At 69.1% G+C, this 49,531-nt stretch carries 53 protein-coding genes and 1 pseudogene (1 of these 54 running past the window's edge); 19 read left to right on the top strand and 35 right to left on the bottom strand.

From position 1 onward, the window contains the following. Window positions 1–310: 310 nt before the first annotated feature. Window positions 311–511, bottom strand: a complete 201-nt coding sequence (locus OHT52_RS31390; RefSeq protein ID WP_328723566.1) for a hypothetical protein — start codon at window positions 509–511, stop codon at window positions 311–313. A gap of 109 nt (window positions 512–620) precedes the next feature. After that, window positions 621–884 (bottom strand): hypothetical protein, encoded by a 264-nt coding sequence (locus tag OHT52_RS31385; protein ID WP_328723565.1) that lies wholly within the window; start codon window positions 882–884, stop codon window positions 621–623. 231 nt (window positions 885–1,115) lie between these two features. Between OHT52_RS31385 and OHT52_RS31380 the strand changes: the two genes are divergently transcribed. From OHT52_RS31380 to OHT52_RS31370, 3 genes are all read left to right on the top strand, one after another. Beyond that, a complete protein-coding gene (locus tag OHT52_RS31380; protein WP_328723564.1) occupies window positions 1,116–3,629 on the top strand; it encodes a DEAD/DEAH box helicase in 2,514 nt (837 codons plus the stop codon). Window positions 3,630–3,780: 151 nt separating this feature from the next. Beyond that, window positions 3,781–4,701, top strand: a complete 921-nt coding sequence (locus tag OHT52_RS31375) for a hypothetical protein (protein ID WP_328723563.1) — start codon at window positions 3,781–3,783, stop codon at window positions 4,699–4,701. 18 nt (window positions 4,702–4,719) lie between these two features. Beyond that, the gene (locus OHT52_RS31370; RefSeq protein ID WP_328723562.1) at window positions 4,720–5,286 is read left to right on the top strand and encodes a hypothetical protein; all 567 of its coding nucleotides are present in this window, start codon (window positions 4,720–4,722) and stop codon (window positions 5,284–5,286) included. 60 nt (window positions 5,287–5,346) lie between these two features. Here the strand turns inward: OHT52_RS31370 and OHT52_RS31365 are convergent, their stop codons facing one another. Genes OHT52_RS31365 through OHT52_RS31355 form a run of 3 tightly spaced genes read right to left on the bottom strand, consistent with a single transcriptional unit; the run spans window position 5,347 to window position 8,941 of the window. Then, a complete protein-coding gene (locus OHT52_RS31365; protein WP_328723561.1) occupies window positions 5,347–6,573 on the bottom strand; it encodes a hypothetical protein in 1,227 nt (408 codons plus the stop codon). Window position 6,574: 1 nt separating this feature from the next. Beyond that, window positions 6,575–7,303 (bottom strand): ATP-binding protein, encoded by a 729-nt coding sequence (locus OHT52_RS31360; RefSeq protein ID WP_328723560.1) that lies wholly within the window; start codon window positions 7,301–7,303, stop codon window positions 6,575–6,577. Between the two features lie 57 nt (window positions 7,304–7,360). Further along, entirely contained in the window at window positions 7,361–8,941 is a 1,581-nt protein-coding gene (locus OHT52_RS31355) for a transposase (RefSeq protein WP_443046829.1), read from the bottom strand. 360 nt (window positions 8,942–9,301) lie between these two features. Between OHT52_RS31355 and OHT52_RS31350 the strand changes: the two genes are divergently transcribed. Then, window positions 9,302–9,949: an ankyrin repeat domain-containing protein gene (locus OHT52_RS31350; protein WP_328723558.1), complete on the top strand. Its 648-nt coding sequence runs from the start codon at window positions 9,302–9,304 to the stop codon at window positions 9,947–9,949. Window positions 9,950–10,081: 132 nt separating this feature from the next. On the opposite strand, the gene OHT52_RS31345 is transcribed toward OHT52_RS31350, so the two are convergent. The 3 genes from OHT52_RS31345 to OHT52_RS31335 form a co-directional block, all read right to left on the bottom strand. Then, a protein-coding gene (locus tag OHT52_RS31345; RefSeq protein ID WP_328722102.1) for an IS3 family transposase occupies window positions 10,082–11,286 on the bottom strand; the annotation gives its coding sequence in 2 pieces (ribosomal slippage) (window positions 10,082–10,995 and window positions 10,995–11,286; 1,206 coding nt in all). A 435-nt stretch (window positions 11,287–11,721) separates the two neighbouring features. Further along, a complete protein-coding gene (locus OHT52_RS31340) occupies window positions 11,722–12,045 on the bottom strand; it encodes a hypothetical protein (protein ID WP_328723557.1) in 324 nt (107 codons plus the stop codon). A gap of 630 nt (window positions 12,046–12,675) precedes the next feature. Beyond that, a complete protein-coding gene (locus OHT52_RS31335; protein ID WP_328723556.1) occupies window positions 12,676–12,900 on the bottom strand; it encodes a hypothetical protein in 225 nt (74 codons plus the stop codon). Window positions 12,901–13,191: 291 nt separating this feature from the next. Between OHT52_RS31335 and OHT52_RS31330 the strand changes: the two genes are divergently transcribed. Further along, window positions 13,192–13,524 (top strand): DUF6233 domain-containing protein, encoded by a 333-nt coding sequence (locus OHT52_RS31330; RefSeq protein WP_328723555.1) that lies wholly within the window; start codon window positions 13,192–13,194, stop codon window positions 13,522–13,524. A gap of 324 nt (window positions 13,525–13,848) precedes the next feature. Here OHT52_RS31330 and OHT52_RS31325 read toward each other — a convergent pair whose 3' ends face one another. The 4 genes from OHT52_RS31325 to OHT52_RS31310 all read right to left on the bottom strand — a co-directional run bounded on the left by OHT52_RS31325 (window position 13,849) and on the right by OHT52_RS31310 (window position 16,233). After that, the gene (locus tag OHT52_RS31325) at window positions 13,849–14,568 is read right to left on the bottom strand and encodes a hypothetical protein (RefSeq protein WP_328723554.1); all 720 of its coding nucleotides are present in this window, start codon (window positions 14,566–14,568) and stop codon (window positions 13,849–13,851) included. 290 nt (window positions 14,569–14,858) lie between these two features. Beyond that, window positions 14,859–15,062 (bottom strand): cold-shock protein, encoded by a 204-nt coding sequence (locus OHT52_RS31320; protein ID WP_328723553.1) that lies wholly within the window; start codon window positions 15,060–15,062, stop codon window positions 14,859–14,861. Window positions 15,063–15,334: 272 nt separating this feature from the next. Next, window positions 15,335–15,559: a hypothetical protein gene (locus OHT52_RS31315; protein ID WP_328723552.1), complete on the bottom strand. Its 225-nt coding sequence runs from the start codon at window positions 15,557–15,559 to the stop codon at window positions 15,335–15,337. A gap of 176 nt (window positions 15,560–15,735) precedes the next feature. Then, the gene (locus tag OHT52_RS31310; RefSeq protein ID WP_328723551.1) at window positions 15,736–16,233 is read right to left on the bottom strand and encodes a hypothetical protein; all 498 of its coding nucleotides are present in this window, start codon (window positions 16,231–16,233) and stop codon (window positions 15,736–15,738) included. Between the two features lie 26 nt (window positions 16,234–16,259). Here OHT52_RS31310 and OHT52_RS31305 point away from each other — a divergent pair, with 26 nt between their 5' ends. Beyond that, the gene (locus OHT52_RS31305) at window positions 16,260–16,643 is read left to right on the top strand and encodes a hypothetical protein (protein WP_328723550.1); all 384 of its coding nucleotides are present in this window, start codon (window positions 16,260–16,262) and stop codon (window positions 16,641–16,643) included. Between the two features lie 400 nt (window positions 16,644–17,043). Then, on the top strand, window positions 17,044–17,628 hold the full coding sequence (locus OHT52_RS31300; protein WP_328723549.1) for a DUF6875 domain-containing protein: 585 nt from the start codon (window positions 17,044–17,046) through the stop codon (window positions 17,626–17,628). A 26-nt stretch (window positions 17,629–17,654) separates the two neighbouring features. On the opposite strand, the gene OHT52_RS31295 is transcribed toward OHT52_RS31300, so the two are convergent. Together OHT52_RS31295 and OHT52_RS31290 are read right to left on the bottom strand one after the other, a co-directional pair. Further along, complete coding sequence (locus OHT52_RS31295) at window positions 17,655–18,506, bottom strand: serine/threonine-protein kinase (protein WP_328723548.1); 852 nt, start codon at window positions 18,504–18,506, stop codon at window positions 17,655–17,657. A 262-nt stretch (window positions 18,507–18,768) separates the two neighbouring features. Next, window positions 18,769–19,203 carry a hypothetical protein gene (locus tag OHT52_RS31290; RefSeq protein WP_328723547.1) on the bottom strand — a complete coding sequence of 145 codons (435 nt, stop codon included), beginning with the start codon at window positions 19,201–19,203 and terminating at the stop codon, window positions 18,769–18,771. A gap of 20 nt (window positions 19,204–19,223) precedes the next feature. Between OHT52_RS31290 and OHT52_RS31285 the strand changes: the two are divergent. Next, window positions 19,224–19,486 (top strand): annotated as a pseudogene (locus OHT52_RS31285) (IS5/IS1182 family transposase); the annotation flags it as partial. Beyond that, a complete protein-coding gene (locus OHT52_RS31280) occupies window positions 19,483–19,881 on the top strand; it encodes a hypothetical protein (protein WP_328723546.1) in 399 nt (132 codons plus the stop codon). The pseudogene OHT52_RS31285 and the gene OHT52_RS31280, both read left to right, overlap by 4 nt. Before the next feature lie 201 nt (window positions 19,882–20,082). On the opposite strand, the gene OHT52_RS31275 is transcribed toward OHT52_RS31280, so the two are convergent. The 4 genes from OHT52_RS31275 to OHT52_RS31260 form a co-directional block, all read right to left on the bottom strand. Further along, on the bottom strand, window positions 20,083–20,403 hold the full coding sequence (locus tag OHT52_RS31275; protein WP_328723545.1) for a hypothetical protein: 321 nt from the start codon (window positions 20,401–20,403) through the stop codon (window positions 20,083–20,085). Window positions 20,404–20,471: 68 nt separating this feature from the next. Beyond that, window positions 20,472–21,023, bottom strand: coding sequence for an EF-hand domain-containing protein (locus OHT52_RS31270; protein WP_328723544.1), 552 nt, complete (start codon window positions 21,021–21,023; stop codon window positions 20,472–20,474). A 126-nt stretch (window positions 21,024–21,149) separates the two neighbouring features. Continuing rightward, entirely contained in the window at window positions 21,150–22,340 is a 1,191-nt protein-coding gene (locus OHT52_RS31265) for a hypothetical protein (RefSeq protein WP_328723543.1), read from the bottom strand. A 32-nt stretch (window positions 22,341–22,372) separates the two neighbouring features. Next, window positions 22,373–22,681, bottom strand: coding sequence for a chaplin family protein (locus tag OHT52_RS31260; RefSeq protein ID WP_328723542.1), 309 nt, complete (start codon window positions 22,679–22,681; stop codon window positions 22,373–22,375). 466 nt (window positions 22,682–23,147) lie between these two features. Here OHT52_RS31260 and OHT52_RS31255 point away from each other — a divergent pair, with 466 nt between their 5' ends. From OHT52_RS31255 to OHT52_RS31245, 3 genes are all read left to right on the top strand, one after another. Continuing rightward, window positions 23,148–23,636, top strand: coding sequence for a hypothetical protein (locus OHT52_RS31255; RefSeq protein WP_328723541.1), 489 nt, complete (start codon window positions 23,148–23,150; stop codon window positions 23,634–23,636). A gap of 282 nt (window positions 23,637–23,918) precedes the next feature. Further along, on the top strand, window positions 23,919–25,202 hold the full coding sequence (locus OHT52_RS31250) for an argininosuccinate synthase (protein ID WP_328723540.1): 1,284 nt from the start codon (window positions 23,919–23,921) through the stop codon (window positions 25,200–25,202). 292 nt (window positions 25,203–25,494) lie between these two features. Continuing rightward, window positions 25,495–26,205 carry a hypothetical protein gene (locus OHT52_RS31245; protein WP_328723539.1) on the top strand — a complete coding sequence of 237 codons (711 nt, stop codon included), beginning with the start codon at window positions 25,495–25,497 and terminating at the stop codon, window positions 26,203–26,205. Window positions 26,206–26,231: 26 nt separating this feature from the next. Here the strand turns inward: OHT52_RS31245 and OHT52_RS31240 are convergent, their stop codons facing one another. The 4 genes from OHT52_RS31240 to OHT52_RS31225 form a co-directional block, all read right to left on the bottom strand. After that, complete coding sequence (locus OHT52_RS31240; protein ID WP_328723538.1) at window positions 26,232–26,816, bottom strand: DUF6875 domain-containing protein; 585 nt, start codon at window positions 26,814–26,816, stop codon at window positions 26,232–26,234. Between the two features lie 414 nt (window positions 26,817–27,230). Beyond that, a complete protein-coding gene (locus OHT52_RS31235; protein WP_328723537.1) occupies window positions 27,231–27,614 on the bottom strand; it encodes a hypothetical protein in 384 nt (127 codons plus the stop codon). A 237-nt stretch (window positions 27,615–27,851) separates the two neighbouring features. Further along, complete coding sequence (locus OHT52_RS31230) at window positions 27,852–28,073, bottom strand: cold-shock protein (RefSeq protein ID WP_328723536.1); 222 nt, start codon at window positions 28,071–28,073, stop codon at window positions 27,852–27,854. Window positions 28,074–28,876: 803 nt separating this feature from the next. Beyond that, complete coding sequence (locus OHT52_RS31225; RefSeq protein WP_328723535.1) at window positions 28,877–29,080, bottom strand: cold-shock protein; 204 nt, start codon at window positions 29,078–29,080, stop codon at window positions 28,877–28,879. A 415-nt stretch (window positions 29,081–29,495) separates the two neighbouring features. On the opposite strand from OHT52_RS31225, the gene OHT52_RS31220 reads away from it, so the two are divergent. Continuing rightward, on the top strand, window positions 29,496–29,735 hold the full coding sequence (locus OHT52_RS31220) for a carbohydrate-binding module family 14 protein (RefSeq protein ID WP_328723534.1): 240 nt from the start codon (window positions 29,496–29,498) through the stop codon (window positions 29,733–29,735). A gap of 99 nt (window positions 29,736–29,834) precedes the next feature. On the opposite strand, the gene OHT52_RS31215 is transcribed toward OHT52_RS31220, so the two are convergent. Next, window positions 29,835–31,070, bottom strand: a complete 1,236-nt coding sequence (locus OHT52_RS31215) for a phthiocerol/phthiodiolone dimycocerosyl transferase family protein (RefSeq protein ID WP_328723533.1) — start codon at window positions 31,068–31,070, stop codon at window positions 29,835–29,837. An 898-nt stretch (window positions 31,071–31,968) separates the two neighbouring features. Here OHT52_RS31215 and OHT52_RS31210 point away from each other — a divergent pair. Next, entirely contained in the window at window positions 31,969–32,136 is a 168-nt protein-coding gene (locus OHT52_RS31210; RefSeq protein WP_328723532.1) for a cold-shock protein, read from the top strand. A gap of 213 nt (window positions 32,137–32,349) precedes the next feature. On the opposite strand, the gene OHT52_RS31205 is transcribed toward OHT52_RS31210, so the two are convergent. Both OHT52_RS31205 and OHT52_RS31200 read right to left on the bottom strand, forming a co-directional pair. After that, a protein-coding gene (locus tag OHT52_RS31205; protein WP_443046828.1) for an IS5 family transposase occupies window positions 32,350–33,139 on the bottom strand; the annotation gives its coding sequence in 2 pieces (ribosomal slippage) (window positions 32,350–32,809 and window positions 32,808–33,139; 792 coding nt in all). Window positions 33,140–33,249: 110 nt separating this feature from the next. Then, the gene (locus OHT52_RS31200; protein ID WP_328723344.1) at window positions 33,250–34,875 is read right to left on the bottom strand and encodes an ISAzo13 family transposase; all 1,626 of its coding nucleotides are present in this window, start codon (window positions 34,873–34,875) and stop codon (window positions 33,250–33,252) included. A 237-nt stretch (window positions 34,876–35,112) separates the two neighbouring features. Between OHT52_RS31200 and OHT52_RS31195 the strand changes: the two genes are divergently transcribed. Next, entirely contained in the window at window positions 35,113–35,889 is a 777-nt protein-coding gene (locus OHT52_RS31195) for a hypothetical protein (RefSeq protein ID WP_328723530.1), read from the top strand. Between the two features lie 62 nt (window positions 35,890–35,951). Here OHT52_RS31195 and OHT52_RS31190 read toward each other — a convergent pair whose 3' ends face one another. The 4 genes from OHT52_RS31190 to OHT52_RS31175 form a co-directional block, all read right to left on the bottom strand. After that, window positions 35,952–36,494, bottom strand: a complete 543-nt coding sequence (locus tag OHT52_RS31190) for a CAP domain-containing protein (protein WP_328723529.1) — start codon at window positions 36,492–36,494, stop codon at window positions 35,952–35,954. A gap of 668 nt (window positions 36,495–37,162) precedes the next feature. Further along, the gene (locus tag OHT52_RS31185) at window positions 37,163–37,642 is read right to left on the bottom strand and encodes a hypothetical protein (protein ID WP_328723528.1); all 480 of its coding nucleotides are present in this window, start codon (window positions 37,640–37,642) and stop codon (window positions 37,163–37,165) included. 302 nt (window positions 37,643–37,944) lie between these two features. Further along, on the bottom strand, window positions 37,945–38,310 hold the full coding sequence (locus OHT52_RS31180; RefSeq protein WP_328723527.1) for a hypothetical protein: 366 nt from the start codon (window positions 38,308–38,310) through the stop codon (window positions 37,945–37,947). A gap of 132 nt (window positions 38,311–38,442) precedes the next feature. Continuing rightward, entirely contained in the window at window positions 38,443–38,943 is a 501-nt protein-coding gene (locus tag OHT52_RS31175) for a hypothetical protein (RefSeq protein WP_328723526.1), read from the bottom strand. Window positions 38,944–39,027: 84 nt separating this feature from the next. On the opposite strand from OHT52_RS31175, the gene OHT52_RS31170 reads away from it, so the two are divergent. The 3 genes from OHT52_RS31170 (at window position 39,028) to OHT52_RS31160 (ending at window position 44,909) form a co-directional block, all read left to right on the top strand. Continuing rightward, window positions 39,028–39,951 (top strand): hypothetical protein, encoded by a 924-nt coding sequence (locus OHT52_RS31170; protein ID WP_328723525.1) that lies wholly within the window; start codon window positions 39,028–39,030, stop codon window positions 39,949–39,951. A 1-nt stretch (window position 39,952) separates the two neighbouring features. Continuing rightward, complete coding sequence (locus OHT52_RS31165; RefSeq protein WP_328723524.1) at window positions 39,953–42,868, top strand: DEAD/DEAH box helicase; 2,916 nt, start codon at window positions 39,953–39,955, stop codon at window positions 42,866–42,868. 910 nt (window positions 42,869–43,778) lie between these two features. Further along, on the top strand, window positions 43,779–44,909 hold the full coding sequence (locus OHT52_RS31160) for a cytochrome P450 (protein WP_234437556.1): 1,131 nt from the start codon (window positions 43,779–43,781) through the stop codon (window positions 44,907–44,909). A 943-nt stretch (window positions 44,910–45,852) separates the two neighbouring features. On the opposite strand, the gene OHT52_RS31155 is transcribed toward OHT52_RS31160, so the two are convergent. From OHT52_RS31155 to OHT52_RS31130, 6 genes are all read right to left on the bottom strand, one after another. Further along, complete coding sequence (locus OHT52_RS31155; RefSeq protein ID WP_328723523.1) at window positions 45,853–46,293, bottom strand: DUF6415 family natural product biosynthesis protein; 441 nt, start codon at window positions 46,291–46,293, stop codon at window positions 45,853–45,855. Beyond that, entirely contained in the window at window positions 46,290–46,481 is a 192-nt protein-coding gene (locus tag OHT52_RS31150) for a hypothetical protein (protein WP_328723522.1), read from the bottom strand. The genes OHT52_RS31155 and OHT52_RS31150 overlap by 4 nt, the downstream gene beginning before the upstream one ends. Before the next feature lie 95 nt (window positions 46,482–46,576). Next, window positions 46,577–47,428 (bottom strand): helix-turn-helix domain-containing protein, encoded by an 852-nt coding sequence (locus OHT52_RS31145; protein WP_328723521.1) that lies wholly within the window; start codon window positions 47,426–47,428, stop codon window positions 46,577–46,579. A gap of 27 nt (window positions 47,429–47,455) precedes the next feature. Continuing rightward, a complete protein-coding gene (locus OHT52_RS31140) occupies window positions 47,456–47,983 on the bottom strand; it encodes a DUF6879 family protein (RefSeq protein WP_328723520.1) in 528 nt (175 codons plus the stop codon). Further along, window positions 47,952–48,278: a hypothetical protein gene (locus OHT52_RS31135; RefSeq protein WP_328723519.1), complete on the bottom strand. Its 327-nt coding sequence runs from the start codon at window positions 48,276–48,278 to the stop codon at window positions 47,952–47,954. The genes OHT52_RS31140 and OHT52_RS31135 overlap by 32 nt, the downstream gene beginning before the upstream one ends. A gap of 7 nt (window positions 48,279–48,285) precedes the next feature. After that, window positions 48,286–48,411 carry a hypothetical protein gene (locus tag OHT52_RS31130; protein ID WP_328723518.1) on the bottom strand — a complete coding sequence of 42 codons (126 nt, stop codon included), beginning with the start codon at window positions 48,409–48,411 and terminating at the stop codon, window positions 48,286–48,288. A gap of 43 nt (window positions 48,412–48,454) precedes the next feature. Here OHT52_RS31130 and OHT52_RS31125 point away from each other — a divergent pair, with 43 nt between their 5' ends. Beyond that, on the top strand, window positions 48,455–49,531 hold the 5' portion of the coding sequence (locus tag OHT52_RS31125; protein ID WP_328723517.1) for a PIN domain-containing protein. 222 nt of this gene lie beyond the right edge of the window; the window shows 1,077 of its 1,299 coding nt (coding positions 1–1,077); its start codon is at window positions 48,455–48,457; the stop codon falls past the right edge of the window.

Here is a 49,531-nt window from a genome sequence, read left to right as displayed (position 1 = left end):
CATCGCTGCGCGATGCGCAAGGGAAGCCCTGCGCTGCGCTCTGGGCGCCCCACCCTTCGGGTGGGGCTGGCCTGCGCTGCGCTTCGGCCTGGTGGGGTTTCGCTGCGCTTCACCCCACTCCCTCGGTCATCCCCAGCGCTGCGCTTCGGGGTTGACCGAGGGTCACCGGCCGCGCTGCGCGCGGCCGGTGAGGCCTTTCGCTGCGCTCCAGGCAGGCCCGGTCCGCTGCGCTCCCCGGACCTAAGCCCGCTTCGCGGGCGGCCGGCTACAGAGAGGGGTCGGTTCCGGTGCGCGGGGACGGTTGGGCGAGTCAGAAGAAGAAGCCGACTACCCCTACCAGCGCGATGAGGCAGCCGATCCCGATGACGGTCCGCCGGCTCATGTCCCTCAGCGGGATACCTCCTGCAGCCATGCCCCAGGACTCGCCTTGGTAGGAGTCCTTGTAGCGGGACCCCACCGTGGCGAAGAACAACCCGAACACGATGAACACCACGCTCACTACGACCGGCATCGAATGCTCCTCTTCCGATTGGCCTCACACGGCTTCTCCCCGGTGTTGTGCCATGCCAACAGGGTCGAAGCCTGCAGGGCACAGCACCGCTGAGAAGCCCGCGGGAAGGTCACGCTTCCTGCGGGTGGCCGCCATCTCCTTCGACCACCAGGCGGTCGCTTCCGGCCTCTTCGTCTCGTTCGGCGATCGTGACGTCAATCCGGCCGTCACCGGTCGTGTCGAACTGGTAGAGGTCGGCCTTCCCGTCACCAGTGGTATCGATCATCCACACGTCGGGCTTCCCGTCACCATTCGCGTCAGCGCTGAGGACGACGTGATGCTCATCGCCCTGGGTATCGATCACTTCTTCGCCCATGTCCGTTGTGGTGTCCATGACGGGCGGATGCCCCCGGATGAGGAGGCGAAACGAGCACGGCCCGGGCGGCAACGGCCGAGATGGTGCCGTCTTGCCTGCGGCCTTCAACGGCCGGCTTCACACGGCGGGGTACAGTCGTCATGGTGCATCATGATGCAGATGGAGTGTGTAGCTGTGTAGGATCCCGAGAACATCGCCACCCCCTTCCGGCGGAATTTTTCCGCCGCTTCGTCTTCAGTGGAGTGCCGAATGCAGAAGCGCGGTGACATCGCACTGCGTCCTCACCAGGAGGAGGCGGTGGAGGCGATTGTCCGTGGGCTGGACATTCCGGTGGGGAAACGGATTCCGGAGGCGGGCCTGCGGGCTACGGTGGTGGCAGCGTGCGGGACCGGGAAGACGTTCATCGCGGCTGCGGCCGCGTTTCGTCTGGCCCGGAACGGACGGGTGCTGGTGCTGCTGCCGACCCTGGATCTGCTGACGCAGACGGCCCGGGAATGGCGGCTGGCCGGCCACACCGGGCCGGCGGTCGCGGTGTGCTCGCTGGAAGACGATCCCGCCCTGTGGGCCCTGGGCGTGCGGGCGACGACGTCGGCGCCGCAGCTCGGGCTGTGGCACGGCCGGGGCCCGGTCACCGTCTACGCCACCTACGCCTCCCTGCCCGTCCTCGCCGAAGCGCACGAGGGTGCGTACGGGTTGCCGATGGACGTCTTCGACCTGGTGGTCGTGGACGAGGCGCACCGGACTTCGGGGTCGGCGGGGAAGACGTGGGCGGACATCCACCACCAGGAGGTCATCCCGGCGATGCGCCGGCTGTACATGACCGCCACCCCGAGGGTCTGGAAGGAGCGGCCGCCGCGGTCGCGGGCGAAGCAGGAGCTGTACGAGGCGCAGCTGGCGGTCGTGGACGAGGAGGGTGAGGGGGCGGGGCGCACGGAGCGTACGGGGCGGGTGTGGAACCGGCTGCCGAAGGAGCTGGCGTGCTCGATGGACGACGAGAGCGTGTTCGGGCCCGTCGTCTACGAGCTGTCGCTGGCGTCGGCGATCTCCCGGGGGCTTTTGGCGAGGTATCAGATCGTTGTCGCCGAGCTGACCGACCCCGTGGTCACGCCGAAGCGGCTGGCCGGCGAGGAGCGGCGTGAGGAGCCGTTGCGGGGTCAGCGGCTTGCGGCGACGCAGACCGCGCTGCTGGAGACCATGGCCGCCCACGGGCTGCAGACCACGATCACCTTCCATCACCGGACGGTCGAGGCGGAGGCCTTCGCCGCCGGGCTGCCCCGGGTCGCGGCCCGGCTCCACGCCGTGGACCCGAAGCGGCACCCCGAGAAGGTGTGGGCGGGATGGCTGTGCGGGGAGCACGAGGGCTCCCACCGGCAGTCCGTGCTGGCCGACTTCGGGCGCCGGGCCGGGCGCGCCGTGCTGTCGAACTGCCGGGTCCTGGGTGAGGGCGTCGACATCAGGGCGACCGACTCGGTCGCCCTGATCGACCCGAAGGGGTCGGCTGTGGACATCGTCCAGGCGATCGGACGGGCGCTGCGGCAGAAGCCGGGTGCGGGCAAGGTGGCGACGTTGATCGTTCCCGTGTTTTTGGCGGAGGATGAGAAGCCGGAGGACATGCTTACCTCGAATTCGTATCGCCCTTTGATTCGGGTTTTGGAAGGTCTTCGGGCGCACGATGAAAAGGCTGTGGAAATGCTGGCAATTCCACAGGAGAACCAGAAACGTGTGGTCGATCCGTCGCTTCCGGTCGGTCCGGAGCCCGCCGAGGGCGAGCCGGACGATCGGCTGCTGCTCCGGTTCGCGACGCCCCGCGACCCCGGGCTGATCGCGAAGTGGATCAGCTACACGGTCATCAACACCGAGCGGCAGGACTGGCGTCGGGGCGTCGAGGCCGCGTACCGCTACCGGCTGCGCGAGGAGCACCTGGAGGTGCCGTACGAGCACGTCGAGGGCGCCTACCCGCTCGGCAGGTGGCTCTCCGATCAGCGGCGCGCGTACCGGGCGGGGCAGATGTCCGGGGAGCACGCGGCCGAGCTGGAGGAGCTCGGGATCGTCTGGGACACCGCCGACGCCGCCTTCGCGGAGAACCTCGCCGCCGCGCGGGCTTACTACGAGCTGCACGGGACCCTCTGCGCTCCGCGGCACGCGACCGCCCTGGACCGGGCGGTCGGGCAGTGGCTGACGAACATCCGGCGGCCCGGCGGGCTCGGGAAGGACCAGGGCCGCGCCGGTCGGCGGGCGGAGAAGCTCGCGGCCGTCGATCCGGACTGGAATCCGCGCGAGAGCGGGTGGACCGTCGACTGGCAGCGGCACTACGCCTACCTCGCCCAGCTCCTCACGGGCGGCGCCCTGCTCGGTGACGTCGTGCCCGGGGTCACCCGGCACGGCGAGGACGTCGGACGCTGGCTCGCCACCCAGCAACGGGACTTCAGCAAACTGAAAGCCGAGCAGCAACGCAGGCTCGCCACACTCGGCGTGAAGCCGCAGAAGGCCGAACGGGCCCGTCAGGTGCCCGCGAAGGCGGTTGTGGCGTCCGGGCCGGGTAAGGGCGGCGGGGCGTTCCAGAAGGGCCTGGAAGCCCTGGCGCAGTACGTCGCGCGAGAGGGCCGGCTACCGGGGCGCGGCGTGGTGGAGGTCCTGCCCGACGGGGTGGAGCACCGGACCGGGATCTGGCTGGGGAACATGAAAGCCCGCCGCGACAAGCTCGACCCGGCACAGCTGGCCGCGCTCGCCGAACTCGGGGCGGAGTGGGCCTCTGTGGTGTGAGGAGAGGCTAGCGGTCTTCTGATCTCAGCAAATGCGGACCTGTTCCCTCCAGCAGCGGCCTACGATCTTCTGAGGAGGCTGGGGGTCGCGGCTGGGACGCTGCACTGAGCCGTAGGACTGAGGGGGCATCGTCTTGGCCACGCTGAATCACATGAAGGAACGCACGATCGGTTTCTACGAGATCGTGGTTGTCAGGGACGGTGAGGCTCAACGGATTCCGGAGCCTATGGACTGGGACGGGGCACTTGCGGATCTCGCCCGGGCTCCGGTTGGCGCTCGTACGCATGAGGGCGAGCACCGGATCGTGGGGACGACTTTCCCGCACAACATGGAAGATCACCTGCTCCTGCACCGAGTGAAGGATGCCGGTGAGTGGTTGTCTGTCATCAACTTCGACACAGGCGATCTTCGTGAGCTCGAGCAGTCGGCTCATGAGGGGTACCTCGATACTTCTGTGGTCTGCTTCCTACCGTTCGGCAACGTGGTGGGCATCATGCAGGGTGGGGTATCCGCGCCCAGTCACAAGTCCCTTGAGACCTGGATCAACGGCATCGAGATGTTCCCCGGCAGCAGGCTGCAGCTGCGCCCTGTCGTTGCGCACTCCGAGATCGAGAAGCTCAAGTCCGCGGTGGGGGCGAGCCGTGTCGAGGTCAAGGTCATGGGCAACAAGATGGGCGCGCTGCAAGAGCGGCAGGGTGGCCTTGCCCGACTCCTGCGCGTCGCTGGTGACGCGTACGGCGAGATCAGCGTCACGATGGTCATCTCTGTGCCCCGAGGGAAGGAACTGAAGGAGCACCGGGAGCACCTGCTTGCGGACCTCGACGAGATCTCCGACGTCGTGACAGGTGCCGAGCGCGCGCGGGCGCGGCTCGTCTACTCGGACCCGGGTGGCCCGGAGCAGACACGACTCGTCGAGCTAGTCGAGCACAGTATTACTGCCAAGAAGCGGGTCCCAGCCACGGATGCGGAAGGGAACTCGATCCGGATCGTGTCAGCGGTGGATGCCATCCTGGTGGCAGCGGCGGAGCACGAGGATGCGCTCCGGCTCGCGGTGGACGCGGGGGATTCATGACCTAGGCGGGGGGATCGTGTGGGCGTCCGTACGAGAGTCATCGACAAGTGGGCCGAGCGCGCCTGGGCCGATTACCTGATCGCGGTGGTCGTCATCGGGGCCCACCTCCTCATCGTCCGGGGATGTGGTTCGGGAGACTGGCTCACCTGGATCGGCACCACCCAACGCACGGACATGTACGCCGCGGCAACTGGCGCCGTGTCGGCCATCGGTGGTCTCAGTGCCATCGCCATCGCCATCTACACCACCGCCAACGGCGAACGTCTGCGGGCCGTGCGGCAGCAACGTCACGGTGAGCTCAGGCGTACCTGGCGCAGCCTGTTGCAGGGCACCGCGCTGGCATGTCTTTTGATCCTGACCGCCTTCTCACTGGACCGCGACAAAGATCCCCTCTCCGCGCGCTTCATCTTCGAGTACGCCATGGTCTTCGCCGCGTTCCGGTTCGCCCGGTTCGTCTGGCTCTTCGACGGAATCATGGCCGTCTCCGACGCTGACTTGGTGGAGGAAGGACCGTCCGTAGCCGTACCTGCACGCGACCCGAACTGGCTCGAACGCCGTCGCCGCCAACACGACAGCAACCCGTAGCCCTGGAACTGCGGTAAGTCCGCCTGGGGCAGCAGACCGTGCGGACAGCTCACGACTTTCTCAGCGCAGATGCCGGAGCTCGCGGAGTCCGTAGTCCGGTGGCAGCCACCCCTTCTTCCGCCTCTCGATGGTCTTCCGCGTGTGAGGAGGCGGGTACGGACAGCCCTGCATCAGATCAGGTTCAGCCTCGGCCAACGAATGCTCGTAGTGAGCGGTACACACGGGCCAGATGGTCTTCACGGGCTGCTTCGGGCCTGGTGTCGTCCCTCGCCGGCTACCGCGTGGCTTGGGGCGGGGCGGCTGGGGCGGGCGCAGCTTGCAGTCCTCGGCGAAGGCCGTCAGCGACGGCGTCCCCTCATCTCCCAGCGGATCGCTGAAAAGCGGTCCGCTGGTGCCGGTCCCGAGGCTCCAGTGGAGAGCGGCCGCTCTCAGCAGGGGGCTGGCCCAGGCGGGAACGGTATGGGTCATGCAGCCGCGGCGCGGCCCGCGGCCGTGCAGCGTGACCGTCGTGCCGTCCGGGGCCAGATCGCGGACGTGTGCGGTGGCGAGCTGGGTGGTGGACGCCGCGGTGAACACGGCCGTGGCGAGCTGAGCTGCCAGGTACGGGTGCGCGGTGGCGCGGTGAAGACGCCACGCCACTTCCGCCTCGGTTACCGGTGGCATCACCGGCGGGAAAAAGTCCCGGTCCTGAGCCATGGGCGCGGCGCACCTGCACGGGCTGACCGTTTCCTCGAAGGCTCTGAGGGTGGTCAGGGCGGGCAGGCTGATCCAGCGGTTCGCCAACGGACGCGCCGCTTGGGAGGCCTGGCGTTCCACCGTGGCCGGTTCGGCCTCGGGCAGCAGAGCGGAAGCCTCCGCGACACGGTGGTCCAGCTGCCGTAGTTCGCGCTCCAGGAAGGCGCGCAGGGCCCGGTGGTGGCAGACGAGAACCAGGCGGACCTCGGTGCGCCGACGCAGGGTGAGGAGGTCTTTGAAGCGGTGCGGGGTGAGCAGGTGAGCGCGCAGCAGGGTGAGGTGCGTGATGGGGGTCGCCAGGATCCAGGCCGCGACGACCGACCACACCGGAGCCGGGTCGAGGTAGTGGTGGCCGGCCAGGGGGACGGGCTTGTCTAAGGCGGCCAGGATGTCGTAGGCGAGCGCGATCCCAGCGTCGGTGCCGGGCGTGGGGTGCACAGTGAGACGCCCGTGCTGCGGGGCGTGGGATGCCAGGGCGGCGCGGGTGTGGACCACGTCGTCGTACGGATCCAGGACCACCGTGACCGGCGGCGGGTTCGGACAGTCCAACACCTCAGGCCACCACCGGGCGCTGGCGCAGCTTGCTGTACGACCAGCGCAGCAAATCCTCGTCCAGGATCCGCCCCGACTCCTTCATTCCGGCGGTCAGGTGATGGGTGATTTTCGCCCAGGCCCGGAAGTTTCCGTGCGCGGCCTCGTCGTCGCACATGGCGATCAGGTCCGGGTCCGCATCCGCCCACACGGGATGGAACGCCGGGATGACGGTGAGGACCTCCTCCAGCGGCATCGGCTCGATCTCCTGCCACGCGTACACGCGGGACTCCAGCATCGGCTCGCTCTGCAACATCTCGAAACAGCCGTCCCCGCCCGTGAACACGATCGTCAGGTCCGAGCCGATGTCATCCCACAAATAGCGCAGGTACTCGAAGCACATCTTCGAGAGCCACTGCGCCTCGTCACAGACCAGGACGTGCGTCTCCTCCAGGGCGCCGCGCAGCATCCGGTCGAACTCGATCGGCTGCCCCGGTGGACGGCCCTGCAGGCCGAGAGCGTGGAACAGCTCGTGGCGCAGGTCGCGGGTCGAGGGACGCGAGCGGAACTGGATCCGGCGTGTCAGCTTCGGCGCAAGCTCACGCAGCGAGGTGTTCACCGCGAGCGACTTCCCCCGTCCCGCCTGCCCGTAGATGCAGATCATGGCTCTGGCCTCGATCGCGGCACGGATATTCTCGCGTGCCATGAGCAAGGCACGGGTGGAGACCACCTGAGCGCCCGGCAGACGCATGAAGTGGTCCTCCCGCTCACGCGGCAGACGTCCCTGCCGCTCTGCAGACACCATCGCTCAACGCTCCTCTCTGCCGTCACGTACATCAGCCGCTCCAGCAGGCCCGGCGTCGGCTGGGTCCGGCTGTCCTGCATCCGCCTGCGGGCCGGCCGGCTGACGAGGGCGGACAACCGGCCGGGCCCAGGAAGCCGGGGGCTCACGGGGCGGGATCAAGTCCGGGAGTGCCCGGGCCGCCAGATCCACGCTCCGAGCCCGGGCGATCTCCGCCTCGGCCTGAGAGGAGGTGACCGTGCGCCGCGGACGGGGCACGGCAGCCGTCGTCGTCGCCGTGTAGCGGGTCTTGCGCAGCTTCTCCGCCGCTTTCAGGTCGGCTTTCAGTACACGGGCCTTCTTGTTCCTGACCGAACTCAACGCACGGCGCTGCTCCAGCGTCGCGGCCTGGGCGAGATAGGCACTGCCCAGATGCCGCCCCCACCCCTCGGTGGAGAACACCTCGATCAGCCCGTCGTAGTGCGGCAGATACCTCAGGCGGACCCGCATGCCGACGTGGCCGGCCATCCACGGCGCGATATAGGCACGGCGTCGCCAGCTGATCCCGTTCGTGGTGATCTTCCGGACCCGGCCGTCGTCCTCCAGCGCGAAGAACGCCAGGCGCTCCTCCGCGACGTCCTCGACCGGTGCCGGATCCGCCTCCCACGCCGCCAACGGAGTCAGGTTCGCGTCCAGACCGGCAGGGTGGTGCTCGGTGTTCCACCAGGCCACCCAGTCCAGAAGGACCTTCACGAAGTCCGGGTACGAGAGGAGGTCCTCCACAGGATCCGAGTGGTACGCCTCCGCGGGCCGGGCACGATGCGTATAGCCCGGCAGCGAGACCAGCAGCATCTCCTCGACCGCACCGTTGAGGGCTTCGACGGTGCCCTTCCGGTACGGCTTGTAGGCCGGCAGATCATCCACCGGGACCGCGAAGGCACCCAGAGCACGCTCCACCGTCCGGCACAAGAACTCCTTGCCCCGGTCCACCCGCACCACGCCGGGCAGGCCACCGAACGGGCCGTACGGATCCTGCATGCTGATCCCCGTGCGCAGCGCGGCCAAGACCGCGTCCCTCGCCGGCTGATGCGGGGTAACCGCCACCCCGACGATCGCCTTCGTCGCGACATCGATGAACCACGTCACCCACGGACACACCGCAGAGCCTTCGAGGTCCACGCGTACCGGGATCCGCTTGTGGTCCCCCTCCCAGCACGCGTTCCGCTGCGTCCGCGGGCGCCTGCCGTACACGTCATACCGGCGACGAGCTGCTTCACCGCCCTTCAGGCCCGCCCGCTCCCCCGCCGACAAGTCCTGCCGTACAGCGCGCTGCAGAGCACGAAGAGAAGGCACCGAGCCCGCCTTACCGGCCTTCACCGCCTCGGCGACCAGCTCACGATGGACCGCGGCCACATTCCCACCCCACACCGCCAGACGCGCACGGACATCCGCACTCACACCCACCCGAGCCGGCGCCCGGGCCGACAGACGCCCCTCGCGTCGGGCCACCGACACCCAGCTCCACACCGTCCGCTCAGACACGCCCAAAGCCGAAGCAGTCAACCGCACGTGAACAGAACCGAGTTCACCGCGACCATCGAGGGACATCAGCCGCGAGACCGCCGCTTCCCGCCCCACACCAGCCGGCACCACCCAATCGGTGAAGCCACCGGCATCGCTGTCCGCCATCAGCCCCTCCCGCAGACGCCCATCCCCGCCCCGGAAACGCTGTCCACGGCCGCACGCCTCACTCCGACACGCCGGACCACATCCCACCAACGAGTGACTGTCCCGTGCCATCGAACCTGGATCGTTTGCCACTGAAGTTGGACGACCGGTGGTTTTGTGCCAGCGAAGTTGGACCGGACCGGGATCCGCTGCTCGGGGCTCCGCCTCGATGGCAGGTGGGATCGGACCGTTTAGCGACCCCGGTGTTCCCCCGGCCCGGAGGCCCGGAATGATCGAGGTATGAACATCGCGGATCAACTGGTGCTGTCGGCGGGCGACGGCGACGTGATCGAGGTAGCCCGGCTGCTAGGGCAGGGTGCTGTGGTGGATGCGCCGAACCGTCACGGGCGTACGGCGCTGGACCGGGCGGTGGAGCAGGGGCATGCCGATGTCGTCCGCGAACTCGTCGGAGCGGGTGCCAATCTGGAGCAGCAGGCGGGTGAGTACCAGGAGTCGACGCCGCTGTGCCTGGCGGCGAGCCAGGGGCACACGGCGGTTGTCGGGGTTCTTCTCGATGCCGGTGCCGGCACCGGCGCCCAGGGCCGGCTGGGCTACGTACCGCTGATCCTGGCAGCCACGACCGGCGACGAGGGGCACCCGGAAACGGTGGACCTTCTGCTGGACCGCGGGGTGGACATCAACGCGGTGATGAAGCACAAGACCGCCCTTGACTGGGCGGTCCGGTTCGGGCAGGAAGAGATGGTGCACCGCCTGATCGACCGCAGTGCCATCCCCTCGGCCGAGACCCTGGCCGCCGCGCGTGAACATCTCGGACATCATCCGGAGCGTCGGCGGAAGACCGAACGCATCGCCGTCGCCCTCCTTGCTGTGGATGTCGCGCCCGGCACGGACCAAGAGCCCAGGACGGAAGCCGGGAACCTGGCGTAGCAATCGCTCAGCATCGCAACGGCGCTCTGAGCAGGGGGCCGCAGCCCGGTCCAACTTCGCTGGCACAAAACCACCGGTCGTCCAACCTCAGTGGCAAACGATCGGGCCTTGACCCCGAATCCTGAACACGGGTTATGCGGCTTGTGCCAGCGTAGTTGGTGTGAGGTGGAGGGCGTTCTCGAAGGCGATCGGTGATCGTTGTCCGAGGTGGGAGTGTCGGCGTCGGGTGTTGTAGCGGTGGAGCCATCGGAAGGCATCGAGTCGGGCCTCGCGCTCGGTCGGCCAGTTCTTTCGTCCTTGCAGGGTCTCGCGTTTGAAGGTCGCGTTGAAGGACTCGGCGAGCGCGTTGTCCGCGCTGGACCCGACCGCGCTCATGCTTTGCTGAACCCCTGCTGACCTGCAAGCTTCGGCGAAAATCCTGCTCGTGTACTGAGCTCCGTGGTCGGTATGCATGATCGATCCGGCGAGACTGCCGCGGGTTCGGATCGCCGCGGCCAGGGCCTCGGTGACGAGGTCCGCGCGCATGTGGCCGGCGATCGCCCAGCCGGCCAGACGGCGCGAGGCGAGGTCGATGACGGTCGCCAGGTAGCAGAACTTCCCGCCCTCGATGGGCAGGTAGGTGATGTCACCGACGTACTTCGTGTTCGGCCTGTCCGCGGTGAAGTCGCGGCCGATCAGGTCCGGCGCCTTGGCCACTGCCGGGTCGGGGACGGTGGTGCGATGCCGGCGACGCAACCGGACCCCTTCGATCCCGGACGCCCGCATGATCCTGGCGACGCGCTTGTGGTTGACCGCGACACCGTTCTCCTCGCGGAGCTCGGCGGTGATCCTCGGGGCTCCGTAGGTGCCGTCCGATTCCTGGTGCACCGCCCGTATCCGGGCGGCGAGGCGGGCGTCGGTCACCTGCCGGGCGGCCCGGTCCGCTGCCGTCCGCCGCCAGTAGTAGAAGCTCGAGCGGCTGACGCCGAGGATGCTGCAGAGCCGCTTCACGCCGTGACGGCGCTGGAGGTCGGCGACGCACTGGAAGCGGTTCACCAGCGCGTCTCCCCGGCGAAATACTTCGCCGCTTTGCGCAGGATCTCGCGTTCCTCCTCCAGCTCACGGACCTTCTTCCGCAAGGCGGCGTTCTCCGCCTCCAGCGGGGCCGGCGGCTGGGCCGGCTCCTGCGTCCGCCGTCCTCGGGGACGGCTCACCCCTGCTGCCCTCACCCAGTTCCGCAGTGTCTCCGGGTTGATCCCCAGATCGGCTGCGACCGACCTGATCGTCGCTTCCGGCCGCGACTCGTACAGCGCGACCGCGTCCGCCTTGAACTGCGGCGGGTAGTTCTTCATGACCACGAGATGTCCGTTCTCAGATCCGCAGGATCCAGTGTCTCGTGTGTCCAACATCAGGGGTCAAGGCCCATCCAGGTTCGATGGCACGAGACAGTGACGAGCCAGCTGGCCCAGCAGTCAGCCCCCGCACGGCAAGCCCACACACGCGACAGCAGACCTTCAGCGGGAAACGACACCGGCCTTCAGTAGAAAAACGACACCCCACAACCCGCCCACCAGGCAAAACCCACCCTGAAAGCCCTGTCGCCAACCACTGCAACTCACACGTCGCCCATCAGCCGGATTGGCTGCGCCCCGCCCCCTGCGTGCGCGGAGCTTCCCTCAGTCCTGACCCACTGGGCCCAACGTCCTGCGCTATGGGTTTGAGGAACATCCGTGTCAGATCGTGTGCTCAGTCAGCCGGGCGTTCCCGGCTGGCTGAAGCGAGATCGGGCTGTGCTAGTTGGCCGCGACGCAGTCGTTGCCCCTCACCCACAGGCTGCCCTCGCCCCAGCCGTTCTCGCAGCGGTACGAATTACCCGAGCCCGCATCGGTGAGGGTGAAGTTTGAGAGCGGGCCCCACTGGTTGCTGTTGCACTCCCGTCCGAACACGTCGGGCAGGTCCGCGTCCACTTCCTGACAGGTGATCGCTCCACCGGCCCGCATCGCCGCGGTGTGCGGTGCGGCAGCGGCGGCCGGGGCCACGGTGCCGAGGAAGAGGCAGGCGGCAGCGGCGGCCAGGGCCGGCAGGCCGGTGCGGTGCAGGTGCCGGATGATGGTCATGCGACTCACTCCTTCGTGTTGCCGAGGTTGCCCCCGGGGACCGGTGTGGCCCTTGGGGCGAGAGTCCCTCGTGCGCGGCGTCCTGAACGCGGTGTCGGGCGCGGGAACGATTCGCCAGGGTCAAGGACTCCCGCAATGGCGGAGCGCAGTCCCGGGCGCGTCCACCACCCCGTTCCGCGCCCCTCTCGCCGGGGAATGCTGGGAAGCGCCTCGTCCGGCCGGCATCTGGCCGGCGAACCCTCTCAGGCCATGGGAGTGGGAGGGCGACGTGCCCTGATCCGTGCTCACGCGTGGCAGCCAGGCTGCGGTGTACCGCCCGGACCGACGACGTGCACGGCCACCGCGGCCGAGGGCTGGGCTGGCCGTCTCCCCGGCACCGCCCAGCCCACCGCCCGGGGGTCCGCCCTCGTGTGCACGGGTGCGCAGGGCACGGGGGCGGCCCGTGGACCCCCGCCAGAGGCGTTTCCCGCCGAGGGAGAGCCTCCGGGATGCCGCCGGACCAGTCCGAAACGACGAACGCGACGCCCTGTACCGCGATCTCCGGGCCTGAAACTGCCGCTCAGGACCGGCGGCGGAAGCCCGGAGCGGCAGGCGGTCGCTCAGCAGGGCGCTGAGGCGGCTTCCTGGCGGTCAGAAGGGCGCTTCGGCGGGTTGAGTTGTGGAGGGAGACAGGGCGGCGAGTTCCGGGTACTGGGCGGCTAGTTCGGCTCGGATGCGGGCGGTTTCCTCGGCGGCGGCCTGTTCCCGGTGGGCCCGCTCATGAGCGATGCGCTGGTCCTTGGCGGCTGCCGCCGCGGCTTCTGCTGCGGCCTCCGCCTCGCCGCGCGCTTCCGCCTCCCGGTTGAGCCGGTCCATCAGCGCAGTCTCGGCCGCCAGCCGCGCGCCCAGCTTCTGCGCGGCCTCCTCGGCCTCCTCCCGGCAGCGCCGGCACTCTCCCCCGGCGGGCGGGGTGCCCTGGCCGGGGTCGTGGCAGATGCTGCACTCCCACCAGCCAGAACGGTGCGGAGCACCATAATTCGAACAGGCGTACCATTACTGGTATGTCCGGGTACGCCACTCCAGCAGACCTCCGCCCCGCCCCCGCCCCGGTGGGCGGCGAGCGGCGCACCACCGTCGCGGCGGCCGACGACGCGGGGGTGTAGACCGATGGCCGAGATCTCTGACCTGGACAAAAACCGGGTGGTCGAACAGCACCTGGTGTGGCAGCTCCGGCAGGAGCGGGGGCGCATTCAGGAGCTGGAGCGGCAGGAGGCGGAGGACCGGCGGCGCGCGGCGGTCGCCCGCGAGGAGAACGCCTGGCGGGTGGAGCCGAAGGGCACCGGTCACCGCGACTACGCGGTCCTGCACCGGGGCGGCTGCACCCTCGGCCGGCGCGGCGGCCTCATCCCCCGAGCCCAGGCCGTCCTCGCGCTGAGCGAGGACTACATCCGGTGCTGCAAGATCTGCACCCCCGAAACCGGACTCAAGGGGAACCAGTAGCCACCGGCCCCGGCGTCGAAACCCGGGTTCCGGTGGTCCTGGCCGCCGTCCTCTCTCCCCAATCCCGCGCTGTCAGCGCACCGGGGGTACGCGCGGGGTGTCAGCGGATCAGTCGGAGCGGGGAGCACAAAGTGGCCAGTGCAGTGGTGTTCGACGCCGAAGCCGTACGTGCCCCTCTCACCCGGCAACGCTTCGGGACAGCAACCTCCCAGCCCCGAAACAACCCATGAACAGCATCAATTCATGCCGGCCTTGCCGTCTCACTCCACTGTCACAGAAACGAGATATCGCACTCGGGGAGTACGTGGGAATTATTGGCGGCTGTTAGCTCTTGCTCTTCAGGAAGGTCCATTTGACCGGATCTCCTTCCTCGATACACAGCGTATTGGGTCCGAGACCGTCGTAATACATCGAGTGGTCAACATCGACGGCACCGTGAGGGTAGAACATCCAATTACCCGTCTCTTCGTATACTGCTGCGGATCCGCGAATCAGGCGCCACCCCGCACCACCCACATCCTGCAGATAGAACCAGTTCTTTTCAGGGTCGATATTCTTGACGTTGCCCGAGCAGCGCATACTGTGACCTGAATGTTCCGTTTCGCCGAAGTAGTCGCCGCCGTGGAACCCCTCAACGCCTTGGATCTGGAATGCCTGCACCCAGTCCTCGGTGTTGATCTTCACCATCTGCCGCGCGTTCACGGCCTTCCACCTCCAGGTGTGGTTCTCACGATCGATGTTCTCGACTTTGGTGTGGTGCACCCAGGCATCTTGGTAGTCGGGGGCAATCACCATCGCACTGGCCCACACTTCCTCGTTCTGGTCAATACGAGTCATCGTGAACTCTTCGACCTCCCAGGGAATCACCTTCAGCTTCTTCACTTCTTCTTCGTCAAAGCATTTGTTCGCTGCAAGGCTGATCATCAAACCCATCCACTGGTAGGGGTTCCACGACTCGCCATGCATATCCTTCAGTTGGTCCCAGTACGCTGCGCAAATGTCGGAATCATTGGCGCCGCATGACGTGGTCTTGTTCTCGGTCATAACTTTCCCTCCTGGTTCACAGGTCTATTTCTTGGTTGCCTTCGGGCAGGTCAGATACGACTCATGATTGGCCGGGCGTGGCTACCGGTCAGCCCGACCAGATGCCCGTCGACGGATCACCGAGCCCGCCAACGAGCGCCCCGACGATTCCAACCTGACGGCCCCTTCCACGGACGGGAGCCACGCGACGCTCACCCCGTCCACACGCAGCGACATCCCAGGCTGCGGAGAGCCGGGCTGCGGACGGTGCCGGGCAGGGCGAGTCCGTCGTCCTGCCCGGCACCATCAGCTCAGGCACTCGTGACGTTCTCCGCCTCAGGGCCCTTCGGCCCGTCGGTCACGTCGTACTCGACCGCTTGGCCCTCATCCAGATTGCGGAACCCGGAGGCATTGATCGACGAGTAGTGCACGTACACCTCCGCACCGCCGTCGTCCGGGTTGATGGCCCCGTAGCCCTTCTCCGCGTTGAACCACTTCACCGTTCCTGTCGGCATGGTGTTCCCTTCTGGCACTGCTGGAAGACCCCGGAAGCCCCGTCAGTCACTGGGGCTCCGGGCTGATATGCCGGGGCGTCACACGCCGCACGGCGGATCCAAATCCACCACCCGAACGCTCCCGCCCCGGAGAGAAGCGTTTCCCCCCGCGCGCCGCCGCCCCGGACTCCACTCGGCTCCGGGGCGGAGCGGGCGACCGGACCCGTCCGCGTGGTGCGTCCGCTTCAGGACCGGGTGCCCACTCCTCCTGGTCAGCCCGTGAGAGCGCCGCGCTAGCCGATCGGGCCCTCGCCGGGGAACTGCGTGCCACCCTGGAACCGGCCCTCGTCGTCGTAGAAGGTGACGGTGCCGTTGCCCTGATCGCTCTGCCAGCTGACCGTGTTGCCGTCGTCGCTCCGGCTCATGGTCAAGTCGTCCGCGTGGGCGGTACCCACCGCGGACAGGACGACCCCGGCCATCACCACAACAACGGACGCGTACCTGCTCTTCGTCATCATGCATCCGCTAACGATCAAGCTTGCCCAGCGTCACCACTCCAGGGATCTGTTGCCGTCCCCTGGAGCAGTCCCGCGGAGATCGTGGCGGCCCGTGCCGTATCAACACCCGGTCGACCCGTGTGTCTCAGCGCGGCGTGGACCCGGCAGAGGTGCGCGGAACCAGTCAGGCGCGGGTGTCAGCCGGCCGGGCGCCGTCCTGGACCAGTAGGACAGCATCGTTGCCGAACAGGATCCGGTGTGGCCCGCGCTTTGGCGACGAAGCTGTCCAGGGCGCGGCGCAGGTCGGAGAACCAGTAACCGTAGTAAACGAGTTCGGCGTAGCGCAGGGCCATGGCCTGTTTGTGGTGGAGTGTCTCGCGGTCGAGGACGATCGCTTCGAGTTCCTCGTGCGCGGTCATCAGCACGGTCGCGGCCGGCGCTTCGTAGATGCCGCGGGTCTTGAATCCGACGACGCGGTTCTCGACGATGTCGACGCGGCCCACCGCGTGCCGCGCGGCGACGGCGCTGAACCGGCGCACCAGTTCGGCGAGCGGCAGCCTCTCGCCGTCGAGGGTGACGGGTGTCCCGGACTCGGTGTGGCGCCCATCGGTCGGTGATGGCGGTGGCCTGCAGAAAGGGCTGCCTGCTGGTGTGCCGGCTGAACGCGGGCTCGGTAGTGACGGCGCGTTACCCATCCGCCAGACGAATCGTTGACTGGTACATGAACAAGCATCTCTCTGCTCGATTCACGACGGTCGGGGTGGCCATGGCACTGGCCGTCGCCCTGTCCGCCGCTCCGGCCTTCGCCGACAATTCCATCGAGATCACCACAGTTGGCTCGGCTGAGCTGACAGTCGACTACGCCTGCGAAGCCTCGGCAGGCGTAGTCGCAATCAAGGCGCTGATGGGCGATGTCAACGCAGAGCTCCCGTCAGCCACCGGAACTCAGAACGACGTCACGTGCGATGGCTCTCGTCACTCCGCCACGATCGCTCTTGAAGGGGAACAGCCGTCAGCAGGGCAGACAGTGCAAGTGCGGGCTGCGCTGGTCGACGGTGACAACAATGTCGTCACCGGGCACGTCAAAGTGGTCACCTTCGAGTAGTGCCGGCATCAGAGCCAGGCCGCCCGCCCTCGGTTCCGCCCATGCCAAGCGGACCGCGTTCCCTGGCCGGATGCGCAGCTTCCGGATCGCTGGCGGTGTGGTGGCGAGGCGATCGTGCTGCGGTGCGATGAGGCGGGGCACGAACACCGACTTGTCACTGAGCGCGGACTTGGCGCCATGCGTCAAGTCCGCGCTCAGAGTTCACGTGCCGACGGCATAGCGCGCACGGCTCAGACTGTGCGAGCCGTGCTGGCCAGCAGCTGCAGCCGCCCGCTCTGTTCGTGTCACCACATCCCACCGGCCTCACTGATGAAACGGGGTCGGGGAGCCGCACCGGGTACACGGGGTCGGTCGTTGGGCACCGGGCGGTGCTCTTCGGGAGTGCCAGGGGAGTCGAGGTGTGCTGGTGGTGGAAGCGGTCGGGGAAGCGGCCCGTTGGTTCGAAACCTATCTCTGCCGCCCGCACGAGGGTGTGGGGCGGCCCGGGGCGGTGTGCCCGTTCATGGTCCCGGCCCTGCGCGCCGACAGCGTACGGGTCCACGTGTTCCCCGGCGGTGCGGGCCTGGACGGTCTGCTGTCCACGGTCGGCGCGATGGTGGAGGTTCTGCGGGGTGGTGGCTGGCCGACGTCCAACCGCGCTCTGCACGCCGTAGTCGCCGTCCTGCCCGACCTTCCGCAGGCCGACGAGGAGCTCCTGGACCACGTGCAGGAGAAAGTCAGGACCCGGCTGGCCGGGGAGGGGATGATGCTCGGCCAGTTCCATGCGCGGTGCGACCAGGGTGCCGCGCGCAACCCCGGCTTTCCGGTGTCCCGCTCCCCGATCCCGATGCTGGCGCTGCGCTGGATGGCCCTGCACGATGTGCTGTTCCTCCACGACGACCCGGACCGGTTCGCCGCCTATGAGGAGCGGTTCGGGACCGTCTACCGGTCCGGGCGCACCGTGGACCCGCTGTTCGCCCGGCTCCACCAGCAGGCCCGTCGCTGAGAGCGGGTGCCGCACACCCGCGAGGGTCAGGGGAGCAGGCCGGTGAGGGTCTGGGCGAGGTCCCGGGCTGTGGGCCGGTCCCGGGACGCGCTCACCAGGGCCTGCCGCAGGACGGCTTGGAGTTCGGGCCATGGCGTCTCCGTCCGCAGGGGGATGCGGCCGGTGGCGATCTGGGTGCGGAGCTGGTCCGACGTCAGGTGCTCCGGTGTGATTCCGGCGCCCGGGTAGTCCAGGGGCCAGGTGCCGGTGACGCAGGTCCACAGGGTGGCGGCCAGAGTGTAGGCATCCGCCGCCATGCCGGCGGGCAGTGGCATGTCGCCCGCACCGCGCAGGGCCAGCTCGGGCGGCACGAGATGGTCGATGCCCACCCCTGTGACCGGTGGTGGCCGCATGCCTTCGCGCCAGCTCCACGCCAGGTCGATCAGGCGCACACCGTCGGAGGTGTGGATCCCGTGGTCGGGCTGGAGATCGGCGTGGACCCATCCCAGATCGTGCAGGTCGGCGACCGCCCGGCACAGGTCAATCGCGGCGTCGAGCCCAGTCCTGTGCCCGGTGCCGTTCTCCCGGAAGCGGGTGAAGGCATCCCAGGTGGACGGGCCCTCGAACCACCGCGAGATCAGCCATGCGCTGTCCGCTCCCCGGCCGGAAGCGAGCAGATGCCCGGACCATCCCAGCGCCCGGAGAACCTCGGTCTCCCGGGACACGGCTGCCGAGCCGTCGCCGGTGCCGATCTTCACGGCGTTTCTCACGCCGGTACCCGCCGCCTCCCACACCACCGCCCCCCGACGGGACGTCACCTCCCTCAACCGGAAGCCGCTCCCGCAACGCGCCTCGACCACCGCGAGAGCCTCGGCGTGTTCGGAAGGAATCTGCCCCATCCTGCGAATCCCTCTCTGAGTTGCCGCCATACAGCACCGGCCCCGGGTGACCGGCCCGTGCACGGCGGGGCAGGTCGGACGAGTGTCTTCGACGGCGTGGACGATGCCCAGGATTCAACGTGGCGCCCCGCCTGGCCATGGCCGGGCCAGAGGAAGGGAGCATACATAGGGAAACGATCGGTGAGCGGCTCGACGGACACCTTCGAGGCACCGACACAAAGCGCCCGCGGCGCACCGGGGGTGCGCGCCGAGGTCTCAGACCTCAGCCGGAGACGGGGGGCACGGGACGGCCGGTCAGTCGCCGCCCGTGGCATCCGACGCAGGACCGGCAGCACCGGCACCCGGGGCACTGCTCCCGTATGAGGTCGCCGCACGGCTGGAACCGGTCCTCGGACGGGTCCGGGCACCAGCACTCGCAGCACGACCCGCACCGGGCGTGGACGCGGTCGGCGCGGCGGCCGTCGCGCACGGTGGTGGAGCGGTCCCCGCAGTCCCGGTACCGGCGCGGCACCACCGGGGCCGGCTCCGGCAGCAGAGCCATCTCCCGCGCCCACGTCCGCGGCGCGTCCAGGTCGGCGGCGGTGACCCTGGCGGCCGGGGCGACGGGGTGCGCGAGGACCGGCCCGACCGCCGACAGGTAGCCGAGGGTCCTGCGCAGCTGCTCCTGGTGGTGGGCGCCGGCGCGGACCCACGCCACCGGGCGGTCGTGGGTCCGCCCACGAGGCCGGCCTGGGCATCGACGTCGAGATCGTCGCCCGCGACCCGCAGATCAAGGGATTCGTGCCGCAGCCGAAGCGTTGGAGGGTCGAGCAGACCTACGGAATCCTGATACTGCACCGGCGCCTGGTCCGCGACTACGAGCACCACCCCCTTCCTCCTCCGTTTCACGCGTCTACTGGGCCATGACCCACGTCATGACCCGCCGGCTCACCGGCGCGAACACCCCCACCTGGCGCGAGGCACAGGCGATCGCAGCATGAACATCCAGCCGTTGCTCGAAGCCCTGGAACTGCAGGAGCAAGCCGCCCGGGCCCTGGCCGACGACCTCCGTGAACAGATCGACGGCCTGCAGAACCGGTTGCGGGAGGCCGAGACCCATCTGGAGCATCTCGCGATCACCTGCACCACCGTCACCAGCCTCGCCGACCGGCTTCCCGCTGCCGCACCGGACCTGCCCGAGCACCCGGACTACCCCCGCATCCTCGCCGCCTTCAACCACGCGACCGGACCAATACGGGCCAGGGACGTCTGCCAAGCCCTCGGTCACGAGCTGCTGCCGAAGAACGCCGAGGGCACCCGCGCCAAGCTGAAACGCCTGGTCAGACTCGGGATCCTCATCCAAGCCGACACCGGCAGTTTCGCCAGAAAGCCATAGCTGACAGAGCCCCACCAGCGGCCTTACTCCACCCTCAAGCAGAAACGGACATCAACTCACGAACCGCCCACTGAGGGTCATCGCTGGGATGAGGTACCACCTTTATGGCAGTGAGCCAGCTCAGGCGTCTTCTCCGGGATCCAGGAAGACCGGGGTGCCACGCCCCTGTTCGTCCCTTCTCCGTGTCAGCCGGTCCCAGTCCTAGCCCATCGCGGACGCGAGGGACAGGTACCCGCGGTCCTGGAGCGCGCGGTCGGCGGCGTCTAGGCCGACGGCCGTGAAGAAGCCGCGGACCACGCCTGGCTTCTGGAGGAGGCTGACGTGCCAGCCGCCACCGGAGGCCGGGTAGGCAACCGCGTACCAGGGCGCCGGAGTCGCCCGTACCGCCTCCAGCACCTCCGGCCCCCAAGACGCGGCGGGCATGGGCAGGGCGGGCACGGACGCGGGTGGCGCGGGTACGGGTGTAGCAGAGAGGGGTGGCTCAGGCGCGGCGGGCGCGGGCAGGGCGGGTAAGCGGCTCATGATCGGGAACCTAGCAGTGCGCCGGCGGCCTGGTCAGAGGGCTTTCGGACGGTTTGGGGTTCTGGTGGTCAGGCGGAGCCGAAGAAGAGGCTGCCCGGGGCGTCCGGGTCGTTCAGCAGGAAGTGCTGACGGATCGCCCGGAGGAACTCCGGACGGGAGACCGTGTCGTCGCCGCTGGTGTCCAGAGTCCTGAACGCCTGCAGGGCGTCGGCTTCTTCGATGGCCCACACGTCAGTCAGGAAGCGGATGTACTCCTCCCGGCTGATCTCGTTGTCGCCGTTGACGTCGATCACGTCGAAGAGCACATGCCCCAGCCCGTCGGCCACGTTCAGCCGGCTCGTGTCGGCGCTCGCCCGACGGACAGCGTCAACGTACTGGTCCCTGCTCAACCGGTCCCCCTGCACATCCGCGTGACGCAGCAGCTCCAGCCAGTAAGTCTGGAAGAAGGCGTGGAGGGCGCGGGCGCGGCGGTCGTCGGGGCCGAGGTGGTAGGCGGTGAGGTAGCGGTCGGCGAGCCGCTGGTAGTCCGACCGGTCGAGGTGACCGTCATGGTCGCTGTCCAGGGCGGCGAAGGAGCGGCCCAGCTTCGTGGCGATGATGTCGGGTGCGGCGGTGACCATGGTGATGGTCCTCTGCGGGTGTCGAAGCGGTGGAAAGGATCATCGTCGCGTGCGGAACAGCGCGGTGTCGGACTGACGGGTTCGTTGTCACTCCTTCAGACGCAACGATGTCGTACCCACCCACGGTCAGTGTGGTGCGAGGAGGTGGGTTTCGTAGGTGTGGTGGTGGCGGGTGGTGGTGCGGTGGTGGAGAAGGTCGGCTGCCCGGTCGGGTTCGCCGGCATCGGCGAGGGCGCGGGCGAGGGTGTCCTGGATGATTTCCCGTTCCACGCGTACGCCGCCGATGCGCTCCGTCTTCTCGCCGAGGGAGCTGAGGAGGTCGGCTGCTGCCCGGGGGCGGCCCGCGGTGATGTCGGCCAGGGCTCGGGCGACGGGTGCCAGGACGTCGCGGTAGTCGGGTCGTTCGTCGCCGCCGGCCCGCTTGGCGAGGGCGAGCAGGTCGTCGGTCGCGGCTTCCACCGCGAGAGCCAGGGCCAGGTTGAAGGTGTGGAAGATCTCTGCCATGCCCCCAGGGGCGGTGAGGAGTTCTCTGACGTGTTCGAGATCGCTCCGGCCGGCGGGTGCCTGTCCGACGAGGAGCAGGCGCCAGTTCGTCGCTGCCCGCATCCCGACGTCCTCGTGGGCGAGTGCTGTATCGGCCCGGCGGCGGGCGTCGGGGAAGTCGCCGCAGGCGATGGACTGCAGTGCGGCGTGCCAGTTGAGGTGGCGGGTGTGCATGGCGTCCGGGTCGGCCGCCAGCCACTGGTCGAGGAAGCTGACCGAGGCGGGGCCTGCACCGAGTTCGTGTCCGGCGTGTGCGAGAGCGTGTGCGGCGACGCCCGAGCGCGGGTGCAGGGTCAGCGCCCGCTCGGCAAGGCCGTGTGCCTCACGGGCCCGTCCCTGCTCGGCCCGGATCGCTGCGAGCCAGCTCGTCCACGGCCAGTTGTCTGGACCGGCCAGTTCCCATTGCGATTCCACCAGGGACTCGCCCTGCGCACGGTAGACGTCGTCGCCGCATTCGGCGAAGACACCCATGAGCAGCCCGGCCTGTTCGTCGGCGGGCCAACGGGCGAAGTGGCCCACCAGGTGATCAGCGGTCAGTCGGTGGTGCCGGTGCGTGTGCAGGAAGACCCCGTGGACAAGGCTTGTCTCCCGTGGGCCGGCCAAGCGGGCATCCCGGTGGGCAATCACCAGTTGTTCCCGCAGGTCCTCGTCGCCAAGCCGGTCGGCCGTCACCAGGGTGAGCAGCCCGCGGGCGACTCCGCAGTCCGGATCACGGTGCACCCACTGCTTGAGGAGAGGCAGCGCCCTGCCGCTCAACGACAGAAGCTCGGACACTGCCCGCTCCTGAGTGCCGGCCACCGTGTTCGTCACTCGGCCGGGCGGAACAGGACCGTGCAGACGATGCCGCTGTTGCCGCACTGGTTGCGTCCCAGATGCAGCGGCAGCCCGATGTGGTTGCCACTCACCGCCCCGCTGCCGGCCACGGTCGCGCCGGCGTTCTGCGCACCGCCCTGGGCGATGCAGGTGTTGCCGAACGCGGCGTTCCCGACACCGACGACGTTCGCCTGGGCGGCACCCGCCGGCAGCAGAGCCACACCGGCCACCGCCCCCAGAACAGCTGCCCGTGCACTCGTACGGCCGATACGGCTGGGTCCCTGCGCCTGCGAATCCACCATGTTCTCCCTCTGTCCGGCCCCGACTCCCGGCGCCCTCGTCCCACCGCGCCGGGGAGAGCCCGGCCGCACCCGATCAACGACACCGCACCCTTACGGACACGAAGCCGCGCCAACGCGGGAGCACAGGCTGACGGCGGTTCGACAGACCCTGGAGGGAGCACGGTCTGGTCCCGCCGCCTCACCCAGGTCCGGGCAGGAAGACGGGCCCGTGCCCGCCCGCCCCGGGTGTCGGGTTGGGCCCGGGATGGGGGGATCGGTGTCCTCACGCTCGGCGTAGTGCGCGAGGTTCTCGGCGTCGAGGCCGCCACCCGGCATGAGGACGGTTCGTCTGGATCATGGCCCCCGCCCACGATCGGGTGATTGCGGTGAGGGCATCTCGGTACCGGGTTCGCTGGCTACTGCCGTCCAACCAGTTCGGTGGGGCGGTCTCAGTGGAACCCCTTCCCAGAGAGGCACGGTGGGCACGATGGCCAACCTGAAGAAGTCCTGTACCGCGGCGGCAGTGGTAGCGGCCCTGACGATCGGGGCTGGCGTCTTCACCGCTACGCCGGCCAGTGCCGCCGGCCGGGTCGCCATCGAGAACGTGGCGGACGGGCTGTTCCTCACCGCGGACGGCGATGTGCTGCTCACCGGGAAGTACAACGGTGCGGACCAGGACTGGGTACTGATCTCACCTCCGGGTGCAGCGGCCGGGGTCTACCAGATCCAGCTGGACGGGACCAAGAGGTGCGTCAAGGCCGTCGCCCAGGACGATGTGCAGATGGCGGACTGCGCGGCCAACCCCGGCAAGCCGCAGAGGTGGAAGGTGGACCTGTCGGGCAGGGCGCGGGCGATCGAGAGCCGGCAGTACCCCGGGCATGTCCTCCACAACGACGCGGGCATCGTCGGCCTCCGGCCCGCCGGCCACGACCTGAACGAGCAGAAGTGGCTCCCCGGAAGGCCGCCCCTGGGCTGAGCAACCCTGCCGCCCGCATGGGACTCGACGGAGCTGATCCGCTGCCCCGGCGCTTCGGGCCGACAAGGCGGAGGCGGGTCGTGCCGGGACATGGCGCCGATCTTCACCCCCCGGTGACTACATGTCACTGCCCACCGGGTGACGAGTGCCCCGGCCCCGTCGGCCTGCCGAGTATGTCGGAGCCGTCCTCCGCTGCCAGCAGAGCGGCGGTTTGGAGTCCCGCAGCGAGTGGCGGCTCTCGTGAGGTTGTGGACCCCGGGGCGGGGATGCGGTGCGTGCGGGATGGACAGACTCCAGGAGGGGTTCCGTGGTCTGTGCGGAGCGTCCTGGACGCTGCAGGCGGTGGATGCCACCGGCGTCGCCCCCTTGCCCGGCGTCATCTCTGGAGGGCTCATGAAGATCGTGCTCGCCTATTCAGGAGGTCTGGACACCTCCGTGGCCCTGCACTGGCTCAAGGAGCGGTACGACGCCGAGATCATCGCGTTCTGCGCGGACATCGGCCAGATCGAGTCCCTGGACACGATCGAGGAACGGGCGCTGCGCACCGGCGCCTCGAAGGTGTATGTCGAGCCGCTCACCGATCGTTTCCTGAAGGACTTCGCGCTACCCGCGCTGCGGGCCCATGCCCGTTACGAGAACAAGTACCTGGTGGCCGCGCCTCTCTCGCGTCCGCTGATCGCTCAGCGGATGGTCGAGATCGCCCATGCGGAGGGGGCGGACGCGGTCGCCCACGGGGCGACGGGCAAGGGCAACGACCAGGTGCGCTTCTTCACCAGTGTCACCGCTCTCGATCCCGATCTGCGGGTCTTGGCACCCGTCATCGACTGGGAACTGACCACCCGGGAGTCGGAGCTCGACTACGCCCGGGAACACAGCATCCAGGTGCCGGTCACCCCCGACAGCCCTTACAGCATCGACACCAACATCTGGGGCACCAGCATCGAGTGCGGCGAACTGGACGACATCGGCCGGCCACCACCGGAACGTGCCTGGCAGCTCACCGCCGACCCCAAGACAGCCCCGGACCACCCGGAGCAAGTCACCATCGGGTTCGAGTCCGGGACCCCCGTCGCCCTCAACGGGCAGAGGCTCCCCCTTCCCGAGCTCGTGCACCGGCTCAACGCCGTCGCCGCACGGCACGGAGTAGGCCGCGTCGACATCGTCGAGAACCGCATCGTCGGCTTCAAGACCCGCGGCATCTACGAAGCGCCCGCCGCAACCGTGCTGATGACCGCGCACCAGGAACTCGAAGCGATCGTCCTCGACCGCGAAACACTCCACCACAAACAGGCCATGGCCCTGCGCTACGCCGAACTCGTCTACTACGGCTACTGGTTCACCGACCTGCGCCGCGCCCTGGACGCCTTCGTCTCCAGCCTCCAGACCGCCATGACCGGCGACATCACCCTGGAGCTGTTCAAAGGCTCGCACAGCGTTGTCGCCCGGCACTCCCCCAGCTCCCGCTACAGCGGATCCCTGGCCACCTACGAAACCGGCGACACCTTTGATCACCAGGCAGGCGCCGCCTTCGCCTACGTATGGTCCCTCCCCCTGACCCGGCCATGACCGAAAGAGCACCACTCGAAGCGGAGTTCCGGGCATCATCTGGCGCCGACGAACGCGGGCGCACCCCACGGGTCGGCGCACACGCTGCCGCGGGGACCCGGAACGGCATTCGCGACCGACGGGCCGAACGCAATGGAGGAGAGTCCGAGTGATGGGGCAGTTTCCGTCCGGACACGCAGAGGCCCTTGCGGTGGTCGAGGCCCGCTGCGGGGGCGGCTTCCGGTTGCGGAAGGTGACATCCCGCCGGGGTGCGGTGGTGTGGGAGGCCACGAGTGCCGGCGGGAGAGCTGCCGTGAAGATCGGCACCGGCGACGGCGCGGCAGCCGTGTCGCGGGAGGCGGAGGTTCTCCGGGCGCTGGGGTGGTCCGGGCATCTGCTCGCCGCGGGCCTGGGGCCGGGCAGTGCGTGGTTGGTAGCGCGGTGGTTCGAAGGGCCCTCCACGTGGGATGCCTTCACCTCGTGCCGGGAGAACGGTACGGGGCGGCGGGCGGGACTCGGCGCGGCGGTGGAGCTGTGCCGGACGGTCGCCGCTCTGCACGACATGGGCTGGGTCCACGCCGATCTCCAGCCGGACCACGGGATCCACACTGGTGGTGGTGTCCGTCTGATCGACCTGGCCTGGAGCTGGCGGGAGGGGATGCGGCCGCCACCGGTGACGGGGGTGGGCATCGACCACCTCGTGCCGCCGGAGCTGGCGCTGCGCGGCGCAGGCGACATGCCTCTGGACGCAGGCAGGGCAGCCGACGTCTACACCCTGGCCGCCACCCTGTGGACCTGCGTCACCGGAACCTGGCCCCTGGACTACCCGGCCGCCGGCATCACAACCGAGCACCTGACCTCGGACCAGCTCCGCACCCAGATCGCCACCGGCTGCATCCCCCTGCGGACCGCGGCACCATGGCCCGAGCTCCAAGCCGTTCTCCAGCCGGCCCTGCTGAACTCGCCCCGGGACCGGCCCACAGCCCGGGACCTCGCCCAGACCCTCAGCGACCTGGGTTCCTGACCTTGTCGGGTACGGCACCTGCACTCCTAGCGGTGTGCCTGCTGGTAGAGGCGGGTGAACAGCGGGTCCACGGTGCGCCCGGAGCGGTAGACGGTCCCGAACCGCTCCTCATAGGCGACGAACCGGTCCGGGTCGTCGTGGACGAACAGGACATCGTGCAGAGCCATCCAGCGCAGCGCCAGCATCGGGATCGGGGAACGGGACACCGGGAACCCGGGGTTGCGCGCGGCACCCTGCTCGCACGGGGAATGGAACTGGCCGAGCATCATCCCCTCCCGGGCCAGAGGTGTCCTGACCTTCTCCTGCACGTGGTCCAGGAGCTCTTCGTCGGCCTGGGGAAGGTCGGGCAGGACGGCGACTACGGCGTGCAGAGCGCGGTTGGACGTCGGCCACCCATCGCCCCGCAGGACCTCGACCATGGCGTCGACCGCGGACAGCAGACCGTCCAGGCCCGCACCACCGTGGAACACGTGGACCCGTACACCGTCGGCGCGCAGGGCCGGGACCATGAACGGGCACACCGCCCCGGGCCGCCCCACACCCTCATGAGGCCGGCACAGATAGGTCTCGAACCAACCGACCGCTTCCTCGACCGCTTCCACCACCGGCACACCCCCACCCTTCCCCGGCACCCCCGGACGGGCACCGCCCGATGCCCAACGACCGGGCCGGTGCACTCGGTGCGGCTCTCCGATCCCGTTCCAGTGGTGAGGCCGGCGGGATGCGTTGTCACGGCCAGAATGGGCGGTTGCAGCGGCACTTCAGCTGCCCGCGAGCAAGGCTCACAGTCTGAGCCGTGCTCGCGATGCCATCGGCATGTGACCTCCGAGCGTGAATTTGTCGCGCGGAACCACGTTCGCGTTCGGTCACGACTCTGTGGTCGCGCCTCGCCACATCGCGCTGTGCACGATCGCCTCGCCACCACACCGTCGGCGACCGGAACACTTCGCATATGGCCACGGAACGCCGCGATCGGCTTGGCGTCGGAGGAACCGAGGACGGGTGGCGTGGCTCTGATGCTGGCACTACCCGAGGGTGACCATTCTGGCCTGCCCTGTGACGACATTGCCGTCACCGTCGACCAGTGCAACGCGCACTTGCACGGTCTGCCCTGCTGATAGCTGCTCACCGTCGAGAGCGATCGTGGCGGAGTGGCGAGAGCCTTCGCACGTGACGTCAGTCTGAGTTCCGGTGGCTGACGGGCTGTCTGCGTTGACATCGCCCACCATCGCCTTGATTTCGACGACTCCTGCCGAGGCATCGCAGGCGTAGTCCACTGTCAGCTCGGCCGGGCCGACAGTGGTGATCTCGATGGAATTCTCGGCGGAGGCCGGAGCGGCAGGCAATGCGACGGCCAAGGCCATCGCCCCGCCGACCGCCGCAAGTCGAGCAGAGAAAAACTTGTTCATGCACCAGTCAACGACTTGTCCGGCGGGCGGGTAACGCCCCGTCACTTTCTGCCCGGGCTCGGGCGGTACACGGGTAGCCGGCGCGTTCAACGGACCACTGTCATCACCGAACGATGGGGCACCACAATCCGGGCCGTCGGGTGTGATCGAGTGTCCGGGCGGGGCTGCCGTTCAGAGACAGGACGGGCAGTACCCGAGCGGCCCAAGGCCCCCGCCGGGGGCCGTGGGCCCAAAGACTCAGGCGCTGGTGACGTTCTCCGCCTCGGGGCCCTTGGGCCCGTTGGTCACTTCGAACTCGACCGCCTGGCCCTCATCCAGATTGCGGAACCCGAAACCGTTGACCGCCGAGTAGTGGACGTACACCTCCGCACCGCCGTCGTCCGGGTTAATGGCCCCGTAGCCCTTCTCCGCGTTGAACCACTTCACCGTTCCCGTCGCCTGACGTTTCCCTTCAGGCACTGCTGGAATTCCCCGGTCACCCTCCACCGGGACCCGGGCCGGACCGCCGCGCGCCGTCACACATCCGCACGGCGGAACCAACCCGACCACCCCACAACAACCACCCCGGGCAGGAGCGTTTCCCCCCCCCGCGCGGAACCAACTCGGTTCTGGGCCGGAGCGGAAGGCCACACCGTCCGCGTGGGGCATCCGCTTCAGGCCCGGGCGCCTGCTCTCCCCGGGCCAGCCGGTGAGGGTGCCGCGTCAGCCGGTCGGGCCCTCGGCGGGGAACTGGGCGGTTTGCTGGAACCGGTTCTCGTCGTTGGCGAAGCTGATGGGCCGGTCATGGCCGGGCCAGGGGAAAGCGACCATACGTAGGCGAATGCGGCGCCTGCCTGGTGATCGAAGGTGTCGCCGGTTTCGTAGGTGGCCAGGGAGCCGCTGTAGCGGGAGTTCGGAGACTGCCGGGCGACGACGGGCCCGTACCGCACGCACCACACCACCACGCCCGTTCGCTCGCCCGGGGTTCCGCGGCCTCGGAAGACCAGCCCCCGCCGGACCCTCGTTCCTGACGACGCGGGACTGCTCCGTGACACTTCGGGGTGCCGGTGCGGGCCTCACGTCGCACTGCGAGCGCCGCGGGCGGCGCCGGAGGCGGTCACCAGACCGCCCAGTGTCACGCTCGCGGCTCCCGCGTTTCCCGAGGTCCCATCCTCGTGTGCTGTGCGCGGCCCAGGGCCGCGCACAGCACCGGGTGGCCGAGCTCCGGCGACGGACCCCGCGAGCAGTAGTCCGGTTCCTCGCCAGCCGGTACCAGAAAGCTGTCAGGCGCTTGTCACGTTCTCGGCCTCCGGGCCCTTGGGCCCGTTGGTGACCTCGAACTCGACGGCCTGGCCCTCGTCGAGGTCGCGGAAGCCGGAACCGTTGATCGCAGAGTGGTGGACGAACACCTCAGCACCGCCGTCGTCCGGGTCGATGGCTCCGTAGCCCTTCTCCGCGTTGTACCACTTCACCGTTCCCCTCGGCATGATGTGCTTCCTTCCTGGGGCAGCTCCGGGGCACCTGGCCGGGCTCCGGGTTCCGGCCAGGTTCCTCACACGCACACGGCCGGGACGAAGCCAACTCGACCACGTCCGACCCGTTTTTCCCGACAGAACCGTTTCCCCCGGACCGGTCGCGCACGCCGTCACCGACTCGTACCCCGGTGGCTCTCGGACGCCCGGAAAGCACCACGACAGCCCGCCGCAGAGCTCGTTTCCCCGGACCTGTTCCTGACGCCCGGACAGCGCCGGAACCCGGACAGTCTCCCCAGCGAAGTGCTACGTCAAGTCGCCCGACACGTTCCCCGCGCGGGCATCAGCTTCCTGGTCACCCGCCGTGTTCGTGACTTCCGACGCCCGGATCCGTTGGAGACACCAAATATCACCTCCGAAAGGTTCCCCTGTGCTCAAGAAGATCCTTATCGCTTCGATGCTCACGGCCACCGCCACCACGGGATTCGCTTCCCCTGTCATGGCCGCCGACCCCGCACCACACAGCGCCGACGCAACCCTCTCCGCCGACGCACCCGCCGACGCGCCGGCCGGCTCACGCAGGCACACCATCGGACGCTGCTCGCCCGGGCTGCTCTTCGACTCGATCAAGCTGACCTGCGACTACGCGGGACTTGTCGAACCCAGCTGAAAGAACCCTGCCGACCGGTCGCCCCTTTCCCTTGCTCACCTGTGCGGTGGGGGCCGGCGGCCATGACGGGGGAAGTCCGGACGGCCCTCTCGTCCTCGCCTAAGCCGTCCTCAAGAGGTTCTCCATTCCGGCCGATACTCGGCGGGCGAACTTCTGGATCTGCTGGTCGGTGTACCAGGCGGTGCTGTAGGAGAGGTCGACGGCCAAGCGGCCCTGGTAGCGGCTGACAACGGCGAAGATCACGGGGACGTGTCCGAGCGGGGCCAGACGCACACCGGTGACATGCAGTCCGCCGACCACTGCAGGGGCGGTGATGGTGCCGACGTTGGTGATGACGAGGCTGGGCGGGTGCTGGTCGAGCATGTACGGGAACGCGGCAAGCTCCCGTGCCGCATCCCCGCTGTCCAGTGCCGCCCGCAACTGTGCGGCGACCTCCTGGCCGACCGTGGCGGGGTGGTCCGTCTCCCCGATCCGCAGGCGCAGGGTGGCCGTGGTGGCGGCGGACTGCAGGAGGCCGGCGGGCAGAGGCGGGGAGAGCCGGCGTCGCATGTCCACCGCGGTCGTGCACAGCACCGGCCGCGGTCCCGGTGCAGGCGGGAGCAGGGAGTGCAGGCTGGTCAGCAGGACTCCGGAGACCAGGGAGTTGAGGGTGAGCGATGCGTCGCGGGCCGCCTGGGCCAGGCGTGCGCTGTGGTCGGCACCGGTATCGATGCCGATCAGGCGGAAGGCAGGGTGAGGGCCGGGGCCGCCCTCGTGGGAGGCCAGTGCAGGCACAAGTGCGGGAGGTTCTTGCGCGTCGAGGCGTGCCCGCGCGGCCACGAAGTCCCTCAGCCCTTCAGGGGTGAACCGGGCGGCGAGCAGGTCGTCGAGCGAAGGCCCGAGCACCGGGAACTGCGGGAGCGGGGGAAGCGGGTGCCCCGTGGCCAGTGCGCTGTAGATGTCCCACAGCCGGTGGTGGAGGTCCAGGTAGCTCATTCCGTCGACGAACGCCCGCGGCAGGGTCAGCACCACCCGGGTACGCCCCGGCTCCCGCAGCAGGGTCATCCGCAGCAGCGGGTCCTCCTCCCAGAGCTGGGGTGCGTTGATCTCCTCTTCGAAATCCGCACCGCGCCCCAGGACCGGGCCGCGGCCGACCTCCCCGGTACGGACGACAGCCCGACCGTCTCGGTCTGGGACGATGCGCGCTCCCAGCAAGGGACAGCCCGCGTACAGGTGGGCGAGTGCCTGGGCGAGAGCCTCCTCGTCCAGGGCGCCCTCGACCGTGCTCTGCAGAACGACCCGCACACCGGCCGTATGGATGGCCGCCTCGTGCGGAGCGAGCAGACGTTCAGCCATGATCCCCTCCAGCCCTCGGAAACGGCATCCGCCGCCCCCGGCGCTGACGTACTGCCCATCCGCAAGCCGGACCCAACACGGGCACAGCGGGGCACACATGTGCCCGCGTACCGGGGACTGCGTCGTCCTGTCCTCCATCGCCGACCACGTCGGAAATGCGCTCCGCCCTCCGAGAGAACCGGCCACCACAACGGTCCGCCAGCAGCCCTGGGGCACCTTTCGGGAGACTGCCGCCCCTCCCGCTTGGGCCCGTGTGCCACCGGGGCCAGCCCCAGAGCCGTGGCATATCGAGATCCAGGGCCCGGCCCGCCGAAACGGGTTGGACCCGCAGAGTCCTGCTCAGGCCGCCCGGGACAGCACCGGTCCGGTGCGAACGCCCGGCTCCGGCATCGGACCTCACCCCGGAACTGCGTCCAGCAAAGGCGCCTCCCTGTGAAAGCACAGAGCGGTCACGTGCGGCCTGGCAGCGCCAGTGGCCCAGCGCCAAGGCGCGGCCCACGATCCGCCAGCCGTCCGTACGGCCGCCCAGCTGTGCCGTTCGGCCCGGCTGGCCGACAGCGCTACGCGGCCCGCACCAGCATCGAGGATGCCCTCCATGCCGTCCACACACCGGCCTGCGCGACGCCTTGCCAGAACCTGACTCCGGCACCAACTCACCGCAGCCACGACCAGCCCCGCACGCCTCGGCGCCCGGACCACCAACAGGCCCCCACCCCACCCAACCTGCCGCAATCGGGGCACCTACCCCCGGGGCGAGGGTGCCGGAGCCCGGGGGCCGGTTGTTGGAGAAGACGCCGTCGCGGAGGCGCCCGGCCCGAAGGTCACCCGAAGCGGGACGCTTCCGCCGCCCGGCAGGGGCGGCCGGGCGAATCCAATCATCCGAGAAGGGAACAGTCTCATGGCGTCAGGGAAAGTGAAGTCGTACCACCCCGAGAAGGGCTTCGGCTACATCACGCCGGACGATGGCGGCGCGGACGTCTGGTTCGACCACTCCTCGTTCGACAACATCAACTTGGATCACCTGGAAGAAGGCCAGACGGTCGAGTACCAGGCCACAACGGAGTGAAGGGCCCGGTCGTCGAAAGCGTTCAGCTCTCCTAAGGGCTGTCCCGCAATTCCTGGCGGGTGCGCGACGACAGCTACGGCACCTCGCCGCGTTGTCGGAACGTCCACATACATCCAGTATGCGGACGCCCCTCCGCCTTGCGATGCACCGCATCTGACGCCGCGCACTGATCCACCACGAATTGCGGGACAGCCCTTAGAGCTCGTAACACGATCATGGTCGGGTCTTCTTGAGGCGTCGGTAGCAGATGAGGCTGCAGGCGAGGGAGACGAAGGCGTCGTGGAGTTCGGTGCGGCGTTCCCAGCGGACGGCGAGTCGTTTGAAGTGGTGGAGCAGGGCGAAGGTCTGCTCGACGACGTATCGCAGCTTGCCGATGCCCTTGATGTTCGGTGATCCCTTGCGAGAGATGACGGGCAAGATTCGTCGGCGACGGAGCTCGTCGCGGTGAGCGTTGGAGTCGTACCCTTTGTCGCCGAGCAGGGCCTCTGGCCGTCGGCGGGGCCGGCCGGGTCGGCCTGCGACGGGTGGGATGCCGTCGACCAGGGCCAGGGTCTGGGTGACGTCGTTGACGTTGGCTGCGGTCGTGATGACCTTGAGCGGGGTGCCGCGTCCGTCGCAGATCAGGTGGTGCTTGCTGCCCGTCTTCCGCCGGTCGACCGGCGACGGACCGGTGTCGGCGCCCCTTTTTCGCGCGGATGTGGGAACCGTCCACACACGCACGTGACCAGTCGAGTTCGCCGGCCGCGTTCAGCTCCGCAAGCAGGACCCGATGCAACTGGTCGAAGACTCCTGCCTTCTGCCACCGGTCCAGCCGACGCCAGCAGGTCTGCCCCGAGCCGAACCGGAGTTCCAGGGGCAGGAGTTGCCAGGATATGTCGTTGTAGAGGACGAACAGGATGCCCTGGAGGCAGAGTCGATCCGACACCGGCCTCGGCCCCGGAGACCGCTCCGGCCACGGCGGCAGCAACGGCTCGATCAGAACCCACAACTCATCGTCCACGATCCACGGTCGGGTACTCACATCCTCACGAACAGCCGAATCGTCACACCGGTTACGCCCCACCAGCCAACATCAACAAGATCGTGTTACGAGCTCTTAGGGCTTGCAGATCATTAACACGTCGTCTTGATCTTGTTGTCCTCGCTGGTCTGTGCCTGGACCCGGTCCTGAAGGGCGGCGAGGGCCGTGGGTGGGGTTGTCGCCGGTGGGATGGTGATGCCGTGTGCCTCGAGCAGTCGCCGGTTCTTCAGGAGGGTGCGGTGCATCGCGGTGCGGCTGGTGCCGAACAGCACGGCGAGGGGTTCTGCGGCCAGGGCGTCCCGCAGGTGGAGCACGGTGGCCAGGACCTGGTCGGCGAAGGCCAGCCGAGGCGGCCGACCGCGCCGGGTATCCCCGTCCGGGGCCAGGGTCTCGGTGAGGTCGTTCAGTTGCTGGCGGGTCATCCCGGTCAGTGCTGAATCGGAGAGCAGGGCCTGGTCCCACTCCGGGTCCGGCGTCTTCGGGGCCCGGGCCGCCGGGATTCCCGGTGATGGTTGGGGGTGCAGTGCGTAGTTCCAGGCGCCCTGGAACGCGTGCCGGGTCAGCGGTAGGGCGGCCATTGCCGCGTCTTTGATGCGGACTCCGGTCGGGTAGGTGTTGGTGTCGAGTTCGGCTCTCACGCGCAGTCCGGTGCGGGTGGTGGTCGCGGCGATCGACTGCACGATGACTTCGTGACTGGTCAGCGGGCGGCCGTTCCAGTTCATGGTGATGTGCGAGAAGAGCCGGTGCTCGATCTTGTTCCACTTCGATGTGCCTGGTGGTAGGTGACACACGGTGATCGTCAGCCCGGTTTCAGCTGCGAGTTGGGCCAGCTCGAGCTTCCAGGACCGGGTGCGGTAGCCGTTGGATCCGCCGGCGTCGGCGGTGATCAGCAGCCGTGTCGCCCGCGGGTAGGCAGCCTGGCCCTGGCCGTGCCACCAGCGGCGGATCGATTCCACTGCGAACGCGGCGGTGTCGTGATCGGTGCCGACGTTGACCCAGCCGGTGTTCGCGGTCAGATCGTAGATCCCGTAGGGGACGGCTTTGCCCAGCTGCGGGTCGGCGAAGTCGTGGACGCTGACCGGGACAGGCTCGCCGGTAGGACGCCACTGGCGGCCGCTGTTCTTGAAGACGCCGACGAGCTCCTTCTTCTTGGTGTCCACGCTGATGACCGGCTGGCCGGCGTCCCGGTAGTTGCGGGCCTGCTCGTTGAGGTAGCGGAACTGGGCGTCCCGGTCCGGATGCTGACTGCCCTCGAGCTTCTTCGCGTTGGCCTGAAGACTGAAGCCTTCCTGCCGCAGCAGGTCGCCCACGGTATCGGCGCTGATCCGGTGCCCGGCCCGGGCCAGCTCCGCAGCGAGCGTACGGGTCGATTTCACCGTCCACCGCAGCGGCGACATCGGGTCGCCTCTCTCCTCGGGCTCGACCAGCGCCAGTAGTGCCGGCCGCAGCCCCGGATCCAGATCGGCGACCCGTTTGCGTCCTCCGCCGGGACGCCGGACCCGCCCCAACGGCTCCTCTCCGGATTCCAGCTCGAACACGCCGTTGCGGACCGTCGTCTCGCTGACCTGGGCCGCCCGGGCGACAGCGCGGATGCCACCATGCCCCAGCAGCCGGGCCTCGGTTCCTATCAGCAGCCGTCGCTGCCGCTCGTCCAGATGTGGGAACAACACCGCGAACTTTGCGAAGAGTTGGTCACGGGTCTCGTCCGGGATGCGCATACCAGACCAACGAGCCCCAGGTCGGGAAGCAACACCTTGATGATCTGCAATCCCTTAGCAGACCGACCAAACCGGGGGCACCGGTACAGCGGACCGTGATGGGCACACCGGACCTCACTCCCCGCCCGCGTCCCGGGCGGCGCCCTTGGCGTACTCACCATCTGGTTCGAACTGAGACTGTCCGGCAGCACCACCGCGCCGCGCGTCAAGGCGCGACCGCACCGGTGGATTCAGCGGATGGTGACGAACGCGCTGCCCGCCCTGCGGGCATGGGCGGCACAGGGCAAGGACTCGCTGCGGTCCATTACCCGTGACGACGTCCTCGCCATCCTGCCGGACAGCGGAACCCCGCGCGTCGACATGCTCCAGGGCCTGCGGCACATCCTGTGGCCACTGAAGAACCGGCGGATCATCTTCACCGACCCCACCGCCCGGATCTTCTGCGGCACGCCGACCCCCACCAGCCCCCTGCCCTTCGAGGTCGACGCCCTCCGTGAAAACCTCGGCGAACAGCACGTGCCGCGGGCCGCCTTGGCGGCCCTGGCCGTCTTCCACGCGCTCAGCTCCGGGCAACTGTGCAGGCTGAAGACCACCGACCTGCGCGACGGGCGGCTGTTCCTGCCCGGCCGGACCGTCCTGCTCGCCGACCCGGTGCGTATTCGCCTGGCGGCGTACCTGGACTACCGCAACCGCCGCTGGCCCCGCACCGCCAACCCCCACCTGTTCCTCTCCCAGACCACCGGCTGCGGTGTCGAGCTCGTCAGCCACGTCTGGATCAACGACGTCCTCGGCATGCCCACCAGCCGGCTCCGCGAGGACCGCCTCCTCCACGAAGCCGAGGCCACCTGCGGCGAGCCCCGCCGCATCTGCGACCTCTTCGGACTCTCCGTCGCTGCCCTGCGCTACACCGGCACCATCGACCAGCCCGGCCTTATCGAACACAGCCTCCGCAACGCGGGACCGCCACCGAGGCAAGGGGCCGAGCAGAAACCAGGAGACCACTCCTGGCCCTGAGCTGTACCGCCCGCCGAGCGGGGCTCGGTGGGCGGTGTGGATGTTGCGGGTTCGCTCAGCCCTCAGCGAGGCCGGCCGACGTTGTAGGGGAACTTGTGCAACTGGTTGCCTGCCGGGGTGTAGCGTGCCACGACGTAGGTGGAGGCTTCGGGAAGGATGCTGCCGGCCGGACACTGGGCGACGGCGAGGCTGATCTGCGTGGTGCTCTGCCACACCACCTGTGTGAAGTTTCCTGTCTGCGCACTGAAGCCGGGGTTGCCGTAGTTGTACCGGTCCGACTCGGCCATCCAGGTACGGAAGGCACTTTTGATGGCGGTCTGGTTGTCTGTCGCTGTCTCTGCGTGAAGGGTCTCGCCGTAGCCGTTGCTGGCGTTCGAGTGCTTGAACTTGCAGTCCTTCGCGTGCTGCTCCGTGGCCGGAGTGAGTTCGTCGCTCCAGGTGAGAGGCCGCGCCTGGTACTTGGCGCGATAGTCATTCACCGTGGTGAGGGTCAGGCTCTTCTCCTGTGCCGTTGTTTCCGCCGACGCGGGAGCCGTGCTCATCAGGGCGGCAGCGGTGAACGTCGTGGCCAGGGCGATATGTCGCGCAAAGCGAGTCGAGATCATGACTCTACGTCATATCGCTAATGCTCTGAGTAATCAAACCCGAAGGTCGCCGCCCGGGAAGTTTCCGCTCGGGAAGTTCGACATACCCGAAGTCTCCAGGCTCAGGGTGCCGCACAGCCGCAGGACCGCCCGTACGCGTGACAGGTCAACGACCAGGGCATCGAAGCGCCGACGAGGTGGGTCAACTCCGGCAGGTCTGTCCCGGGGCACCGTCTGCACCGCGGGCCGCTCAATCACCGAACGTGAGCGAGGCGCCCGCGGCTTCCCCAGGCAAGGCATGCGACGGCCCCGGGCTGGCCTTCCCGCCGCAATCTGGAAGGTCGTGGCCCTCGCCCGCGACACCCACCCCAGACCGCGGCATCACCTACGCGCCTCCTGGCCTCGTCTGATTACAGGAAAGCCCGAGACCGACCGTTTCCGCCTCCGCACTTCATCGCACCCGCCGCCCGGCCCTGCGCACCCCTCGGTTGGGCGGGCACGGACGAACCCCGGCCCGGCCAGCTACCGTCACCCACGCTTTACCCGCGAGTTCGGCTTCGAGCCCACTTCAGAAAACTCGAACCCACGGCCTTTGGCCATCGTCTGTTGCGCGCCCCGGCCCGCGCCCCAGTCGCCGGGAGCCTCCATCGCCTGGCAGCCCGGGGACAGGTCTTCTCGCATCCGTCGGATCAGGCCTGTTGGACGGCAGTCCACTTCTGCCCGTCTTCCTCCGCCACGATTGGCCGGAGCACCACGGAGCCATCGACGTTGGTGAGTACCTGCCCCGGGTACATCCTGCTCTCGATCGTGTCGTAGCTGCCCGGCGTGAGGTTCACCTTCCACCTCTGCGGCTTGCCGGGGTTGGCCGCACAGGGCGCCAGGCGGACGTCGTCCGCAGCCTCCGCCTTGAGACACGCGGCGGAACCGTTGAACTCGATCTGGTACACCCCGGCTGCCGCCCCCGGCGGCGTCTTCAGTACCCACCCGACGGACCCGTCCTGGCCGGCGACCAAGTGCTCATAGTCGTCAGTTCCGAGAAACTCCGACGTGAGCTTGTTGAGGAAGGAGACTTTCCGGTCCTGCGCACCAGCCGGGCTGCCGATGAGAACACCGGCACAGACCCCCACGGCAACCGCTACCGCGACCAGGGACTTCTTTCGGTTGGCCATCGTCCACCACGCCTTTCGATACCCGCTGCACCGACCGGGCAGCGAGAAGGAGCGCTGCGACCATTCGCCGCAGCGCCCCTTAAACGATCACAGGCTCCGCGCGTCACCCCCACGACAGGCCGTGCGGCCGTGCACGCTTCCCGGCCGCCGATTTCGAACGATCGACGGTCAGGTCGTGATGACGCGCCCGTTACCGTAACGGCACCCGCCCCTGCACCGTCACGGTGCGGGGGCCGGGGCAAAGGCCCTTCGGTCGGTCAGGGGCACTTCAGCCGCTCCGGCCCGCGGTCCGCTGCTCTGCTTCACGTGGCGGGCGGGGCCCGGTGAGCCTTGATGTAGCGGGCGGGGTCGCTGCGGTAGGTCGTTCGCCAGTGGCGTGCGGCCTGTTCGGCGAATGTCTCGTTGGTGTCCAGGATCTCGTCGAGCGGGTCGAGGAAGGTGAGTGCTCCGGGTTGTTCGAGTCCGTCGTGGATACGGGCCTGCAGGCCCTTCCGTGCGAGTGCGAGCAGGTGGCGGGCCAGGTCGCGGACGGTGTGTCCGCCCAGGCGGGTGGCCAGTCCGGCCGTGGGCGACGTCCGTTGTGCCGTGTCGGTCTCTTCGGGTGTGTGGTGCCGGAGGAGTTCCCAGGCCGCCGTGCGCGAAGGGCGCGGTAGGTCTGTCCGGTCCACAGGGCCGGTACCGCGGGGATGTGTTGGTACGGGGGCCGTCCGGAGCCCCGGGTCTCCAGGATCCGGCGGACACGGACGGTGGTGTAGATCTGGTCGAGGTGGGAGAGCCAGTCGTTCCAGTCGGGTCGTCCGTTACCAGCGCCGCGTGTCGGCAGCTCGGGCCACGCGCGATGCCTTCGGGCCGAAGACGTCGTCGAATGCGTGGGCTTGGTGGCTGCTGACGAGATAGTAGGCACCGCTCCGGTGTCGCAGGGCGTGCGCGGTGTAGTGGAGGACTTCTGCGGGCGTGAGGACGTTCATGTCGCCCAGGACGTAGTAGAGCGGTGTGGGGGCGTGGGCGGCGGTGAAGAGCAGGCCGGCGTTCACGGTGGCGGTGCTGATCGCGTAGCGGTCGCTGCAGGTGCTGGGCATGCGCTCCTTGGCGTCGATGGTGACGAGGTCGGCTCCGCGGGCGGCGATGAGGTCGGGGAACTGCCGCAGAGTGGAGCGGGTGCGGCGCAGCGCGTCCTGGATCGGGGCGGGGTAGATGCCCTGGCCGCAGGGCTGCACCGTCCATCCGCGGGCCTGCAGAGCCTGCATGACCCGGCTCTCGTGTCGGTCCCCGATGTCCTTGCGTTCCGGCCAGGTCGGCACTGCTCTCCCTTGGATCCCACAGCGCGAATAGTGGTACGAAGCGAGAGTGCTTCGTGCTACCACCGTAGGGGTTAGGATGCGGCCATGGCGGCATACGTTGACCCACGCTTTCGTCCCACGCTCTGGCCGGGGGCGCCGGTTCCGGCGCCACCGCTGGAACCGGTCCCCGGTGTCCGCGTCGACGGAGACTGGATCCTGTGGGACCTCCGGGACCCGCGCGCAGTGCGGGAGTCGGCCGCACTTCCCGATGACTTCTACCTGCGTGAACTGATGGAACTCGATCCCGACGATCTGCCGACCCTGGCCGGCTGGATCGGCACCTACGGGATGTTCTGCGACTTCGGCACAGGCCTTGCCGCAGCCGACTGGAGCGAGGACGAAGAGCGCGAGCTGGAGGAACTCGCAGAACGTGACAACGGCGGCACAGGGGGGTCCGGCATGCACCGAGACCTCCTCAAGATCTACGTCCGGGAAGCCCAGACAGCTGTCACGACCTGGCTCGCCTGCTGCCGCGAAGGAGGCCTCGACGGGCTCATCGCCCCCGAGACCACCGAAGCCCGGCTGGCCCAGCTCCGAGCCGACAACGCCCACCGGGACGACGGTTGGCCACAAGACTTCGATGTGCTCACCGAATACCTCCTGTGGACCCGGCTCAGCCAGCTGAGAGGCGCGATGCAGGCAGCCCTGCGACCGTTCAGCATCGGCATCGGCGGCCTCGCCGACCGCCACCCCACCATCTACTCCGTGGCCTTCCTCCAGCTCTACAACCACATGGCCGAAGGCGCCACCGTCCGCGAATGCGCGAACGAGACCTGCCGGCGCCCTTTCGTACGCCAGCGCGGCCGCGCCGAATACGGCCAGTACCGCACCAGCGGCATCAAGTACTGCACCCGCGAATGTGCCCGCGCCCAAGCCCAGCGAGAACTACGCCGGCGCCGCAAGCAACAACCAGCACCAAGCCCCGAACCAACCGCACCCCAGCCGCCGGCCACCTCTCAAGGAGCCTGAAGTGATCAGGCTCCGCGAACACCAGGCAGACCAGAAAGCGGCCTTCCGGAAGTGGGTGGGCTTCCCTGCAAGGTCATCGGTGCCCCCGCAGGGTGCCCGGGGCACGATCGTGTCCGCGACCGGGTCGGGCAAGACGATCACGGCCGCCGCGTGCGCGCTGGAGTCGTTCGCGGACGGCCGGATCCTCGTGACCGTGCCCACGCTGGACCTGCTCGCGCAGACCGCCCAGGCGTGGCGGGCGGTGGGCCACCGGGCCCCCATGGTCGCGGTGTGCTCCCTGGAGAACGACGCGGTGCTGAACGAGCTCGGGGTACAGACCACCACGAACCCGATCCAGCTCGCGCTGTGGGCCGGGCACGGGCCGGTTGTCGTGTTCGCCACGTACGCCTCTCTCGTGGACCGTGAGGACATCACCGCACCTGCGGAGCAGCGGAAGGTTCGCGGGCCGCTGGAGTCCGCGCTCGCGGGCGGAGAGCGGTTGTACGGGCAGCGCATGGACGGGTTCGACCTCGCGATCGTGGATGAGGCCCACGGAACTGCTGGTGATCTTGGCCGTCCGTGGGCGGCGATCCATGACAACGCCCGGATCCCGGCGGACTTCCGGCTCTACCTCACCGCGACCCCGCGCATCCTCGCCGCGGCCAGCCCGCAGAGGGGCAACGGCGGCCAGGAGGCGGAGATCGCGAGCATGGCCGACGACCCGGACGGCACGTACGGCGCGTGGCTCGCGGAGCTCGGGCTGAGCGAGGCGATCGAGCGGGAGATCCTCGCCGGGTTCGAGATCGACGTCCTGGAAATCCGCGACCCCTCCCCCGTCCTCGGGGAGTCGGAGGAAGCCCGGCGCGGCCGGCGCCTGGCCCTGTTGCAGACCGCGCTCCTGGAGCACGCCGCGGCGTACAACCTGCGTACGGTCATGACGTTCCACCAGAAGGTCGAAGAGGCCCGCGCATTCGCGGACAAGCTGCCCGAGACCGCGGCCGCGCTGTACATGAACGACGCCTCCGACGCCGACCTGGCCGCCGCCGACAAGCTCCCCGCCTCCTCCATCGACGCGGAGTTCTACGAGCTGGAGGCCGGCCGCCACGTACCCCCGGACCGTGTCTGGTCCGCGTGGCTGTGCGGCGACCACCTCGTCGCCGAACGCCGCGAGGCGCTGCACCAGTTCGCCAACGGCATCGACGCGGCCGGACGCCGGGTCCACCGGGCGTTCCTCGCCAGCGTTCGCGTCCTCGGGGAAGGCGTCGACATCACGGGCGAGCGGGGCGTGGAAGCCGTCTGCTTCGCGGACACCCGCGGCTCCCAGGTGGAGATCGTGCAGAACATCGGCCGCGCGCTCCGGCTCAACCGCGACGGCAGCACGAAGGTCGCCAGGATCATCGTGCCGGTCTTCCTGGAGCCCAACGAGGACCCGACGGACATGGTGGCCTCCGCGAGCTTCAGGCCGCTCGTGGCGGTCCTCCAGGGCCTGCGCAGCCACGACGAGCGCCTGGTCGAGCAGCTCGCCTCCCGCGCGCTCACCAGCGGCAAGCGCAAGGTCCACGTCCAGCGCGATGAGGAGGGGCGGATCGTCGGGGCCGGCGGCGCGGGCGAGGGCGAGGACCAGGAGGACGACGACACGCAGGCCGCCGCCGAAGCGACCCTGCTGCACTTCTCCAGCCCGCGCGACGCCGCCACCATCGCGGCGTTCCTCCGTACACGGGTGTACCGGCCGGAGTCCCTGGTGTGGCTGGAGGGCTACCAGGCCCTCATCCGCTGGCGGGCGGAGAACGGCATCACCGGCGTCTTCGCCGTCCCGTACGACGTGGAGGTCGAGGTCGGCGTCACGAAGGACTTCCCTCTGGGGCGGTGGGTGCACCAGCAGCGCAAGGCCTTGCGCGCCGGCGAACTCGAGGAGCGGCGCAAGACGCTGCTGGATGCCCCGGAGGCCGGGATGCTCTGGGAGCCGGGTGAAGAGGCGTGGGAGGCCAAGCTGGCCGCCCTGCGGTCGTACCGGCGGGCCACCGGGCACCTCGCGCCGCGTCAGGACGCAGTGTGGGGTGAAGGGGAGGCGATGGTGCCCATCGGGCAGCACATGGCCAACCTGCGCCGCAAGGGCGGCCTGGGGAAGGACCCGAAGCGTGCGGCGGAGCGCGCGGAGCAGCTGGCGGCGGTCGACCCGGACTGGAACTGCCCGTGGCCGCTGAGCTGGCAGCGCCACTACCGGGCGCTCGCCGACCTGGTCGACGCCGACGGCCACCTGCCCTACATCGCGCCCGGCATCACGTTCGAGGGCGACGACATCGGGACGTGGCGGTGGCGGCAGCAGGAACCCGGCACGTGGGCGCAGCTGATGCCCGAGCAGCGCGAGCGCCTGGAGGCGCTGGGCGTGCGGGGCGCGCCCCTCCCCGTGGCCATCGCCCCGGCGGAGCTCCGTCCGGCGCTGGCCGCCGCACTCAAGGGCCCGAAGAGGGCGGGGAGCAAGGCGGAGCAGGCGTTCCAGCGGGGCCTGGCAGCCCTGGCGCAGTGGGTGGAGGAAGGGCAGCGGCCCGTCCCGCGCGGCGCGGTGGTGGACGTCGTAGTCGACGGCCAGACGGTGCCGGTGAAACTGGGGGTGTGGCTGTCGAACACCAAGTCGAGACGCGACAAGCTCACCACGGAGCAGCGCGCCGCCCTCGCCGCGCTCGGCATGGAGTGGGCGGGCCCGGCCCCGGCCGCCGAGGCCGGCGCCCCGGAGCCGCCCGCCCCGCAGCCCCCGCAGCCCCCGCAGCCCCCGCAGCCCCCGCAGCCCGCGCAGGCGGCGTCCCCGGCGAAGCGGGCGGTGCGCGAGCACCACGAAGAGTGCGACGGGGAACTGTACGAGGGCGGAACCTGCACCTGTGATCTCATCCAGCGACTCGGACCGCCCTCCGACCGGGACGGCTACGGAGACGACTTCTGACGGCTCCCCCGCCGCCGTACGAGACCTCGGGCCTGCTATCAGGGCCCGGGGTCTCGTACGTGGTGACTGCAACGCGGTGGTGCAACACCGCTCCTGGAAGCTGGGAAGCGCGCGAACTGGCAGGTCAGGGGTGAAACGCGATGCGGTGTTGCACCCTCCGGCAGCCGGGTCGGGGTGCCTCCAGGCGGTCCAGACGTTCGTACTCGGAGCGAGGGTGCGCGGTGCCGGACGCAGCGCACGGTGCCCTCCTGCGTCGTGGACAGCCAGCCTTCCGCCTTCCAGGCCCGCTCTGGGTGCTCCCGGTAACCGCCGCCGTATTCGTCGTCGTCATCGTTCCGGAGGAATACTGGATGAGCAGTGCGGTACGGCGAGGTACTCAGCCCGGACAAGGCCGCCGCGTTGAACGATCAGCTGCACGGTGAGTGGCGGGCCTGGGCTCGCTCAGACCGTCGAGGGCTTCCGGTCCGGGAGCTGAGCGCGGCATGAAGAGCACAGCGGGTTCTCTGGGGCTCGGGCCTGTTGCATGAGATCGAGTCTGGCAGGTTCGCGCAGCTCAGCGCCGGATGAAGGCCGTGTTCCGAACGCAACACGTGTGGTGGCGCTACCTCCGGGCGTCGCTGGCCGTACGGCGGCTTGGGCGCGGGCAGCCGGGGCGCGTTCCTATCGGGTCTTGGGAGCGGCCACTCGGAGGTGAAATCGGCAGGCCGCTGTCTTGTGCGCTGTTGTACCTCTTGGCGCGGCGAGCTTTGGGTTTGGGTCGTGATGTGCCCCTCGTCCGGGTGGTGATCTTTGGTGAGTCTTCCGCGCACCGGTCCCGTGCTGTCACGCTCTGTATGTGTCGATGACATGAAGTGATCGACCACTGGGGCGGCATGCCGCCCTGTGTCGGCCCTCGGGGGAAGGACCTGCGGTGAGCGTGAGAGAGATGAGCCGGTTCCGGCGGGACCCTTTGGGGTTCGTCGAGGATTTCGCCCGCCGCAGTCCGACCGACGTGTTCCGCCTCCCGTGGGGCGCCTGGTGTGTGCGTGACACGGACCTGGCGATGACGGTGCTGCGTGACCCGGTCTTCAACAGCGGGATGGCAGGCTTCTTCGGGGACATGCTCCCTTCTCGGGATACCCAGATCGGCGTCGGCCGAGCGGTGCGCAACACGGTGCGCGATTACCTCCCCGCCTATCGCGAGGCCATGGCCCGGGCGGTAGCTGAACTGCCTGTCGTCAGTGCATGGCCCCGCACTGGTCTCGAACTTGTCCAGCGAGCCACGGCCAGCCTCCTCTTGTACCCCGCTGCCGCGCCCACGTTGCGCCGGCTGCAGGAGCGGAACGTGCAGATCGGCATGATGCGCTCACCCCACATGCGCAACCGAGTGCGGGCAGAGATGCTGCGTCCCAAACGGAGGGCCGCGGCGATCGAACACGTCGCGCAACGTCGGGCCGAAGGCATCCCCCCGGGCCCGCCGCGGGACGTACTGGACGCGGTCCTTGGCGCGTGCCCCGCTGAGGTCACCGACCAGGGTGCGGCGTCGGCGTATTTGCTGCTGGCCCGTTCGATCGTGGGAACCGTCGGCTACGCGGTGGCGTGGGCGCTGCTTCAGGCGTGTGTGCACCATCGGCCGGGCTCGTCGTGGCCGTGGCCTACGGACTGGATGGCGCGTGAAGCGGCCCGCCACCGCCCGGTCGTCTGGATGGTAGGTCGCCGCGTTCCCCAGACTGCCGAGTACGGCGGGACCGCGTTCCAGCCCGGCACCGTTCTCTCCGTCAGTCCTTACTTGCTCCACCACGACCAGCAGCACTGGAGCAAGCCCGGGGAGTTCCGACCTGAACGCTGGGGTGAAGCCGGGGAGCACGGCCCCTACCTGCCCTTCAGTGCCGGACCCTTCACCTGTGCCGGCGCCGCGGTCGCACACACCCTGATCACCGAAGCCCTGACCGCCCTGACCAACGGCAGCCGCCTTTCGGTCCACCGCGCCACCATGCGCCCCCATGTCACAGACAGCGCCGTTCCCCGCGCCTTCGAACTTCAGCGAGACCCCACTCGCTGACATCCCTACAACACCCGAGAGGAGGTGGAATCATCATGATCGCTGCCATCCGACGCATCCTCAGCACTGCACCCGCGTCATTCTGGGAGGGCTGGGGCATGCACTGGGCCGAGTAGCCAGTGCGCCCTGAGTGGCCCGCACGTCCAGCACACCAGGACGTGCGGGCCAACCGTTCGTGGGTTGACTGAACGGATATCAGCACCGTCGTCGCCAGCGGGCTCACATCAACAACTCCTAGAGTCCTGCAACAGCCCGCCGCGGAGCCACGTCCCCCCGAGAACGAGCCTCGGAAGGTCCACACGCCCAGGTCACGCAACGTCACGCAACAGCTGATCCACCCCGAGAGAAAGCGGGTTGCCTTCGTGCCCGTAGCGGTGGGTGGGCTGCTGGCAGCGGGCGCAGGGGCCGGTCTGGGTGCTCACGTCTCTAGAGCCTACGACCGGGGCCGTCCAGGCTGGGACAGCTGTCCTTCAGCGGTGTGCCCTCTCTACGGCGGCGGCCCCGAGCCGTCGCCCGGCTCCCGGCCCAGCGCAGCGCAGCCCGCTTCCCCGACCTCTCCTTGCCCGCTCCCGCCCACCATCCAGCGCCAGGCCCGGGGAACGAGGGGAAGTCTGACCACTCACCACCGTCCATCCCGCCTCTGACCTGCACCAAGTCAGGGCATCGCTTCGGGATGGCGCAACAGATAGTGCAACCCTAGATGCATCCGATGGTGCTACGCCGCCGCGTGGCCGTGGCCGGAGTCGGTGCTGGGACGCGGGTGGCGACTGCCCGGCGAAGCGTCGCCGTCCCGTCCCACGGGGTTGGGGCCGGAACCTCGCGGCCGGCTGTCGACGCGGAGCTCGTGGTGAGTTCCACCGGCGTGGTGAGGTCGCCGGGGACCTCACCACGAGCTCCGCGCGCTCACCATGGTGCTGCGCCCCGGATGAAGTGGTTTCCCTCATCAGGTCGGGGCCGTCGAGGAGTCCGTCACAACGCGGTCCAGGCGTTCGTAGAGGGCGCGGACGGTGCGGGCGCGGGCCTGGACGCAGCTCATGGTGCCCGCGGGCAGCGGGGACAGCTGTTCTTCCGCCTCGCGCAGGACGAGGTCGGCGAGCGCCCGGGGCCCGCTGCTCTGGGGAAGTCGGTCGGCCTGGTGGCGGAGCTCGGCGGCAACGGCGCGGGCGTGGCCGGTGAGCTGGAGGGCGATCTGGTGGTAGTCGCGGATCGCGAGTGTGTCGGGGCAGGTCCAGGCGAGGACGGCCTTGATGAGGCTCTCGTAGGGCTGCCGGTCGAGCGGGAGCCCAGCTTCGAGCAGTCCGTCCGGGTCGTACAGGACCGTGTGCGTGCTGGGACGCGACGGCGGCGGGGCCGGAGCCTCGTCCGACGGGAGGCCGGCGGTCACCGCGCGGTGCCCGTGCGGCGCGCGGCCCTGTCGTCTTGGCCCACGGACTCGGACTCGTGGTCGAGGAACCGGGCGTAGCCGCGGTGGGCGCGGGCGAGCAGGGCCGGGGAGGGGACGCCGTAGACGGCCGGCCGGGGGGCGGGTTGCGGTTCCTCGGTGGGTGCGGCAGTGCGGAGGGATGAGGGCATGGGGCGCCGCCTCTCGAGCTCGTGGACCGTGGGTCGTTCGACGCTACGTACCGTTCGGCGGCGGGCTCAAGGTAGTTGCGCGTTGTTGCGGGATTTCACTCGAGGGCGTCGATCGCGGTGAGGATCAGGGTGCGTGCCGGTGCCCCGAAGACGGCCAGTTGCTGGAGTTCGCCGAATGCCTTGGCGTAGGTGGCGATTTCGGTGGGGCGGGTGACGGCGATCTCGGCGGTGAGGGTTTCGACCAGGACGCGGTCGGTGTCGAAGACCATGAACGTCTCCAGTGGCCAGATGTGCCGGGTTGCGGTGAGCGGGATGATGCCGAAGGCGACGGAGGGCAGCGACATCAGCTCCAGGAGCTTGCCGAGCTGTCCGGCCATGACGCCGGGGTCGCCGATCCGGTAGCGCAGGACGGCTTCCTCGGCGAGGAGGACGAAGCGGTGGCGGCCGTCGTAGATGACGCGGGAGCGTTCCAGGCGGGCGGTGGCGGCGTCGGCGGCGTCGTCCGGGGTGCCCTGGAAGGTGCTGATGGTGGAGAGGAGGGCGGTGGCGTAGGGGTGGGTCTGGAGCAGGCCGGGGATCACGTTGGAGCAGTAGACGCGGAAGAGGCCGGTGCGCTGGTAGAGCGGGACGGCGGCTTTCTGGGCGGTGGCGATGCCGTTGCGGTGCAGGCGCCGCCATTCCTGGTACATCTCGTCGGCGGTGCGGGAGGCGGCGATGAGGTCGGCGGTGTGCTCGTCGGCGTCGCAGGCGTGGCACCAGGCGCGGATGTCGGCGTCCGAGGGGAGGGCGCGGCCGTTCTCGATGCGGGAGGTCTTGGATTTGTGCCAGCCGCACCGGTTGGCCACCTCGAACGACTTGAGGCCGGCGTCCTTGCGCAGGCCCACCAGGCGTTGGGCGAGAGCCGTACGCGCGGCTTGTGCGGCGGAGGACGGGGAGGCGGTCGTCATGAGGTGGCGGCCCTTGCTGTGCGCTGGTCAGATGCGGTACTCGGCGTGCGGGGCGGCCCGTTCCCACACCGTCCGGAACGCCTCGGCGCAGAGCTTGACCGCGGCCGGGTCGTCGGTGTGGTCGGGTTCGAGGGGGTGGCCGTCACCGGAGAAGATGTTCCACCGCACGACCTGGTCGTCGATGAGCCAGAAGTCGTTGCCCGGCAGCGCGAGCGCGGAAGCGCGGCGTCTGCCGAGCCAGCGGACCTGTTCCCCGGCGCGGAGGTTGGCCGGAGTGATGGCGTGCTCGAAGCGGACGTAGCCGGTGACGGGCTCGGAGACCACCCTCGCCCGCAGCACCTTCACCCCCCGGGCGACGGTCCGCTCCACCAGCGGCAGCCACCCGGACCAGAACGCGGAGTCGTCGGCGGGGACGCTCCCGTCGCGGTGGAACGCGTCGTAGGCCTCCCGTTCCTCGCCCACGGCGTAGACGTCGCGGAGCTCCAGGTGCACGGCGCGGTGCCGGGCGGAGTCGAGGAGTTGCTCAAAGCTGGGAGCCGGCGGCTTCTGCGGCATCACACGCCTTCCTGATCTGATCCACCATCCGCACCGGGATCCGGATGACGCCCTCGTCGTCCGCCGGCGGACTGTCCTGACTGCAGACGGCCCGGGTCCGAGCGTCCGCGAACTTGCCCTGCAGAACGAGCTCCGGGCCTTGGGCGGTGTCGGTGTCCACCCACACCGCCGGGCAGTTCCCTCCAGACGAGTTCGGGTCCGTGCCGAAGAAAAGTAACGCCATGATTGCCTCCCGGACGAGCCAGTTGCGGGTTGTTGCGCACTGACCGTCCCGCAGGGCGGTATCGGCGGTCAAGGGCCGCTCACCGGGAGGCGAGCGGTGCGGGGGGATTGGGCGGGACGGCCCCGGTCTTGATGGCCGTCGCGACCATGTGCTCGAACTCGGCACGGTGGCCAGGAGATGCCCCACCGAATCCGGTGGTGTGCACCTGTTGAGATCCTGGAGGCTCGCTCACGGCAGGAAGGCACTTCATGATCATTCTGGACACTTGCGTGATATACGGCATGTCACTCACCGGAGCGGAAGCGGCTCTGCTTCGCGCCCTCCGCGAGACCGGAACCGAACGGGTCGCGGTGCCCTGGATGGTCAGGGAGGAGCGCGTAGCGCAACTGGCCCTCAAGTACGAGGCTGCGCACGAGAAGGCGCTCACAGCCCTCAAGCAACTTAAGCGGGAGACACCGGGCGCTGTGCCCGATCTCGGTGCCCCTGACTTGGAGGCAGTACGCGCGCACTGGCGGGACAAGCTGGCCGAGCTGGTCGAGGTGCTGCCCACGAGCGAGGCCGCACTGCGTGGGGGCATGTACCGGGAAGCCAACATCCTTCCGCCGGCGAACTCCATGCCGCATCCGACCAGGCAGAGAAGGGTCCTGAAGCTGGGCGCCCGGGACGCATCTATCTGGTTGTCGGCCGTGGAGTACGCACGGGACCACCCGGAGGAGACGGTCTATTTCGTCAGCAGCAACACGAGCGACTTCACTGACGGCAGCGGGAAGTACCCCGCCCCCATGGACAAGGACGTCGAGGGCCTCGGGGAGCGCTTCGTCCACTTGAAGAGGCTCGATGAGGTACTGAAGCTCGTGGCTCCGTCCGTTGAGGTCACGTCCGAGCAGGTGGAGTCACAGCTGCCTGCGTACGCCGACCACTTCCGCGACGCTGCACTGGCCCAGTGGGGTATGCCCACCTCTCCCGCCACGGCTCGCTTCCCCGCCCGAGCGGCGACAAGCGGCGCGGTGGGGGAGGCCTCCTGCTGGCTCGGCGCCCGCGACACCGTCAAAGTCAAGGCCGTCGAGGTGAGCGAGGTTCGGGGCTACCGGCTGAGTGACGACGAGTGGTGCACGGCTACGGTGCTTTGGCAGGTCACAGGGGCAGCCTTCTTCGCCGACGCCGTGACCACGGTGGCCTGCACCTGGCGCACACGCATTCTGCTGCCCCTCGTCGAAGATGGGCCCGCACCGCGGATCCTGAGCGCTGACAGGCCGACAGCCCCGGCCGACGACGCGAGCATCGACTGGCCCCCCGCCAACGATGCCGACGTCCGGCTCGCTGAC

It is taken from the genome of Streptomyces sp. NBC_00247 (assembly GCF_036188265.1).
Taxonomy (GTDB): Bacteria; Actinomycetota; Actinomycetes; order Streptomycetales; family Streptomycetaceae; genus Streptomyces.
This window is presented reverse-complemented; position numbering and strand designations above follow the sequence as displayed.

Bases quoted from the DNA above. Each gene is read 5' to 3' on its own strand.
- OHT52_RS31390 (WP_328723566.1), bottom strand. From the start codon at position 511: ATGCCGGTCGTAGTGAGCGTGGTGTTCATCGTGTTCGGGTTGTTCTTC.
- OHT52_RS31145 (WP_328723521.1), bottom strand. From the start codon at position 47,428: ATGACGACCGCCTCCCCGTCCTCCGCCGCACAAGCCGCGCGTACGGCT.
- OHT52_RS31350 (WP_328723558.1), top strand. From the start codon at position 9,302: ATGAACATCGCGGATCAACTGGTGCTGTCGGCGGGCGACGGCGACGTG.
- OHT52_RS31375 (WP_328723563.1), top strand. From the start codon at position 3,781: ATGAAGGAACGCACGATCGGTTTCTACGAGATCGTGGTTGTCAGGGAC.
- OHT52_RS31270 (WP_328723544.1), bottom strand. From the start codon at position 21,023: ATGGTCACCGCCGCACCCGACATCATCGCCACGAAGCTGGGCCGCTCC.
- OHT52_RS31190 (WP_328723529.1), bottom strand. From the start codon at position 36,494: ATGATCTCGACTCGCTTTGCGCGACATATCGCCCTGGCCACGACGTTC.
- OHT52_RS31170 (WP_328723525.1), top strand. From the start codon at position 39,028: ATGGCGGCATACGTTGACCCACGCTTTCGTCCCACGCTCTGGCCGGGG.
- OHT52_RS31215 (WP_328723533.1), bottom strand. From the start codon at position 31,070: ATGGCTGAACGTCTGCTCGCTCCGCACGAGGCGGCCATCCATACGGCC.
- OHT52_RS31320 (WP_328723553.1), bottom strand. From the start codon at position 15,062: ATGCCGACAGGAACGGTGAAGTGGTTCAACGCGGAGAAGGGCTACGGG.
- OHT52_RS31280 (WP_328723546.1), top strand. From the start codon at position 19,483: ATGAACATCCAGCCGTTGCTCGAAGCCCTGGAACTGCAGGAGCAAGCC.
- OHT52_RS31140 (WP_328723520.1), bottom strand. From the start codon at position 47,983: ATGCCGCAGAAGCCGCCGGCTCCCAGCTTTGAGCAACTCCTCGACTCC.
- OHT52_RS31340 (WP_328723557.1), bottom strand. From the start codon at position 12,045: ATGACCATCATCCGGCACCTGCACCGCACCGGCCTGCCGGCCCTGGCC.
- OHT52_RS31200 (WP_328723344.1), bottom strand. From the start codon at position 34,875: ATGCGCATCCCGGACGAGACCCGTGACCAACTCTTCGCAAAGTTCGCG.
- OHT52_RS31260 (WP_328723542.1), bottom strand. From the start codon at position 22,681: ATGGTGGATTCGCAGGCGCAGGGACCCAGCCGTATCGGCCGTACGAGT.
- OHT52_RS31185 (WP_328723528.1), bottom strand. From the start codon at position 37,642: ATGGCCAACCGAAAGAAGTCCCTGGTCGCGGTAGCGGTTGCCGTGGGG.
- OHT52_RS31355 (WP_443046829.1), bottom strand. From the start codon at position 8,941: ATGTCCCTCGATGGTCGCGGTGAACTCGGTTCTGTTCACGTGCGGTTG.
- OHT52_RS31330 (WP_328723555.1), top strand. From the start codon at position 13,192: ATGGCCGAGATCTCTGACCTGGACAAAAACCGGGTGGTCGAACAGCAC.
- OHT52_RS31275 (WP_328723545.1), bottom strand. From the start codon at position 20,403: ATGAGCCGCTTACCCGCCCTGCCCGCGCCCGCCGCGCCTGAGCCACCC.
- OHT52_RS31385 (WP_328723565.1), bottom strand. From the start codon at position 884: ATGGACACCACAACGGACATGGGCGAAGAAGTGATCGATACCCAGGGC.
- OHT52_RS31315 (WP_328723552.1), bottom strand. From the start codon at position 15,559: ATGATGACGAAGAGCAGGTACGCGTCCGTTGTTGTGGTGATGGCCGGG.
- OHT52_RS31325 (WP_328723554.1), bottom strand. From the start codon at position 14,568: ATGACCGAGAACAAGACCACGTCATGCGGCGCCAATGATTCCGACATT.
- OHT52_RS31305 (WP_328723550.1), top strand. From the start codon at position 16,260: ATGAACAAGCATCTCTCTGCTCGATTCACGACGGTCGGGGTGGCCATG.
- OHT52_RS31225 (WP_328723535.1), bottom strand. From the start codon at position 29,080: ATGCCGAGGGGAACGGTGAAGTGGTACAACGCGGAGAAGGGCTACGGA.
- OHT52_RS31360 (WP_328723560.1), bottom strand. From the start codon at position 7,303: ATGCGTCTGCCGGGCGCTCAGGTGGTCTCCACCCGTGCCTTGCTCATG.
- OHT52_RS31335 (WP_328723556.1), bottom strand. From the start codon at position 12,900: ATGGACCGGCTCAACCGGGAGGCGGAAGCGCGCGGCGAGGCGGAGGCC.
- OHT52_RS31235 (WP_328723537.1), bottom strand. From the start codon at position 27,614: ATGAACAAGTTTTTCTCTGCTCGACTTGCGGCGGTCGGCGGGGCGATG.
- OHT52_RS31255 (WP_328723541.1), top strand. From the start codon at position 23,148: ATGGCCAACCTGAAGAAGTCCTGTACCGCGGCGGCAGTGGTAGCGGCC.
- OHT52_RS31150 (WP_328723522.1), bottom strand. From the start codon at position 46,481: ATGCCCTCATCCCTCCGCACTGCCGCACCCACCGAGGAACCGCAACCC.
- OHT52_RS31250 (WP_328723540.1), top strand. From the start codon at position 23,919: ATGGACAGACTCCAGGAGGGGTTCCGTGGTCTGTGCGGAGCGTCCTGG.
- OHT52_RS31295 (WP_328723548.1), bottom strand. From the start codon at position 18,506: ATGGGGCAGATTCCTTCCGAACACGCCGAGGCTCTCGCGGTGGTCGAG.
- OHT52_RS31195 (WP_328723530.1), top strand. From the start codon at position 35,113: ATGGTGACGAACGCGCTGCCCGCCCTGCGGGCATGGGCGGCACAGGGC.
- OHT52_RS31210 (WP_328723532.1), top strand. From the start codon at position 31,969: ATGGCGTCAGGGAAAGTGAAGTCGTACCACCCCGAGAAGGGCTTCGGC.
- OHT52_RS31380 (WP_328723564.1), top strand. From the start codon at position 1,116: ATGCAGAAGCGCGGTGACATCGCACTGCGTCCTCACCAGGAGGAGGCG.
- OHT52_RS31310 (WP_328723551.1), bottom strand. From the start codon at position 16,233: ATGGGTAACGCGCCGTCACTACCGAGCCCGCGTTCAGCCGGCACACCA.